Annotated in this window: 52 protein-coding genes (1 of these 52 only partly in view); 28 read left to right on the top strand and 24 right to left on the bottom strand. The window is 63.4% G+C overall.

The genetic code is table 11. From position 1 onward, the window contains the following. Positions 1-123 precede the first annotated feature (123 nt). A complete protein-coding gene (locus PG896_RS07540; RefSeq protein ID WP_010676104.1) occupies positions 124-987 on the bottom strand; it encodes a YicC/YloC family endoribonuclease in 864 nt (287 codons plus the stop codon). A gap of 146 nt (positions 988-1,133) precedes the next feature. Here PG896_RS07540 and rph point away from each other — a divergent pair, with 146 nt between their 5' ends. From rph to PG896_RS07585, 9 genes are all read left to right on the top strand, one after another. Next, a complete protein-coding gene (rph, locus tag PG896_RS07545; RefSeq protein WP_010676103.1) occupies positions 1,134-1,850 on the top strand; it encodes a ribonuclease PH in 717 nt (238 codons plus the stop codon). Between the two features lie 75 nt (positions 1,851-1,925). Continuing rightward, positions 1,926-2,579, top strand: coding sequence for an orotate phosphoribosyltransferase (gene pyrE / locus PG896_RS07550; protein WP_010676102.1), 654 nt, complete (start codon positions 1,926-1,928; stop codon positions 2,577-2,579). A gap of 179 nt (positions 2,580-2,758) precedes the next feature. Next, complete coding sequence (locus tag PG896_RS07555) at positions 2,759-5,188, top strand: heavy metal translocating P-type ATPase (RefSeq protein ID WP_270835574.1); 2,430 nt, start codon at positions 2,759-2,761, stop codon at positions 5,186-5,188. Beyond that, positions 5,185-5,574 carry a Cu(I)-responsive transcriptional regulator gene (gene cueR, locus PG896_RS07560; RefSeq protein ID WP_010676100.1) on the top strand — a complete coding sequence of 130 codons (390 nt, stop codon included), beginning with the start codon at positions 5,185-5,187 and terminating at the stop codon, positions 5,572-5,574. Before PG896_RS07555 ends, cueR begins: the two co-directional genes overlap by 4 nt. Before the next feature lie 153 nt (positions 5,575-5,727). Continuing rightward, entirely contained in the window at positions 5,728-6,882 is a 1,155-nt protein-coding gene (locus tag PG896_RS07565; protein ID WP_041211999.1) for a GGDEF domain-containing protein, read from the top strand. A gap of 30 nt (positions 6,883-6,912) precedes the next feature. Then, positions 6,913-7,176: a YihD family protein gene (locus PG896_RS07570; RefSeq protein WP_010676098.1), complete on the top strand. Its 264-nt coding sequence runs from the start codon at positions 6,913-6,915 to the stop codon at positions 7,174-7,176. A gap of 197 nt (positions 7,177-7,373) precedes the next feature. Beyond that, positions 7,374-8,822 (top strand): cytochrome c oxidase accessory protein CcoG, encoded by a 1,449-nt coding sequence (gene ccoG, locus PG896_RS07575; protein WP_201871897.1) that lies wholly within the window; start codon positions 7,374-7,376, stop codon positions 8,820-8,822. Positions 8,823-8,896: 74 nt separating this feature from the next. Further along, positions 8,897-9,886, top strand: coding sequence for a serine/threonine protein kinase (locus tag PG896_RS07580; RefSeq protein ID WP_039039688.1), 990 nt, complete (start codon positions 8,897-8,899; stop codon positions 9,884-9,886). Positions 9,887-10,095: 209 nt separating this feature from the next. Next, entirely contained in the window at positions 10,096-10,704 is a 609-nt protein-coding gene (locus PG896_RS07585; protein ID WP_053287991.1) for a thiol:disulfide interchange protein DsbA/DsbL, read from the top strand. Positions 10,705-10,784: 80 nt separating this feature from the next. On the opposite strand, the gene phnE is transcribed toward PG896_RS07585, so the two are convergent. The 5 genes from phnE to PG896_RS07610 all read right to left on the bottom strand — a co-directional run bounded on the left by phnE (position 10,785) and on the right by PG896_RS07610 (position 15,863). Continuing rightward, positions 10,785-12,332 carry a phosphonate ABC transporter, permease protein PhnE gene (phnE, locus tag PG896_RS07590; RefSeq protein ID WP_053287992.1) on the bottom strand — a complete coding sequence of 516 codons (1,548 nt, stop codon included), beginning with the start codon at positions 12,330-12,332 and terminating at the stop codon, positions 10,785-10,787. Beyond that, positions 12,320-13,081 (bottom strand): phosphonate ABC transporter ATP-binding protein, encoded by a 762-nt coding sequence (locus PG896_RS07595; RefSeq protein WP_043153387.1) that lies wholly within the window; start codon positions 13,079-13,081, stop codon positions 12,320-12,322. The genes phnE and PG896_RS07595 overlap by 13 nt, the downstream gene beginning before the upstream one ends. Next, entirely contained in the window at positions 13,078-13,923 is an 846-nt protein-coding gene (locus tag PG896_RS07600) for a putative selenate ABC transporter substrate-binding protein (protein WP_043153390.1), read from the bottom strand. The genes PG896_RS07595 and PG896_RS07600 overlap by 4 nt, the downstream gene beginning before the upstream one ends. Positions 13,924-14,047: 124 nt before the next feature. Next, positions 14,048-15,226 (bottom strand): nicotinate phosphoribosyltransferase, encoded by a 1,179-nt coding sequence (pncB, locus tag PG896_RS07605; RefSeq protein ID WP_270835575.1) that lies wholly within the window; start codon positions 15,224-15,226, stop codon positions 14,048-14,050. A 1-nt stretch (position 15,227) separates the two neighbouring features. Continuing rightward, positions 15,228-15,863, bottom strand: coding sequence for a nicotinamidase (locus PG896_RS07610; protein WP_270835576.1), 636 nt, complete (start codon positions 15,861-15,863; stop codon positions 15,228-15,230). A 74-nt stretch (positions 15,864-15,937) separates the two neighbouring features. On the opposite strand from PG896_RS07610, the gene PG896_RS07615 reads away from it, so the two are divergent. From PG896_RS07615 to PG896_RS07625, 3 genes are read left to right on the top strand one after another with little or no spacing between them, the layout of a single operon-like run. Continuing rightward, positions 15,938-16,588, top strand: a complete 651-nt coding sequence (locus tag PG896_RS07615; protein ID WP_270835577.1) for an NUDIX hydrolase — start codon at positions 15,938-15,940, stop codon at positions 16,586-16,588. A 19-nt stretch (positions 16,589-16,607) separates the two neighbouring features. Further along, positions 16,608-16,913 (top strand): hypothetical protein, encoded by a 306-nt coding sequence (locus tag PG896_RS07620; protein WP_120416227.1) that lies wholly within the window; start codon positions 16,608-16,610, stop codon positions 16,911-16,913. Then, a complete protein-coding gene (locus tag PG896_RS07625) occupies positions 16,910-17,383 on the top strand; it encodes a DUF523 domain-containing protein (RefSeq protein WP_119197179.1) in 474 nt (157 codons plus the stop codon). The genes PG896_RS07620 and PG896_RS07625 overlap by 4 nt, the downstream gene beginning before the upstream one ends. Here PG896_RS07625 and PG896_RS07630 read toward each other — a convergent pair. The 3 genes from PG896_RS07630 to PG896_RS07640 form a co-directional block, all read right to left on the bottom strand. Next, positions 17,329-18,285 carry an acyltransferase gene (locus PG896_RS07630; RefSeq protein ID WP_270835578.1) on the bottom strand — a complete coding sequence of 319 codons (957 nt, stop codon included), beginning with the start codon at positions 18,283-18,285 and terminating at the stop codon, positions 17,329-17,331. The two genes, PG896_RS07625 and PG896_RS07630, sit on opposite strands and share 55 nt — an antisense overlap. Positions 18,286-18,292: 7 nt before the next feature. After that, positions 18,293-19,192 carry an acyltransferase gene (locus tag PG896_RS07635; RefSeq protein WP_171864748.1) on the bottom strand — a complete coding sequence of 300 codons (900 nt, stop codon included), beginning with the start codon at positions 19,190-19,192 and terminating at the stop codon, positions 18,293-18,295. 132 nt (positions 19,193-19,324) lie between these two features. Beyond that, positions 19,325-20,842: a YifB family Mg chelatase-like AAA ATPase gene (locus tag PG896_RS07640; protein ID WP_052815775.1), complete on the bottom strand. Its 1,518-nt coding sequence runs from the start codon at positions 20,840-20,842 to the stop codon at positions 19,325-19,327. Between the two features lie 384 nt (positions 20,843-21,226). Between PG896_RS07640 and ilvG the strand changes: the two genes are divergently transcribed. The 6 genes from ilvG (at position 21,227) to ompA (ending at position 29,048) form a co-directional block, all read left to right on the top strand. After that, positions 21,227-22,873, top strand: a complete 1,647-nt coding sequence (gene ilvG / locus PG896_RS07645; RefSeq protein WP_052815776.1) for an acetolactate synthase 2 catalytic subunit — start codon at positions 21,227-21,229, stop codon at positions 22,871-22,873. Then, entirely contained in the window at positions 22,870-23,127 is a 258-nt protein-coding gene (gene ilvM / locus PG896_RS07650; protein ID WP_010676086.1) for an acetolactate synthase 2 small subunit, read from the top strand. Before ilvG ends, ilvM begins: the two co-directional genes overlap by 4 nt. A gap of 12 nt (positions 23,128-23,139) precedes the next feature. Beyond that, positions 23,140-24,084, top strand: coding sequence for a branched-chain amino acid transaminase (locus PG896_RS07655; protein WP_052815778.1), 945 nt, complete (start codon positions 23,140-23,142; stop codon positions 24,082-24,084). A gap of 146 nt (positions 24,085-24,230) precedes the next feature. Beyond that, complete coding sequence (ilvD, locus tag PG896_RS07660) at positions 24,231-26,072, top strand: dihydroxy-acid dehydratase (RefSeq protein WP_201871899.1); 1,842 nt, start codon at positions 24,231-24,233, stop codon at positions 26,070-26,072. A gap of 64 nt (positions 26,073-26,136) precedes the next feature. Beyond that, the gene (gene ilvA, locus PG896_RS07665; RefSeq protein ID WP_010676083.1) at positions 26,137-27,669 is read left to right on the top strand and encodes a threonine ammonia-lyase, biosynthetic; all 1,533 of its coding nucleotides are present in this window, start codon (positions 26,137-26,139) and stop codon (positions 27,667-27,669) included. Between the two features lie 248 nt (positions 27,670-27,917). After that, entirely contained in the window at positions 27,918-29,048 is a 1,131-nt protein-coding gene (ompA, locus tag PG896_RS07670) for a porin OmpA (protein WP_041211986.1), read from the top strand. Positions 29,049-29,100: 52 nt separating this feature from the next. On the opposite strand, the gene PG896_RS07675 is transcribed toward ompA, so the two are convergent. After that, positions 29,101-29,559, bottom strand: coding sequence for an HPP family protein (locus PG896_RS07675; protein ID WP_420703384.1), 459 nt, complete (start codon positions 29,557-29,559; stop codon positions 29,101-29,103). Positions 29,560-29,646: 87 nt separating this feature from the next. Here PG896_RS07675 and PG896_RS07680 point away from each other — a divergent pair, with 87 nt between their 5' ends. Beyond that, positions 29,647-30,186, top strand: coding sequence for a TetR/AcrR family transcriptional regulator (locus PG896_RS07680; RefSeq protein WP_043153422.1), 540 nt, complete (start codon positions 29,647-29,649; stop codon positions 30,184-30,186). Here PG896_RS07680 and priA read toward each other — a convergent pair. Continuing rightward, entirely contained in the window at positions 30,183-32,390 is a 2,208-nt protein-coding gene (priA, locus tag PG896_RS07685) for a primosomal protein N' (RefSeq protein WP_270835579.1), read from the bottom strand. The genes PG896_RS07680 and priA overlap by 4 nt on opposite strands. A gap of 147 nt (positions 32,391-32,537) precedes the next feature. On the opposite strand from priA, the gene rpmE reads away from it, so the two are divergent. The 3 genes from rpmE (at position 32,538) to PG896_RS07700 (ending at position 35,739) form a co-directional block, all read left to right on the top strand. Beyond that, positions 32,538-32,753 carry a 50S ribosomal protein L31 gene (gene rpmE / locus PG896_RS07690; RefSeq protein WP_010676078.1) on the top strand — a complete coding sequence of 72 codons (216 nt, stop codon included), beginning with the start codon at positions 32,538-32,540 and terminating at the stop codon, positions 32,751-32,753. Between the two features lie 116 nt (positions 32,754-32,869). After that, positions 32,870-34,303: a DUF2867 domain-containing protein gene (locus tag PG896_RS07695; RefSeq protein ID WP_010676077.1), complete on the top strand. Its 1,434-nt coding sequence runs from the start codon at positions 32,870-32,872 to the stop codon at positions 34,301-34,303. A gap of 179 nt (positions 34,304-34,482) precedes the next feature. Next, positions 34,483-35,739, top strand: a complete 1,257-nt coding sequence (locus tag PG896_RS07700) for a malic enzyme-like NAD(P)-binding protein (protein WP_045522880.1) — start codon at positions 34,483-34,485, stop codon at positions 35,737-35,739. A 72-nt stretch (positions 35,740-35,811) separates the two neighbouring features. Here the strand turns inward: PG896_RS07700 and PG896_RS07705 are convergent, their stop codons facing one another. From PG896_RS07705 to trmA, 4 genes are all read right to left on the bottom strand, one after another. Continuing rightward, positions 35,812-35,994 (bottom strand): hypothetical protein, encoded by a 183-nt coding sequence (locus PG896_RS07705; RefSeq protein WP_010676075.1) that lies wholly within the window; start codon positions 35,992-35,994, stop codon positions 35,812-35,814. A 54-nt stretch (positions 35,995-36,048) separates the two neighbouring features. After that, positions 36,049-37,374, bottom strand: a complete 1,326-nt coding sequence (rstB, locus tag PG896_RS07710) for a two-component system sensor histidine kinase RstB (RefSeq protein ID WP_270835580.1) — start codon at positions 37,372-37,374, stop codon at positions 36,049-36,051. 231 nt (positions 37,375-37,605) lie between these two features. Next, the gene (gene rstA, locus PG896_RS07720) at positions 37,606-38,313 is read right to left on the bottom strand and encodes a two-component system response regulator RstA (protein WP_010676073.1); all 708 of its coding nucleotides are present in this window, start codon (positions 38,311-38,313) and stop codon (positions 37,606-37,608) included. A gap of 265 nt (positions 38,314-38,578) precedes the next feature. After that, positions 38,579-39,712: a tRNA (uridine(54)-C5)-methyltransferase TrmA gene (trmA, locus tag PG896_RS07725; RefSeq protein ID WP_161469572.1), complete on the bottom strand. Its 1,134-nt coding sequence runs from the start codon at positions 39,710-39,712 to the stop codon at positions 38,579-38,581. Between the two features lie 169 nt (positions 39,713-39,881). On the opposite strand from trmA, the gene PG896_RS07730 reads away from it, so the two are divergent. Both PG896_RS07730 and PG896_RS07735 read left to right on the top strand, forming a co-directional pair. After that, a complete protein-coding gene (locus PG896_RS07730; RefSeq protein WP_270835583.1) occupies positions 39,882-41,021 on the top strand; it encodes a DUF5610 domain-containing protein in 1,140 nt (379 codons plus the stop codon). 75 nt (positions 41,022-41,096) lie between these two features. Further along, the gene (locus PG896_RS07735; protein WP_042016441.1) at positions 41,097-41,630 is read left to right on the top strand and encodes an ATP--cob(I)alamin adenosyltransferase; all 534 of its coding nucleotides are present in this window, start codon (positions 41,097-41,099) and stop codon (positions 41,628-41,630) included. A gap of 154 nt (positions 41,631-41,784) precedes the next feature. Here the strand turns inward: PG896_RS07735 and malZ are convergent, their stop codons facing one another. The 9 genes from malZ to PG896_RS07780 all read right to left on the bottom strand — a co-directional run bounded on the left by malZ (position 41,785) and on the right by PG896_RS07780 (position 50,545). Further along, positions 41,785-43,614, bottom strand: a complete 1,830-nt coding sequence (gene malZ, locus PG896_RS07740) for a maltodextrin glucosidase (RefSeq protein ID WP_161469571.1) — start codon at positions 43,612-43,614, stop codon at positions 41,785-41,787. Between the two features lie 245 nt (positions 43,615-43,859). After that, complete coding sequence (locus PG896_RS07745; protein WP_113977665.1) at positions 43,860-44,708, bottom strand: HDOD domain-containing protein; 849 nt, start codon at positions 44,706-44,708, stop codon at positions 43,860-43,862. Positions 44,709-44,777: 69 nt separating this feature from the next. Beyond that, a complete protein-coding gene (locus PG896_RS07750) occupies positions 44,778-45,197 on the bottom strand; it encodes an META domain-containing protein (protein WP_052815785.1) in 420 nt (139 codons plus the stop codon). Between the two features lie 178 nt (positions 45,198-45,375). Continuing rightward, the gene (yegD, locus tag PG896_RS07755) at positions 45,376-46,737 is read right to left on the bottom strand and encodes a molecular chaperone (RefSeq protein WP_210538313.1); all 1,362 of its coding nucleotides are present in this window, start codon (positions 46,735-46,737) and stop codon (positions 45,376-45,378) included. Between the two features lie 104 nt (positions 46,738-46,841). Continuing rightward, positions 46,842-47,831, bottom strand: a complete 990-nt coding sequence (locus PG896_RS07760) for a 2-hydroxyacid dehydrogenase (protein ID WP_042878605.1) — start codon at positions 47,829-47,831, stop codon at positions 46,842-46,844. A gap of 77 nt (positions 47,832-47,908) precedes the next feature. Continuing rightward, the gene (locus PG896_RS07765) at positions 47,909-48,388 is read right to left on the bottom strand and encodes a CreA family protein (RefSeq protein ID WP_041211972.1); all 480 of its coding nucleotides are present in this window, start codon (positions 48,386-48,388) and stop codon (positions 47,909-47,911) included. Between the two features lie 21 nt (positions 48,389-48,409). Then, positions 48,410-48,856, bottom strand: a complete 447-nt coding sequence (locus PG896_RS07770) for an Mpo1 family 2-hydroxy fatty acid dioxygenase (protein ID WP_010676063.1) — start codon at positions 48,854-48,856, stop codon at positions 48,410-48,412. A gap of 285 nt (positions 48,857-49,141) precedes the next feature. Then, a complete protein-coding gene (locus PG896_RS07775; RefSeq protein WP_010676062.1) occupies positions 49,142-50,002 on the bottom strand; it encodes a hypothetical protein in 861 nt (286 codons plus the stop codon). 156 nt (positions 50,003-50,158) lie between these two features. After that, the gene (locus PG896_RS07780) at positions 50,159-50,545 is read right to left on the bottom strand and encodes a TraR/DksA family transcriptional regulator (RefSeq protein WP_010676061.1); all 387 of its coding nucleotides are present in this window, start codon (positions 50,543-50,545) and stop codon (positions 50,159-50,161) included. A 462-nt stretch (positions 50,546-51,007) separates the two neighbouring features. Between PG896_RS07780 and PG896_RS07785 the strand changes: the two genes are divergently transcribed. The 4 genes from PG896_RS07785 to PG896_RS07800 form a co-directional block, all read left to right on the top strand. Further along, positions 51,008-52,339, top strand: a complete 1,332-nt coding sequence (locus tag PG896_RS07785) for a glutamine synthetase family protein (RefSeq protein ID WP_010676060.1) — start codon at positions 51,008-51,010, stop codon at positions 52,337-52,339. Between the two features lie 291 nt (positions 52,340-52,630). After that, positions 52,631-53,992 (top strand): aspartate aminotransferase family protein, encoded by a 1,362-nt coding sequence (locus tag PG896_RS07790; RefSeq protein WP_214003330.1) that lies wholly within the window; start codon positions 52,631-52,633, stop codon positions 53,990-53,992. A gap of 54 nt (positions 53,993-54,046) precedes the next feature. Beyond that, positions 54,047-55,144: an extracellular solute-binding protein gene (locus tag PG896_RS07795; protein ID WP_201957020.1), complete on the top strand. Its 1,098-nt coding sequence runs from the start codon at positions 54,047-54,049 to the stop codon at positions 55,142-55,144. A 123-nt stretch (positions 55,145-55,267) separates the two neighbouring features. After that, positions 55,268-56,301, top strand: the 5' portion of a protein-coding gene (locus PG896_RS07800; RefSeq protein WP_219596388.1) for a polyamine ABC transporter substrate-binding protein. 46 nt of this gene lie beyond the right edge of the window; only the first 1,034 of its 1,080 coding nucleotides appear in the window; the start codon lies at positions 55,268-55,270; the stop codon falls past the right edge of the window.

The raw sequence follows: 56,301 nt of genomic DNA on the forward strand, positions 1-56,301 counted from the left end.
TGGTGTGTTTGGAGACAGCCAGTTTACCAGCACCCTGTCTGTCAACTTCCACTTCCCCAAGATCCCGCGAAGAACCATAAAAAAGCCCCCGGGTGGCGGGGGCTGGTGCATCGATGAGGGAGATCACTCGATGTTCTGGATCTGCTCGCGCATCTGCTCGATGAGCACTTTCAACTCGACGGCGGACTGGGTCACCTCGGCGTTGATCGACTTGGAGCCCAGCGTGTTCGACTCGCGGTTGAACTCCTGCATCATGAAGTCGAGGCGACGGCCGCAGGCGCCACCCTTCTTCATGATCTTGTTGGTTTCGCTGATGTGCATCTCCAGGCGATCCAGCTCTTCGGCCACGTCGATCTTCTGGGCCAGCAGCACGATCTCCTGCTCGATGCGGGCAGGATCCAGCTCCACTTTGGCCTCGGCCAGGCGGTCGGTGAGCTTCTGGCGCTGCCACTCGATGATCTGCGGCAGGTGCTCCCGCACCTTCTTCACTTCTACCTGAATGCCGGCCAGACGCTGTTCGATCAGCGCCTTGAGGTTGGCCCCTTCGCTGGCGCGGGAGGCGAGGAAGTCTTCCATGGTCAGGTCGAAGCCGGCCATCAGCTCGGTGGCGACCACGTCCATGTCCTGCTCGGCGGCAGCCATCACGCCCGGCCAGCGCAGCACGTCCACCGGGTTGAGCTGACCCTGGCCCGCCTCTTTCATCACCCAGTTGGCGCTCTCGATGATGAGTTTGGCCAGCTCTTCATTGATGTGCAGCTGGCTGGCGGCGGCCTGGGCGGCCTCGAAGCGCAGGTTGCACTCCACCTTGCCGCGCTGCAGCTTGGCGCGGAAGCGCTCACGCAGAACCGGCTCCAGGCTGCGCAGTTGTTCCGGCAGGCGAATGTAGGTCTCCAGATAGCGCTGGTTGACCGAACGAATTTCCCAAACGGCTGTGCCCCAGTCGCCCTTGAGTTCCTTGCGGGCGTAGGCGGTCATGCTGTGAATCATTGATTGTTCCGGGCTTGATGAAGTGTGCGGCCAGTATACTCAGCCAGGCCTGCTCCGTCAGCCGACGAGGTGGTTTTAGCGGCTGATATTTGAGTAGCGATCGCTTATACTCCTGCGCCAATTCAGCCAGCCCAGAGGTCAGTCCCATGTCCCGTCCCAGCGATCGCAGCGCCGCCCAGGTGCGTCCGGTAACCATCACCCGCCACTTCACCAAGCATGCTGAAGGGTCCGTGCTGGTGGAATTCGGCCACACCCGCGTGCTCTGCACCGCCAGCGTCGACACCAGCGTGCCGCGCTTCCTCAAAGGCAAGGGGCAGGGGTGGGTCACTGCCGAGTACGGCATGCTGCCGCGCTCCACCCACTCCCGGATGAACCGCGAAGCGGCCTCCGGCAAGCAGAGCGGCCGTACCCTGGAGATCTCCCGTCTGATCGCCCGCTCCCTGCGCGCGGCGGTGGACTTGAGTGCCCTGGGCGAGCACACCATTACCGTTGACTGCGACGTGTTGCAAGCCGACGGTGGTACCCGCACCGCCGCCATCACCGGGGCCTGCGTGGCGCTGGTGGATGCGCTGAACTGGATGGTGGAGAAGGGGCTGATCAAACAGAGCCCGCTCAAGCAGATGATCGCAGCCGTCTCCGTCGGCATGTTCGAAGGGGAGGCAATCTGCGATCTGGAGTACATCGAAGACTCCGCCGCCGAGACCGACATGAACGTGGTGATGACCGAAGATGGTCGCATCATCGAGGTGCAGGGCACCGCGGAGGCCGAACCCTTCACCCACGAGGAGCTGCTGGCCATGCTGGCGCTCGCCAAGGGCGGCATCGCCGACATCATTGCGCTGCAGAAGCAGTCGCTTGCATGATTTTAAAAACGCGGCATTGACCGCGTTTTTTTATACCCCCACACAAGACAACGACAAGCCAAGCAAGGAGCCAGAATGAAAGCCTACCAGCGTCAATTTATCGAGTTCGCCCTGGAGAAACAGGTCCTCAAATTCGGTGAATTTACCCTGAAATCCGGTCGTAAAAGCCCCTACTTCTTCAACGCCGGCCTGTTCAACAGCGGCCGCGATCTGGCCCGTCTCGGCCGCTTCTACGCCGCCGCCCTGATGGATGCCGGTATCGAGTTTGATGTGCTGTTTGGCCCGGCCTACAAGGGGATCCCCATCGCCTCCGCCACCGCCGTGCAGCTGGTGGAGCAGCACGATGTGGACGTGCCCTGGTGCTTCAACCGCAAGGAGGCCAAGGATCACGGCGAGGGTGGCAATCTGGTGGGCAGCCCGCTCAAGGGGCGCATCATGCTGGTGGACGATGTCATCACTGCCGGCACCGCCATCCGCGAATCCATGGATCTGATCCAGGCCAACGGCGCCTCCCTGGCTGGCGTGCTGATCGCGCTGGACCGTCAGGAGAAGGGCAAGGGCGAGCTCTCCGCCATTCAGGAAGTGGAGCGTGACTACGGCGCTCACATCATCGCCATCATCCAGATGAGCGACTTGATCCAGTATCTGGAAGAGAAGCAGGCCGAACAGCCGGAGCTGGCGGCGCAACTGGCCGCCATGAAGGCTTACCGCGCCCAGTACGGTATCTGAGCTCCGCTCACACCGCGCAATAGCTGAATGCGGCGCCCGTTTGTTCTCTGGCAGCAAACGGGCGCCGTTTTTTTCATCTGAAAAAAGTGGATCATGTGGCTTGAGTTTGCCCTTACAGTAAAGGTTAGGGTTTGCCAGTCGGCGTTTTGTGGTGCCGACGGGTTCCGGGGAGGAACAACATGACCACTCATCTTCAATCACCCATTCATTTGCAGTTGCCGCTCAGCGGCATGAGCTGCGCCAACTGCGCCGGCCGCATCACGACCGCCCTCAACAAGCTCGACGGGGTATCGGCCACCGTCAACTTCGCGCTGGAGCAAGCCGCCATCGAGCTGGCCAGCCCTGATCGTTTGCCGGCGGTGCTGGAGAGCATCCAGGCGCAGGGTTACGACTACGGCAGCGAGACCATCCTGTTTCAAATTACCGGTATGACTTGTGCCGGTTGCTCGGCCCGCCTGAACAAGATGTTGGCGGCGCTGCCCGGCATCATCTCCGCCGACGTCAACTTCTCCATCGAGCAGGCCCGGATCGTGCTGGTACCCGGGATGCAGACGCCCGCGGCCCTGCGCGAGCAGATCGAGGCCCTCGGCTTTGGCGCCCAACTGGCGCAGGGCTCGGCCAGCGGCCGCCGCCAGCAGTTGCTGGAGCGGGAAGCGCAGGAGGCCGCCAGCGCCCGTCAGGCGCAAACCCGGGTCATCGTCTCGACTTTGCTGACGTTGCCGCTGCTGGTGGGGATGCTGGCCATGGCCGGGTTGTTCCCCTGGCATCTGCCCGCCTGGCTGGAGCTGCTGCTCGCCACCCCGGTGCAGTTCTGGATCGGGGCCCGCTTCTATCGCGGCGCCTGGCTTGCCATCAAGAACCGCTCCGCCAACATGGATGTGCTGGTGGCCACCGGCACCAGCGCCGCCTACTTCTACAGTCTCTATCTGTTGTTGACGCTGGGGATGGCTGCCAGCGGCAAGCTCTATTTCGAGGCGAGCGCCATCATCATTACCCTGATTTCGTTGGGAAAACTGCTGGAGGCTCGGGCCAGACGCAGCACCCAGTCCGCCATTCGCGAACTGATGGCGCTGCGGCCGGAAACCGCCACCGTCTGGCGTGGCGAGCGCTGGCAGAGCGTCGCCATCGATGAGGTGCTGCGCGGTGATCGGCTGCGGGTGCTGGTGGGTGAGCGGGTGCCGGTGGATGGCAAAATCGTGAGCGGCGAGAGCGAGCTGGACGAGTCGATCCTCACCGGTGAGAGCCTGCCGGTGCCGCGCGGCGAGGGCGACAAGGTGCTGGGCGGCGCCATCAACCGCTCCGGCGTGCTGGAAATTGAAGCCACCACGGTGGGGGAGGACTCCAGCCTCAGCAAGATCATCGCATTGGTGGAGAACGCCCAGATGGGCAAGGCGCCGCTGCAACAGTTGGTGGACAAGGTCTCCGCCGTGTTCGTGCCGGTGGTGATGACCATCGCCCTGTTCACCCTGCTGGTGTGGTACGCCATCAGCAACGACTTCGGTCAGGCGCTGCTGGCGGCGGTAGCGGTGCTGGTGATCGCCTGTCCCTGTGCGCTGGGGCTGGCCACACCGGCGGCCATCGTCACCGGTACCGGGGTGGCGGCGCGCCACGGCATTCTGATCAAGGATGTGGATACCCTGCAGAAGGCCCACGCCATCAAGGCGCTTATCTTCGACAAGACAGGTACGCTCACTCAGGGCAGGCCCGTGCTGGCGAGCTGGAGCGGCACAGCCGAGCAGCTGCGTCTGGCCGCCGCCCTGCAGCAGGCGAGCGAACACCCGCTGGCGCTGGCCATGCGCGAGGCGGTCGGCAAGGAGGTTACGCTACCCCAGCCGGAGGCGGTGGAGGTGCGGGTCGGTGCCGGTATTGTCGGTCAGGTCGCCGGTCATACGGTCGCCATCGGCAATGGCTCTTTGCTGGCCCAGCTCGGCATTGAGGTGCCCGCGCAGGATAAACCGCCTGCCGACGGCGCGACCCGGGTCTGGGTGACCATCGACGGCGTGGTAGCTGGCATTGCGGCGCTGGCCGATACCCTGCGCCCCGAGAGTCCGGATGCCATCGTCACCCTGCGTCAGCGCGGCATCGCCAGCTGGCTGGTGAGCGGTGATGGACCGGTGCCGGTGGCCCATATTGCCGCCAAGCTGGGGCTGGACGGGGCGTTCGACTCCGTGCTGCCGGCCGGCAAGGTGGAGAAAGTAGAGGCGCTGCGGGCGCAAACCAGCGGGCTGGTCGCCATGGTGGGGGACGGGGTGAACGACGCTCCGGCGCTGGCGGCGGCGGATGTGGGTATCGCCATGGGCTCCGGCTCCGACGTGGCGATGGAGACCGCCTCCATCACTCTCATGCGATCCGACCCGCGGCTGGTGGCCGATGCCATCGACATCTCGGCGGCCACCTGGCGCACCATCCAGCAGAATCTGTTCTGGGCCTTCGTGTTCAACATCATCGGTATTCCGCTGGCGGCGCTGGGTTACCTCAGCCCCGAGCTGGCGGGGGCGGCCATGGCCCTGAGCAGCATCACCGTCTTGAGCAATTCCCTGTTATTGAAGCGCTGGCAGCCCCGGGCGGGCAGCCTGCGTGCATCTGAATCCCAAAGGAGTCATTCATGAACATCAGCAAGGTCGCCAAGGCCACCGGCCTGACCGCCAAGACCATCCGCTACTACGAGAGCATCGGCCTCATTTCGTCGCCAGTGCGCAGCGACAACGGGTATCGCAGTTATACGGATGCCTCCCTGCGGGAGCTGCGCTTCGTCAAGCGGGCGCGGGAGACCGGTTTCAATCTGGAGGAGTGTCAGGAGCTGCTGGCGCTCTATCGGGACGAGCACAGAACCAGTGCCCAGGTGAAGAAGCTGGCCCAGGAGAAAATCGTCGATCTGCGCTCCCGCATCGCCGGTTTGCAAGCCATGCTCAGCGCCCTCGAGGAGGTGGTGAGCTGCTGTCACGGAGATGCGAATCCCCAGTGCCCCATCCTCGACGAGCTGGAGAAAGGGTGAGGGAGGGCTGCGCCATTCGACCCTGCAGAAAAGGGTCTGTCGGGGCCTGTGCGAGAGAGGACGCGCTGAGTGGCAGCTTAATAGCGGTCGATTGATTGTTGAGCAGGAAAGGGGAGTGTTAAACTGTGCGGCTCTTGTACAGGGAGTACCCATTTGACACAGAGTGTGAAATATCAGGTGCGGCGGGCCATCATGGTCCAGCTCTATACCCATGCCTCCTTCAGCCTGCCTTGCCTGGGGCTGCTGGCGATCAGCTGGAGCCTGCTGTTCCACGATTACCTGCCGGCCAGCGAGTCGCTGGGCTGGCTCGGTCTGGTCCTGCTGCTGTTGCTGGGGCGCTGGTGGCATCTGCGCTGGCGCCAGCCCAGGCTGGCACAGCTTCCGCTGCCGGTGCTCGAGCGCGAGCTCTTTGTCGGGGTGACCATCACCTCCATCGTCTGGGCACTGGGCGTGCTTCTCTACATGGACAAGCTGCCCGACACCTATCGTGCCGCCATGATGATGCTCTCCAGCCTGATCCTGACCGGCAGCGCCATCATGCTGTTCGGCAGCCGTCGTACCCTCTATGGGGCCGTGCTGCCCCTCGGGTTTGCCATGTTGTTCGAGCTCAGTGGCGGCAACACCCAGGAGCGTATCGTCTCCTGCATGCTGGCGGGGTATCTGTTCGTCTTTCTGCCGACCCTGCTGCGGCGCCTGCGGCGGGATCAGGTGGCCTCTCTCTACCACAGTTTTTCCAATGCGGATCTGGTGGCCGAGCTGAAGGCGGTCTCCGAGCACCTCAAGCTCACGTCCCGCCTCGACGGTCTGACCGGCATCGCCAACCGGGCCCATCTCGACGACTCCCTGGCGCGCGCCTGGCGCCGCTGCCACCGTGCCAGGGCGCCTCTTTCTCTGGTGCTGGTGGATGTGGACTACTTCAAGCAGTTCAATGATCACTATGGTCATCAGGTGGGGGACCAGTGCCTGCAACAGGTGGCGAGCCTGCTGGCCGAAGTGCTGCGGCGGGAAGACGATCTCGCTGCCCGTTACGGCGGAGAGGAGTTCGCCCTGCTGCTGCCCTGCACCACCTTGCAGGGGGCCATGCAGATCGCCGAGCAGGTGCGTACCTCGTTGCGAGCCCTCGGCATTCCCCACCACAAATCCCGGGTCTCGGGGCGGGTCAGTTGCAGCTTCGGGGTGGCGACCCTGGTGCCGGATCAGCATCACTCCATTGCCGAGCTTATCCAGAAAGCGGATGCGGCGCTCTATCAGGCCAAGCATAATGGCCGGGATCGTATCGAAGTAGCCTTGATGGGTAAGGTTGCCTGAGTTTCACAAGACAGATTAAAGAGGTCGTCTATGCAATGTCATCGTATCGAAGAGCTGCTGGAACTGCTGCAGCCTGCCTGGATCAAGGAGCAGGATCTCAGCCTGGTGCAGTTTGTTGCCAAACTGGCCGAGGAGGCGGGATTTGACGGTCCGCTGTCCGCACTGACCGACGACATGCTGATCTACCACCTCAAGATGCGGGAATCCGACAAGCAGGCGATGATCCCGGGGCTGGCCAAGGATCACGTGCCCGACTTCAAGGAAGCCCTGCTCAAGGCACGCGGCATCAAGTAATCCGGCCGTCACATCGCCATCAGAGAAAGGTTTCAAGAGAATCTGTTAAAAGGCGCATAGTCAACTGGCTATGGGCCTTTTTTGTTGCCTGAAATTGCGACGGGACTCGAACTATAGATACATTTAACCCACACAATTAGCAGGTTGTTTAAGATATAATCGCTTTCATAACAATATGAGTGGAGCGATGTGTTGCAATGGCCGACAAGGACAAGATCGACATCAAGGATGTGACCGGTGACGTCACCGGGACCTTCAATCCCAATACCTTCAAGGCGGGAGATGACAGGTTCAACCCCGGCAACCGCATCTATGTCCGCTCCCAGACCGGCTACTGGCAGCGGGCGCGCAAGGCCATGGGCTGGTTCTTCGTCGCGCTCTTTGTCCTCCTGCCCTGGCTGCGTTATGACGGCCGTCAGGCGGTGCTGTTCGATCTGGAGCACCAGCAGTTCCACATCTTCGGTGCCACCATCTGGCCGCAGGATCTCACCCTGCTGGCCTGGGTCTTCATGATCGCGGCCTTCGCCCTCTTCTTCGTGACCACCTTCCTGGGCCGGGTCTGGTGCGGCTACCTCTGTCCCCAGACGGTGTGGACCTTCCTGTTCATCTGGTTCGAGGAGAAGCTGGAAGGGGCCGCCAACAAGCGTCGCAAGCTGGATGCGGCGCCCTGGAGCGGCGAGAAGCTGGCCCGGAAGGGCGCCAAGCACCTGGCCTGGATCCTGCTGTCGCTGGGCACGGGGCTGACCTTCGTCGCCTACTTCCAGGATGTCTTCCACCTGGTGCCCGATTTCTTCACCCTGCAGGCGGGAGGCTGGGTTATCTTCTGGGTGCTGTTCTTTGCCGCCTGCACCTATGGCAACGCCGGCTGGATGCGCGCCATCATGTGTATCCACATGTGCCCCTATGCCCGCTTCCAGTCCGCCATGTTCGACAAGGACACCTACATCGTCGGCTATGACAGCCAGCGTGGCGAGACCCGCGGCGCCCGTGGTCGCAAGGCCGATCCCAAGGCTCTGGGGCTGGGGGACTGCATCGACTGCGACCTCTGCGTGCAGGTCTGCCCGACCGGTATCGACATCCGTGACGGTCTGCAGTACGAGTGCATCAACTGCGGCGCCTGTGTCGACGCCTGCGATCAGACCATGGAGCGGATGGGGTATCCGAAAGGGCTCATCAGTTACACCACCGAGCACAAGCTGGCCCACAGTGAAACCCAGGTAGCGCGGCCCAAGCTGATTGGCTATGGCCTGGTGATGGTCGTCATGCTGGGGGTCTTCGTCTATAACGCCATGTCCATCATGCCCATGGGGCTCGACATCCTGCGGGATCGCAACCAGCTGTTCCGGGAAAACAGTGAAGGGCTCATCGAGAACACCTATACCCTGAAGATCCTCAACAAGACCCTGAACTCCCAGACCTACCGGCTGGACGTGGAAGGGCTGCCGGAGTACCAGTGGTTCGGACCCCGCGAGGTGACCCTGAAGGCGGGTGAGATCTATACCCTGCCGGTGAGCCTGGCGGTGGATCCCTTCAACCTGAAGCGCCCCACTCTGGACGTCCAGTTCGTGCTCAAGCGGGAAGGCGCGGCGCCGGACGACAGCAAGGGGACCTTGCGCCAACCGAGCAAGTTTATCAGCAGGTTGTGACGGCAAGGCGCACCGCCATGCACGGCAACGGCAGACAGTGGTGATAGAATGGGGCGCAACAGCGCCCCTTTTCTATGGTGGATGACATGCGTTTCAACTATTCCGACCTCAATCCCGATCTCATCATGGATGCCATCGATCTCAGCGGCTTGCGCATCGACTCCGGCCTTATCGAGCTCAACAGTTACGAGAACCGCGTCTATCAGTTCCAGGATGAGGATCGCCGTCGCTACGTGGTGAAGTTCTACCGCCCCGGTCGCTGGAGCCGGGCACAGATCCTGGAAGAGCACGCGTTTGCCGCTCGCCTCTGTGAAGCTGAGATCCCGGTCGCCGCTCCCATTGCCTTTGCCGGCGAGACCCTGCTGGAGCATCAGGGCTACCCGTTTGCCATCTGGCAGAGCGTCGGGGGGCGTCAGTTCGAGGTGGACAACCTGGACCAGCTGGAGTGGGTGGGGCGTTACCTCGGCCGCATCCACAGCGTCGGTGCCAGCCATGCCTTTCATCACCGGGTTCCGCTGGATGTGGAGAGCATGCTGCACGAGCCGCGTCAGTTGCTGGCGGCAGGCGAGTGGTTGCCGAGCGGGCTGGCCAAGTCCTTCTTCGGGGTGCTGGACGAGCTGATCCGGCACGTATGCGACGCCATGACCCTGGATGTGGCGCGCATCTCCCTGCATGGGGACTGCCACCCGGGCAACATCCTGTGGCGTGACGGTCCCCTGTTTGTCGACCTCGACGATTGCCGCACCGGCCCTGCCATCCAGGATCTCTGGATGATGCTGAACGGGGAGCGTCATGAGCAGCAGATCCAGCTCGATACCCTGCTGGCGGGGTATGAGGAGTTCATGGAGTTCGACCCGCGGGAGCTGGCGCTCATCGAGCCGCTGCGCGCCATGCGCATCGTCCACTACATGGCCTGGCTGGCAAGACGCTGGGAAGATCCCGCCTTCCCCCGCCACTTCTCCTGGTTCAACACCGAACATTACTGGCGCCAGCAGATTGCAACCCTGCATGATCAGCTCGAGGCATTGAAGGCCCCGCCGCTCAGCCTGATGCCGCAGTGGTAGGGGCGTGAGCCCGGCAGATCGCCACGCCACGGGGCGTCCGCTGGTGGTGTCGCCCGTACCATTGCCACAGCGGCAAGGTGCCCGTGGGAGGCGGGATGGCGGTCCCGCCTGTCTGCCTTTGCCATTGACGGCACGAGGGTGAGGCAATAGGCTTGGACTGCTTCGGTTCGCCGGGCGTGCCTCACAGTGATCCCTTAACAGGAAACGTCATGAAAAAAGTACTATTTTTCCTCGCTGCCATGCTGATGATCCCCATGGTTCACGCCGCCCCGCAATTCAAGGAAGGTGTCAACTATGACGTGGTCAGCCAGACCGGCAGCGCCCAGCCGGAAGTGATGGAGTTCTTCTCCTATTTCTGCCCGCACTGCGCCAAGTTCGAGCCGATTGCCGAGGATCTGAAGAAGAGCCTGCCGGAAGGCGTGCCGATGAAGAAGAACCCGGTGGCCTTCCTGGGCCGTGAAATGGGTCCCGAGATGCAGCGTGCCTACGCCGTCGCCAATCTGCTGAACGTGGAAGGCAAGCTGACCCCGGCCATCTTCGACAAGATCCACACCCAGCGCCAGATCCCCCAGAGCCGTGGTGACGTGAAGCAGATCTTCGTGGACAACGGCGTGCCGGCCGAGGAGTTCGACGGTGCTGTCGACAGCTTCGCCGTCTCCGGCATGGTCTCCCAGTTCGACCGCAACACCGAGAGCTACAACGTGCGCGGCGTGCCGGCCTTCCTGGTGAACGGCAAGTACATGGTGAAAATCGAATCCATCACCTCCCAGGAACAGTTCAACCAGCTGGTGCAATTCCTGCTGGCGAAGAAAGACTGATCCAGACTGACCTCGTGAAAAAAAGCCCGCCGGTGCAAACCGGCGGGCTTTTTGTTTATCAGGGCCATGCAAGGCGGGCCTCAGATCTGGCAATCCCGCTGGCTGGGGGCCGGGCGAGGCAAACGGGTGCGGCGGCTGAGGGCCTCCGCCAGCCAGACCAGCAGCAGTATGGCCAGCAGCAGGGTGGCGGTCTGGTCGTAGCGGAACAGGCTGAGCGAGACATAGAGCTGCTGTCCCAGGCCGCCGGCGCCAACCACGCCGAGTATGGTGGCGGCCCTCAGGTTCATCTCGCCGCGATAGAGGCTGTAGGCCAGCCACTGGCGCGCCACCAGGGGGAACACCCCGTACCAGAAGCAGGCCGTAGGGCAGGCCCCGCTCAGCTGCAAGGCGAGGCGAGGGGCGGGATCCGCGTTCTCCAGGGTCTCCACGAACAACCGCGCCAGCACCCCGGTGGTGTGCAGGGTCAGCGCCAGTATGCCCGCCACCGGCCCCAGTCCGACCGCGATCACCAGCAGGCTGGCGAAGATGAGTTCGGGCACGGAGCGCAGCAGGTTGAACAGCAGCCGCAGCGGCCAGCAGTGGCGCGCGAGGCAGGCCAGCGGCAGGGCCAGCAGGGCGCTGAAGAGGGTGCTTAGCAGCGCCATCTGCACCGTATCGAGCAGGCCCATAGCCACTGTCTTGAGGAAGAGCCATGACCAGTCCGGTCGCAAAAACTCCCCCAGGAAGGTGCCCAGGCCCCCCAGTGAGAAGCTCAGCATGCGCCAGTCGAGCTGATACAGCGCGAGGACAGCGGCCAGCCCCAGGCAGATCAGCAACAGCAGGCCGGGGGAGCGGCTGTGGCGCAGCCAGGCGCTGAGGCCATCCGCGAGCGTCACCAGCAGGATGAAGGCCAGCAGCAGGGTCACCACCTCGCCACCGGCAAACATGCGCAGGGAGAGTTCGAGCTGCTGACCGAGCCCGCCGGCGCCGACGAAGCCCATGATGACGGAGGCGCGCAGGGCGCACTCCCAGCGGTAGACGGTGTAGGAGAGCAGTTCCTGACGCACCGCAGGCAGCACGCCGTACCAGAGCGCCTGCAGCCGGCCGCTACCGCCCAGCAGCAGGGCGCGGGCCGGTTGCAGGGCACCGCTCTCCATGATCTCGTTGTAGACCTTGGCCAGCATGCCGCCGTAGCTGACGGCGATGGCCAGGATGGCGGCGAGCGGCCCGAGCCCCGACAGACGCACGAACAGCAGCGCCCAGATGAGCTCGGGCAGGCTGCGCAGCACGATGGCGACGAGGCGCGAGAGGGCCCGCAAGGCGCCGCGCAGCGGGCTGGGCACCGGCCCCAGTTCGGCCAGCGACAGGGCGCGGGAGCCGAGCAGGGCGAACGGCACGCCGAGCAGCAGGGCGCCCGCCAGTCCCAATGTCGCCACCGCCAGACTCTCCAGGGTCGCGGTCAGGGTCAGGACGAGGAAGTCCCGATCCATGCGGGGCGGCCAGCTGGTGGCGAGGAAGTTGCCCATCTGCCGCCAGCTCTGGCCGTCGAACAGGCCGAGCCAGCCGTCGGCCTGTTGCCACAGGCTGTAGCCGATGAGCAGCAGCAACCAGGGCAGGGGATGGCGCCAGCGGCTAGTCAAATTGAACACGCCGCCGCCTCGTCATCACCGGCGTAGAGCTCGGCCAGCATGGCCGGGGTGACGGCCGCCGCCGGACAGTCGAACAGCACTCGCCCCTCCCGCAGGCCGATGATGCGGGGGAAACGGCCGAGCGCCAGCTCGACCGCATGCAGGTTGGCGATGAGTGTGCTGCCCCGGGCGCGGGCCTGTGCCAGCAGGGCATCCAGGCTGCCTTGGGCGAGCACGGGATCGAGGGCGGAGACGGGCTCGTCCGCCAGGATCAGATCCGGCTGCTGATAGAGCACCCGTGCGATGCCGACCCGCTGCAACTGGCCACCGGAGAGCTCGCCGCAGCGCTGTTGCCACTTGTCGGCGAGGCCGAGGCGCGCCAGCTCGGCTAGCGCGCCTTCGGGGTCGCAGGGGCGCAGCAGGGAGAGTAAGGAACGGCCGAGGGACCACTGACCGAGCCGGCCGGCCAGCACGGCGGTCACCACCTGCTGGGAGGCGGGCAGCGGCGGTTGCTGCCAGACCATGCCGATCCGGCTGCGCAGCCGCTGGCGGTCCCGGGTGGAGAGGGTCCAGGGATCCTGGTCCCAGAGGGTGAGCCTGCCTTCGCCGCGCAGCTCGGTGCCGAGCAGCCGCAGCAGGCTGGTCTTGCCCGCGCCGCTCGGCCCTATGATGGCCACGCACTCGCCTGCCGTTATCTGCAGGTTGAACGGCTGCAGGATGCGGCTCTGGCCGAGCCGCAATCCTTCCCCGTCCAGCGCGACGGCGATCACTTCAGCAGGCCGGCCTGGGTGGCGGCGGCTTCGATGCCCAGGTAATTCTCGGGCTTGGTCTCGATGAAGCGGGTAGCGCGTTGCAGCTTGAGGATCTCGGCCTGGGCGGGCACCGCCGGATCCAGGCTGAGGAAGGCTTGCTTGATCTTCTCTTGCAGGGCCGGATCCATATCACCGCGTACTGTCCAGTTGTAGTCAAAGTAGGTCGGGGTGGTCCAGATCACCTTGACCTTGGTGGTGTCGACCTTGCCCTCTTCCACCAGTTTCTCCCACACGGAGGCATTGAGCGCACCGGCCGGCACCTTGCCGGAGGCGACCCAGGCGACGGTGGCGTCGTGGGCGCCGGAGAAGGCGACGTGGGCGAAGTCACGTTCCGGGTTGATGCCCTGCTCGGCCAGGAAGTGGCGTGGCATCAGGTGACCGGAGGTGGAGGAGGGGGAGCCGAACGCGAAGTCCTTGCCCTTGGTGTCGGCCAGGGTCTTGATGCCGCTGTCGGCATTGGCGATGAACTTGGAGGTGAACTGGGCATCTTCCTGACGCTGCACCAGGGGTACCACCTTGTCGGCACGGCGGTGTGCCTGCACATAGGTGAAGCCCCCGAGCCAGGCCATGTCCAGCTTGCCGGCGGCCAGCGCCTCGACCACGGCGGCGTAGTCGTTGACCGGCACGAACACCACCTCGCGGCCTGTTTTCTCGGCCAGGTAGTCACCCAGGGGGGCAAACTTGCGCTGCAGCTCGGTGGGGGCTTCGTCCGGGATGGCGGAGACCCGCAGCGGTTCGGCGGCGACGGCGCTCAGGCTGGCGAGCAGGGTGGTGAGGGCGAATATCCATCTGGAGGTCATGAGTGGTTCCTTGTGGTCTGGCGTTCGAACAAGCGAAAGGTCCGACGGGGGCCGGACCTTTCAGGTGAGTCATGGTAGGGGGCCATCGGCGCAGTGCGCAAGATGGGACACTCAAAAAGGCGTCTTATACCCCGACGTGGAAGGCCTGCTTGAGGTTGCGGATGAAGTCCGCGTCCCGGCACAGGGTCTTGCCCGGGCTGTCGGAGATCTTGGCGACCGGGCCGCCGTTGCACTCCATCAGCTTGAAGACGATGTTCATCGGGGTGACGCCGGGCAGATCGCAGGTGAGCTTGGTGCCGATGCCGAAGCTGGTGTTGATGCGGCCGCGGAAGTGGCGCAGCAGCTCGACGGCCTTGTCGAGGTTGAGGCCGTCGGAGAAGACCAGCGTCTTGGTGGCGGGATCGATACCGAGGCGCTGGTAGTGGCTGATGGCCTTCTCGCCCCAGACCACGGGGTCACCGGAGTCGTGGCGCAACCCCTGATATCGGCTCGCCAGCTCGAAGTCGAAGTCGCGCAGGAAGGCATCCATGGTGATGCAGTCGGTCAGGGCGATGCCGAGGTGGTTGGTGAACTCGTCCAGCCAGCTGGTGAGGGCCGCGCGCTGGCTGAGTTCCAGCGGGAAGCCGAGTTGCTGGTGAGCCTGGAACCACTCGTGGGCCTGGGTGCCCACCGCCGGCAGCCGGTATTTCTGGGCCAGCTGGTAGTTGCTGGTGCCGCGAAACGCCGGCAGCCGATCCTGGAGGCGGCCCACCACGGCATCCTGCACCGCATGGGAGAAGCGGCGGCGGGTGCCGAAGTCGATGAGGTTGAACTCGGTCATCTCCTCCCGGCTCAGCTCCCGTTCCAGCTTGTCGATCTTCTGGTCGAGCCGCTCCAGTGCCTGGCTGACGCCGAACTGGGGGTAGCGGAAGCGGTTGCGCATCTCGCTGATGATGGCGAGCACCGGGATCTCCCACAGGATGACGTCCTGCCAGGGCCCTTCGACCCGCACATTGATGCGGCCATCCTGCTCGAACACCTTGAGCAGGGAGGCATCCAGCGGCTTGCGGCGCAGGTGATCCAGATAATCCGGGGTGAAGAAGGGGCGCTCGGCCAGAAAATCGAGCTCGGGTCGGGTCAGCCGCAGGGAGCCGGCGAGGCGCAGTTGTTCCTCGATCTCGCCCATCATGGGCAGCAGATCCTCTTCGTTGCGGCTGTGGAATTCGGCCACCACCTCGGCATCCGGGTAGCGATGGAACACAGCCTGCTGCATGTGCAGCTTGTAGGCATCGGTGTCGAGCAGGCTGTTGAGGATCGGGGGCATATCAGGCGTCCAGCAGGCGTTGTACATCGGCCAGGGTCTGGGCCAGCTCGGCGCCGGCCTCGATCATCCGGGTGCGGGCCTGGTCGATTGTCTCGGGGACGATGCCGCGGCAGGCATCGAGGTGGACGATGACCCGGAAGCCGGCGCGGAGCAGTTGCAGCACGCTGGTCTTGACGCAGTAGTCGGTGGCGAGGCCGCCGACCAGCACGGTCGCGACGCCGCGGGCCTGCAGGAACTCGATAAGCCCGGTGCTGCGACGCTCGGCGAGGTCGTGGTAGCAGGCGCCATAGGGGTGCAGATCCGGCTCGACCCCCTTCCAGACGAAGAAGTCGTAGTCGATGGGGGCGGGCAGGCCGTCGAGCAGCTCGAAGCCAGGGGTGCCCGGCACGCAATGGGCCGGCCAGGTGAGGTCGGCGTTGGGCAGATCCAGCGGTTGCAGCATGGCGGCCGGCTCGCTCACGACCCAGGCAGCGTTCGCGGGGTGGGCGTCCTTGCTGCCGACTCGCAGGGTGGCGAGGGCAGCCTGGGCATTGAGCGCCGCCACTATGGTATCCCCGCCAGCGACGGGCAGCTCGTTCGGGCAGAGGGGAGTGAATCCCTTCTGCGCATCAATATCCAGGCTGGCGATGATTCCCATGGATGGCTCCTTCACATAATATTCTTGTGATATTATCTACCAAACATTATTAGAAGGCGAGCAGGTCGACCAGGATGCCGAGAATGAGTCTGGATATGGTGGTGCTGCGGTTGCGCGAGGAGCGGCTCGAACTGCTTCTCGAGACCCGGGATCGCCCCCCCTTTGCCCACTGCTGGCAGTTGCCGGCCCTGCGCATCGACGAGACCCGGGATCGGGATCTGGACGCGGCTCGCCATCGCCTGCTGGCAGAGTGGGGGCTGGAGCACTGCTACAGCGAGCAGGTCAGTACCCTCGGCAACCTGGAGCGGGATCCCCGCGGCTGGTCCACCACCCTCGTCTATCTCTGTCTGGCGGATCCCGATGGGGGGGCGGTGCGCGGTCGCTGGCATCCTCTGGACGATCTGCCCGGCCTGCAACTCGCCTTCGATCACGGCAAGCTGGTCGCCATGGGGCTGGAGCGGCTGCGCATCAAGAGCCGTTACAGCACCCTGCCGCTGCATCTGCTGGGGGCGGAATTCACCCTCTCCGAGGTTCAACGGGCGTTCGAGATCGTCCTGCAGACCCCCATGAACACGGCCGCCTTTCGCAAGCGGCTCCACCGTGCCGACATCCTGGTGGACACAGGGCGCAAGCGCACCGGCAAGCAACGTCCCGCTATCCTCTATCGGCTGGAGACCCCCTGTTGCGTCATGTTCGATCAGGTGATGCACGGAGCAGAAGCGTAAAAGAGAGATCGTTGTTGCTATGAATTACAAAGTGAAACTTTCGCTAATTGTGCGAGATGTGGATAAAACCTGTTTTTGTGCTGGCGCCAAAGAGCTTAGCTTGCCCTTCGTTCCATTTGTTGGGCTCCGTTTGCATGAAGATATGCAAGTCTACACACTAGCGACTGTTGGGTGGGCAGACAATGAACAGTGCTTTTATTGTTCTGTAGAAATGAGTGAAGAATTATTGTCCGATGGTGATTTGATAGACATGGATTTTATTATTGAAACAGCAAAAAATTCCGGATGGGTTGGGTTCAATAAAATTCATAGAGCAGAAGTATGAGAGGGAAGGTTTTAGTTAGCGCCTGTCTGCTGGGGCAGCCGGTGCGTTACGACGGCCAGAGCAAGGGGATTGTCAGCGACTGGCTGCAGGCGCTGGGAGCCGAGGGGCGGGCACTGGCCTTCTGCCCCGAAGTGGCGGGTGGCCTGCCGACGCCACGCCCCCCTGCCGAGCGCCAGGGGGAGCAGGTGGTTACCGAAAGCGGGCTGGATGTGACTGCCGAGTTCGACCGGGGCGCCGCCCTTGCGCTGGCCCTCTGTCAGCAGCAGGACATTCGCTTCGCCCTTCTGAAGGAGGGGAGCCCCTCCTGCGGCAGCGGCCGCATCTACAATGGCCGCTTCGAAGGGGTTTCACTGGCGGGAGAGGGCAAGACCACGGCTTTGCTGCGCCGCCATGGCATCGCGGTGTTCAGCGAGGATCAGCTGCCCGAGCTGGCCTCGGCGCTCGCCTTGGCTGCCTGCGGATCGGTCTGAGCCGCCGCATCGGCCGCCTGCCACTGCGCCAGCACGTCGTCTTTTTCCTTCCAGCGTGCGTTCAGCCACTCCTGGAAACCGCGTTTAAACTGCTTGTCGTTGAAGTAATCCCCCACCAGTTGCTCGTCCACCGGCAGCTCCTCGATCCGCACCCGGATGCGCTTCATCTTCCCCATCAGGAAATCCTTGAAGGGGGTGTCGGGGTTGTCCGGGTAGCTGATGGTGACGTTGATCAGGCTGTCGAACTGATCGCCCATGGCTGCCAGGGTGAAGGCGAGCCCGGCCGCCTTGGGCGGCATCAGGTGGCGATAGCGGGAGCGGGTGGCCTCGCGCTTCTGATCGGTGAAGCGGGTCCCCTCCACGAAGTTGATGACGGTGGTGGGAATGTGGCGAAACTTCTCGCAGGCGTTGCGGGTGGTCTCGATATCCTTGCCCCGCAGATGCGGATTTCTTAACAGAAACTCTCTCGAATAGCGGCGCATAAAGGGCATGTCCAGCCCCCAGCACGCGAACCCCAGCAGCGGGATGTAAATGAGCTCGTGCTTCATGAAGAACTTGGGCACCGGCAGCCGATTGCGAAACAGGTGGCCTAGCACCACGATATCGGTCCAGCTCATGTGGTTGCTGATGATGAGATACCAGCCATCCTTGCGCAGCCGGGTATTGTCCTCAATCTGCCAGTCGATGCGGGTAGTGAGGCGGATCACCAGGGTGTTGCAACCGAGCCACAGGCCCATGAAGCGATTGTTGAGCCGGCTGCAGGCACGGCCAAAGGCCGGCACGGGCAGCAGCAGTTTGGCCAGAGAAACCAGCAGGATCAGGCTGGCACACAGGGCGGTAAACAGTATGGTCAGGCCGGCGCTGATGAACAGCGCCAGGGGGCCCGGGAGCAGGTTTGGCATGAGTGTCTTACTGCGTCTTGTCCGCCAGCAGCTTATCCAGGGTCTGGTCCTTCTCGTGCCAGATCCCGTTCAACCACTGTTGAAACTCTTGTTGGAACTCGGGGTCATTGAAGTAATCCCCCACCAGATTGCGTTCGATCGGCAGAAAGCGGACCCGAACCTTGATCTCCTTGACCCGACCGCACATGAAGTCCCAGTAGCTGGGGACGCCGCCGGGATAGGCGATGGTCACATCCACCAGCTTGTGCAGTTGATCCCCCATGGCCGCCAGGGTGAAGGCGATGCCCCCTGCTCTCGGGTGCAGCAGATGACGATAGGGTGCCCCTTGCTTGTCGTGCTTGCCGACGGTGAAGCGGGTCCCTTCCACGAAGTTCATCACACTCACCGGCATATGGCGGAACTTGGCACAGGCCTGGCGCGTGGTCTCTATGTCTTTTCCCTTCAGATGCGGCTTCTTTTCCAGCAACTTGCGCGAATATCGCCGCATGAAGGGGAAATCCAGCGCCCACCAGGCCAGGCCGAGAAAAGGTACCCAAATCAGTTCTTTCTTGAGGAAAAACTTCAGGAAGGGGATTTTTTGATTAAAAATCCGCTGCAGTACCAGTATGTCGACCCAGGATTGATGGTTGGCAATCACCATATACCACTCATTCCGGCGCCCTTTGTCCACTCCGACCACATCGAAAGGGGTGTTGATGATGGTTTTCTGGATCAGATTGTTAAAACCTATCCAGTGGGTGGCACAGCCGTCCAGGAGGGTGTTGCAGAGACGTCGCGCCCCCTGGAAGGGCTGCAGCAGCTTGATGAGGCCAAGCAGCAGGACGGGGACAAACCAGAACAGGGTGTTGATGAAATATAGCAGGGTCGAGAGGCTGCCGCGCAGTCGCTCTATCAGCTTGTTGGGCATGGTGGAATCCGTCTTCGTATCGGTGGATGGCAACCAAGTGGTCAGATCTGTTGCCATAATATCAGCCGGCCCACGACTAGACCATGGTGGCGCCCTTTCCGGGTCGGGAGGTGTCTGCTGCCGTTCCCCCGCTCACTGGCCCCCGCGCAGCCGTGACAACAGCCTGTCCATGGCACGATAGCCCAGGGCTTCGATCAGATGCGCTCTCTCGATGGTGGCGTGTCCCGCCAGATCGGCGATGGTGCGCGATACCCGCAGGATGCGGTGCCAGGCCCGGATGCTGAGCCCCAGCTTCTGGATTGCACCCTCCAGAAACTCAGCATCCTGTGGCGATAATCTGCAAACATCTTCGATTTCACGACTATCCAGCAGATTGTTGAGTTTTCCGCTGCGACTCAGCATGCGCTCTCGCGCCCCCAGCACCCGTTCGCGTATCTGCTGGCTCGATTCCCCCCGCTCCGCCTTGCCGGTCAGGCTCCCCCTGGGCAAGAGCGGGACCTCTACCGTCAGATCGAACCTGTCGAGAAAGGGGCCGGAGAGCTTGCCCAGATAGCGCAGGATCTGATCCGGGCTGGAGCGGGTCTGGCCGTCGCCATAATGGCCGCAGGGGCTGGGATTCATGGCACCCACCAGTTGGAAGCGGGCGGGAAAATCCACCTGGCGGGCGGCACGACTGATGGTGATGTGCCCGGTTTCCAGCGGCTCGCGAAGGGAGTCGAGCACCTTGCGCTCGAACTCCGGCAGTTCATCCAGAAACAGGACCCCGTTGTGGGCGAGGGAAATTTCGCCAGGCCTGGGATGGGTACCCCCGCCCACCAGCGCCACTGCCGAGGCGCTGTGATGGGGCGTGCGATACGGCCTGTGGTGCCAGTGGCCTGCGCGGGGGGTGAGGCCGCCGATGGAGTGAATGGCTGCGGTCTGCTGCGCCTCCTGTTCGCTCAGCGGTGGCAGAATGCCGGGCAGACGGCTGGCCAACATGCTCTTGCCGGTGCCGGGGGGGCCGATGAACAGCAGGTTGTGGCTGCCAGCTGCGGCGATCTCCAGCGCCCGCTTCGCCTGGGACTGACCGATCACATCCTGCAGATCCGGCACGTCGGGCAGGGTCTCCGCGCTCTGGGGTTCCGGCAGCGGCAGTTCGTACTGGCCCGCCAGCCAGGCGGTGACCGCCAGCAGCTGGTGGGCGGTGCGCACCTCGGCATCCTGGATGAGGGAAGCCTCCGGACCGTTCTCCCGTGGGACCAGCAGGGTGCGCCCTGCGTCGCGGCAGGCGAGCACCGAGGGGAGCACCCCAAGCACGGGGCGGATCTCGCCCGTCAGGGCCAATTCCCCTAAAAATTCGTGATCGAGCAGGTATTTTGCGGGTATCTGCTTGGATGCGGCGAGAATGCCGATGGCGATGGCCAGGTCGAAGCGGCCCCCCTCTTTGGGCAGATCCGCAGGGGCCAGGTTGACCGTGATGTGCTTGGCCGGAAATTCGAAATTGCCGTTGAGCAGGGCGCTGCGCACCCGATCCCGCGACTCTTTCACCGAGGTTTCCGGCAACCCCACCATGTTGAAGGCGGGCAGGCCGTTGGAGAGGTGCACTTCCACAGTGACTTGCGGCGCCGCTATCCCCAGGCTGGCACGGCTATAAACAACAGCTAATGACATAAATACCGTCCTTGGTTTGATGTATATGCTGGTTAATCGTTTTTTATTAGTTTTTTGTTCCAGTTGTCAGGTTTCAGAGCAGTTAAAATCAGAGTCTTGTCAGGTAAAAAGTGCTTGCCCAATAAAAATCACCGTGCTAGTTCTAATAGCCATTCGCGGCAAGCTCCGCTCCCATTTCACAGGATTTCCGGTTGTAACTATGAACATGGCCTCCCGTTTCGTCAGCATTATTGTGGTCCTAGTGGTGATTATTATCTCACCGCTCGGGGCTCGTTTGGCTGCACGGAACAAGGGATAGACCCACCACCGGACAGAACGAAACAAGCGACCCCCGAGCCTCACGGCCCGGGGGTTTTTTTTCGACCAAAGGACAGGATTTTCCACATGAACGGCGCGCAGTTTTTGGTACAGGCTCTCAAGAAACAGGGTGTGACCCAGGTGTTTGGTTACCCGGGCGGAGCCATCATGCCGGTCTACGACGCCCTGTATGACGGTGGCCTGGCCCATCAGCTCTGCCGCCACGAGCAGGGTGCCGCCATGGCTGCGGTGGGTTATGCCCGCGCTTCCGGTCAGGTGGGGGTCTGCATCGCTACCTCTGGCCCCGGCGCCACCAACCTGGTCACCGGCCTCGCGGAGGCACTGCTCGATTCGGTACCGCTGGTGGCCATCAGCGGCCAGGTGCCCTGCGCCGCCGTCGGTACCGATGCCTTTCAGGAAGTGGACGTGCTCGGCATGTCCCTTTCCTGCACCAAGCACTCCTTCATGGTGACGGACCCGGCGGATCTGGGACGGGTCATTGCCGAAGCCTTCGCCATCGCCACCGAAGGGCGTCCGGGTCCCGTGCTCATCGACCTGCCCAAGGATGTGCAGCTGGCCGCCGTTCCTTCTCAAAGCCCGCTGTTTGCCGTGGAGGAACCCGAGCCCCTGAATCAGGCCGAGCTGACGGCCGCCCGCACCCTGCTGGCCGGTGCCGAGCGTCCGGTACTCTACGTCGGTGGTGGGGTGGGCATGGCCAATGCCGAGCAGCAGCTGCGCGACTTTGCCGCCACCACGGGGATGCCGGCGGTCACCACCCTCAAGGGGATAGGTGCCCTCGACCCCGACAGCCCCGTTTATCTGGGCATGCTCGGCATGCACGGTACCAAGGCCGCCAACCTGGCGGTACAGCAGTGCGATCTGCTGGTGGTGGTAGGCGCCCGTTTCGATGATCGGGTGACCGGCAAGCTGGAGGAATTTGCCCCCGAGGCGAAGGTGATCCACCTGGATGTGGACGCCGCCGAGTTCGGCAAGCGCCGCGCCGCCGATGTGGGGATCACCACGGATCTCAAGCGTGTGCTGCCCGCCCTGGCGATGACGCTGACCCTCGACCCCTGGCGCGAGCACTGCGCCACCATGGCTCGGGAATACGCCTTCCGCTACGACCATCCGGGTCAGGCCATCTACGCCCCGGCTCTGCTCAAAGAGCTTTCAAGCCAGCTGCCTGACACCAGCGTGGTGGCCTGCGACGTGGGTCAGCACCAGATGTGGGTGGCCCAGCACATGCGTTTCACCAGCCCGCGCAACCACCTCTCCAGTGCCGGCCTCGGCACCATGGGCTTCGGCCTGCCCGCCGCCATCGGCGCCAAGATGTCGCGCCCCGATGACGAGGTGGTGCTGGTGAGCGGGGACGGCTCCTTCATGATGAACGTGCAGGAGCTCGGCACCATCCGCCGGGCCCGGCTAAAGGTGAAGATGGTGCTGCTGGACAACCAGCGCCTCGGCATGGTGCGCCAATGGCAGGAGCTGTTCTTCGACGGTCGCTACAGCGAGACCAATCTGTCCGACAACCCCGATTTCGTCGCCCTGGCTGCCGCCTTCGGCATTCCCGGCGAGACCATCACATGCAAGGAAGAGATAGGTCCGGCACTGGATCGCCTGCTGGCGAGCGAGAGTGCCTATCTGCTGCATGTGGCTATTTCAGAGGAAGAAAATGTCTGGCCCCTGGTTCCGCCAGGAGTCGCCAACCACAAGATGATGGAGCAACGCCCATGAACCAGCTCAATACCAGCACCCTGGAAATCCATGCCCAACCCAGACCCGAAGTGATGGAACGGGTGCTGCGGGTGGTCCGTCACCGCGGTTTCAATCTCTGCGCCCTCAACATGGAGCAGGATTGCCAACAGCTGCGGATCACGGTTACTGTCGAATCGGTACGTCCCATCCAGCAGTTGTGGAGCCAGCTGGTGAAGCTGGTGGATGTCTCCCGGGTCGATGCACTGGAACAGCAACCCCGGATCAGAGCTTAAGGAGCCAAGCCAATGTCACAGCCTTCCCAATCCGCCGCCCACCCCCAATACATCTGGTTCAACGGCAAGCTGGTCCCCTGGCAGGATGCCCAGGTGCATGTCATGAGCCATGCCCTGCACTACGGATCCTCGGTGTTCGAGGGGGTGCGGGCCTATGACACTCCCAAGGGGACCTGCATCTTCCGCCTGCAGGAGCACACCCGCCGCCTGTTCGACTCCGCCAAGATCTACTGGATGGACGTCCCCTACAGCGAGACCGAAGTGAATGAAGCCTGCCGCACCGTGGTGCGCGAGAACGGCCTGAAGAGCGGCTACCTGCGCCCGCTGGCCTTTGTCGGCAACGTGGGGCTGGGGCTGCATCCGCCGCTGGATGCCAAGGCCGACCTCATGGTCGCGGCCCTGCCCTGGGGCGCCTACCTCGGAGAAGAGGGGCTGAAAAACGGGGTGGATGTGTGCGTCACCTCCTGGAACCGGCTCGCTCCCAACACCATCCCGACCGGTGCCAAGGCGGGGGGCAACTATCTCTCTTCCCAGCTCATCAGCCGCGAGGCCAAGCGCAACGGCTTCGCCGAGGGGCTGGCGCTGGACGTGAACGGCTACCTGAGCGAAGGGGCGGGGGAGAACCTGTTTCTGGTGAAGAACGGCGTGCTGTTCACCCCGCCCGCCACCGCCGCCATCCTGCCCGGCATCACCCGCGACACCATCATGACGCTGGCGCGCGACTTGGGTTACGAGGTACGCGAGCAGGCGCTGCCCCGTGAAGCGCTGTACGTCGCAGACGAAATCTTTATGACCGGCACCGCCGCCGAGGTGACCCCGGTACGCTCGGTGGATCGGATGAAGGTGGGCGCCGGTTGCCGTGGCCCGGTGACCGAGCAGTTGCAGAACGCCTTCTTCGGCCTGTTCAACGGCAAGACCGAAGACAAGTGGGGCTGGCTGACGCCGGTCAACGACTGATGAGAGCGGGGAGGCGTCACGTCTCCCCGAGTCGCTTCCGGTGAAGGCTCCCCGAGGTGCCTTCACCAGGATCGATTCCCGATCCGCGAATCACACATTCATGTTGAAAGACAATGCGCCCCAGGGGCATTCAGGGAGTAGAGACAATGCCGAAGTTGAGATCCGCCACCACCACCCACGGACGTAACATGGCCGGGGCCCGCGCCCTCTGGCGTGCCACCGGCATGACCGATCAGGATTTCGGCAAGCCCATCATCGCCGTGGTCAACTCTTTCACCCAGTTCGTGCCGGGCCACGTCCACCTCAAGGATCTGGGCCAGCTGGTCGCCCGCGAAATCGAGGCGGCTGGCGGGGTCGCGAAGGAGTTCAACACCATCGCCGTGGATGACGGCATCGCCATGGGCCACGGTGGCATGCTTTACTCGCTGCCGTCGCGCGAGCTGATTGCCGACTCGGTGGAGTACATGGTCAACGCCCACTGCGCCGACGCCATGGTCTGCATCTCCAACTGCGACAAGATCACCCCCGGGATGCTGATGGCTGCCCTGCGCATTAACATCCCGGTGATCTTCGTCTCCGGCGGCCCCATGGAAGCGGGCAAGACCAAGCTCTCCGACCAGCTCATCAAGCTGGATCTGGTGGACGCCATGATCCAGGGCGCCGACCCCAAGGTCTCCGACGCACAGAGCGATCAGATCGAGCGCAGCGCCTGCCCCACCTGCGGCTCCTGCTCCGGCATGTTCACCGCCAACTCCATGAACTGCCTGACCGAGGCACTGGGTCTCTCCCAGCCGGGCAATGGCTCCCTGCTGGCGACCCACGCCGATCGTGAGCAACTGTTCAAGCTGGCGGGCCAGCGCATCGTCACTCTGGCCAAGCGCTGGTATGAGCAGGACGATGCCTCGGCACTGCCGCGCAACATCGCCACCAAGGCGGCGTTCGAGAACGCCATGGCGCTCGACATCGCCATGGGGGGGTCCACCAACACCGTGCTGCACCTGCTGGCGGCAGCCCAGGAGGCGGGCGTCGACTTCACCATGGCCGACATCGACCGCATGTCCCGCAAGGTGCCCCAGCTCTGCAAGGTGGCGCCCTCCACCCAGAAGTACCACATGGAAGACGTGCACCGCGCCGGCGGCGTGGTCGCCATCCTGGGTCAGCTGGAAAAAGCGGGCCTGGTGCACGGGGATACCCGCAACGTGCTGGGCACTTCCCTGGTGGAGCTGCTGGCCGAATATGACGTCAGCCGCAGCAATGACAAGGGGGTTCACGACTTCTACCGTGCAGGTCCTGCCGGCATCCGTACCACCAAGGCGTTCAGTCAGGATTGCCGCTGGCCCGAGCTGGATCTGGACCGCGCCGAGGGGTGCATCCGCTCCTTCGATCACGCCTACAGCCAGGAAGGTGGCCTGGCGGTCCTCTCTGGCAACCTCGCCCTCAACGGGGCCATCGTCAAGACCGCCGGGGTGGACGAGGAGAACCTTACCTTCCGCGGCCCGGCCCGGGTATTCGAGAGCCAGGAGAGCGCGGTGAGCGGCATCCTGGACGGCACGGTGAAAGCCGGTGAAGTGGTGGTGATCCGCTACGAGGGCCCGAAAGGGGGCCCCGGCATGCAGGAGATGCTCTATCCCACCACCTATCTCAAGTCCATGGGATTGGGCAAGGCGTGTGCCCTCATCACCGACGGTCGCTTCTCCGGCGGTACCTCGGGTCTCTCCATCGGCCATGTCTCCCCGGAGGCGGCCTCTGGTGGCACTATCGGTCTGGTGGAGGATGGCGACATCATCAACATCGACATCCCGGCCCGCAGCATGGTGCTGGAGGTGGCCGACAGCGTGCTGGCCACTCGCCGCGCCGCCGTCTCTGCCCGTGGCTGGAAGCCGGTCGATCGTCAGCGCGAGGTCTCCTTTGCCCTGCGTGCCTACGCTATGTTCGCCACCAGCGCCGACAAGGGCGCGGTGCGCGATCGCACACTGCTGGGGGAGTGAGAGGATGAACTGTCATGATATGGGCGCATTGCGCGCCCTTCGCCACGAGACGGGGGTATAAACCATGGTCTCTGCGGCGGATTATCTACGCAAGGTACTGCTCTCCCCCGTCTACGAGGCGGCGAGGGTCACCCCTTTGCAAACCCTGAAGAAACTCTCCGAGCGGCTCGGCAATCACGTCAGCCTGAAGCGGGAGGATTTGCAACCGGTTCACTCCTTCAAGCTGCGCGGCGCCTACCACAAGATCGCCACCCTGACCCAGGAGCAGAAAGAACGCGGCGTCATCGCCGCCTCTGCCGGCAACCACGCCCAGGGGGTTGCCCTGTCGGCCGCCAAGCTCGGCATCAAGGCGATCATCGTGATGCCCAAGACCACGCCGGACATCAAGATCGACGCGGTGCGCCGTCAGGGCGGCAACGTCATGCTGTTTGGCAACAGCTTCGATGAGGCCTACGGCGAGAGCCGCCGACTCGCCGAGTTGGAGGGCTACACCCTGATCCCGCCGTTCGACGACGTCGAGGTGATCGCCGGCCAGGGCACCATCGGCAAGGAGCTGCTGGAGCAGGATACCCACCTCACCCACGTCTTCGTGCCGGTGGGCGGCGGCGGCCTGGCCGCCGGGGTGGCGGTCTACATCAAGCAGCTGCTGCCGGATGTGAAGGTGATCGGGGTGGAGGCGGAGGGGTCCGCCTGCCTCAAGGCGGCGCTGGCGGCTGGCGAGCCGGTCAATCTGGACCGGGTCTCCCTGTTTGCGGACGGGGTGGCGGTCAAGCGCATCGGCGAGGAGACCTTCCGGCTGTGCAACCAGTATCTGGACGAGGTGGTGACCGTCTCCAACGACCAGATCTGCGCCGCGCTCAAAGACATCTTCGACGACTGCCGCGCCATCGCCGAGCCGTCGGGGGCCTTGTCCCTGGCGGGACTCAAGGCTTACAGCGAGCGAGAGCAGGTGAAAGGGGGGCGGATGGCGGCCATTCTGTCCGGCGCCAACGTCAACTTCCACAGCCTGCGCTACGTCTCCGAGCGCTGCGAGATCGGCGAGAAGCGCGAGGGCATGCTGGCGGTGACCATCCCCGAGCGCAAGGGGGCCTTCCTCGACTTCTGCCGTCAGCTGGGGCCCCGCATGGTGACCGAGTTCAACTACCGCTACGCCGATGCCGAGCAGGCGTCGCTGTTCGTCTCGGTGCGCCTCACCGGCGGTGACGAGGAGCTGGGCCAGATCATCGATCAACTCGGCGGCAACGGTTATCCGGTGGTCAACATGACCGAGAGCGAGCTGGCCAAGAACCACGTGCGCTACATGATTGGCGGCCGCCCGGCCCGGCCCCTCGGTGAACGCCTCTACAGCTTCAAGTTTCCGGAGCAGCCGGGTGCCCTGATGCGCTTCCTCGAGACCCTGGGCTGCCGCTGGAACATCAGCCTGTTCCACTACCGCAACCACGGCGCCGACTACGGACGGGTGCTCTGCGCCTTCGAGCTGCCGGACGAGGACGTGGCGGCTTTCCACGACTACCTGCACGAGATTGGCTACGGCTGGAAAGAGGTGAGCGAGGATCCCGCCTACCGCCTGTTCCTGGCGAGCCAGGGCAGTCAGTGAGCGGGGAGCCATCCCCTTGCCAGATGAAAAACGAAGAGCCCGGCTCTTCGTTTTTTTATGGGCAACGCGCCGGCCCCCATGATTGGGGGCACGGTGGCCGATAATGTCGCCAATATCACACTCCTGAGTCCCTGGTCGTTTGAGGCTGGTTGCAGATGGGATAATCTGAATGCGGGGCTTGGGTTCAGGGCCCCGTCAGGGAAGAGAGACGCAGCCGCGTCATAACAATTCATTGCAGGGGCTCATCCATGAACAGATCTATGCTCGCCGTCCTGATCGGCGCTTTGATGGCAACAGGGACGGTGCAGGCTGCCGCCCAGGACAACACCTGGTATGTCGGCGGCAAGGCCGGCTGGTCAAATTATTACGGGGTGGATTACAACGCTCAGGTCGAAGAGCTGTTCGATGCGACCAAGGTGAACGAGAACAGCGATGATCTCGGTCTGGGGCTGTTTGCCGGTTATCAGGTGAACAGAAACGTGGCGATTGAGCTCGGCTATGACTGGCTCGGCAAGTATCAGGTGGACAAGCACTACTCGGGCAACGGGGTTGATTTCGCACTCGATGGCGAGGCCAAGGCCCAGATGGTGCAGGCCACCATGAAGATTATCCTGCCTGCAACCTCGGCACTGGATATCTACGGTCGTCTCGGGGGGGCCTATGCCTGGACCGAGAGCTCACTCAACGTCAGGGCCAGCGATGGCACCAGCAGCCTCTCCGAATCCCATGAGGGCAACAAATATCATGGTGCCGCCTTTGTCGGGGCGCTGGGGGTCGAATACGCCATCGACAAGGATTGGGCCGCCCGCCTCGAATACCAGTACACCACCCCCCTTGGGAAGACTTCCCTCGACGAGTCAGGCATCGAGATGGACAACGGCCTGCTGTCGGTCGGCATGCTCTATCGCTTCGGCCAGATCGGGGACGAGCCGGTGGCACCAACGCCTGCGCCCGAACCTGCGCCCGCCCCGGCCCCCGTGCTGGTGGAGAAGCAGTTCAGCCTGGATTCCGATGTGCTGTTCGAGTTCAACAAGGCGACCCTGAAGCCAGCCGCCAGTCAGGCCCTCGACAACCTGTTTGCCCAGATCCTGGCAGCCAATCCGAAAGACGGGGTGGCGACGGTGATCGGTCATACCGACCGCATCGGCTCGGAGGCCTACAACCAGTCCCTTTCCGAACAGCGTGCCCGCACGGTGGCGGATTATCTCATCGCCAAGGGATTGTTTGCCGACAAGGTGCGTGCCGAAGGGCGGGGAGAGTCTTCGCCCGTGACCGGGGGCAGCTGCCCGGATGGCGCCAAGGCGCAGATGATCGCCTGTCTGGCCCCGGATCGCCGGGTCGAGGTACGCCTGACCGGGGTCTCCCAGGTCGCCGAATAAGCCATCTTTGCCTTGCTATTAAACAACGAGGGGGCCTTGGCCCCCTCGTTGTTTATGTGGTTGTGAGTCGTGACGTTTGCAGCCGCCTGGCGCAATGACTCACCATGATCAGCAGCAAGGCGCCGGGCAGCACGGTTTGCCAGAGGAAAGGCCAGGACTGGGTGGTGAGCAGGATCAACAGTGGATTGGCTCCGGCAGGGGGGTGGATCAGCCCCAGTCCCTGCATGAGTGCAATGGACAGGCCCACACCCAGCGCCAGCTTGAGTTCCATCGGTAGCGGTAGCAATTGCACCACTAACCCCACGGTGGCCGATAACAGGTGGCCTCCCAGCACGTTCTGCGGACGGGCCAGCGGACTGTCCGGCAGTGAGAAGAGCAGCACACAGCTTGCCCCGAACGGTGCCATCAACAGGGTCGACTGCCAGCTCATGTCCAGCCAGCCGAGCAACATTATGGCCAGGCAGGCACCGAGCCCTGCCAGCCAGGCACTTCGCCATCGTCTTGTTTCCATCTCCTGTCTCCTTGTCTGTGCCGGATCACTTGATCCAGCCTGCGACATTAGGTAGACAGATCGGTGTACTTCAAGAGGAAAGTCACCATGAGCGAAAAACGGCAACAGCTGATGACGACAGCTTATCGGTTGTTCAATCGTCACGGCTTTCACGCCACCGGCATCGATCGCATCTGGGCCGAGGCAGGCAGTACCAAACGCACCCTCTATCGCCACTTCCCCACCAAGGATGCCTTGATCGAAGCGGTGCTGATGGCACGGGATGCGGAGTTCTTTGCCCTGCTCGATGCCAGGATGGATGGGGTGTCGGGGCGGGAGGCCAGGTTGCTGGCGCTGCTCGATGGCTTTGCGGACTGGTTTGGCCGCAGCGACTTCTACGGCTGCAACTTCATCAACGCGAGCGCCGAGTTCTCCGATCCTCGCCACCCGGTGCGCAAGCTGGTGGTGGCCCACAAGCGGGCGTTGCTGAACTGGGTCAGGGAGGCCCTCGAATGCACCGAGGTGCAGGCCACCGGGTTATGCCTGCTGTTGGAAGGGGCCGTGGTGATGGCCCACAGCTATCAGCAGCCCCTGGCTCTGGAACAGGCCAGGGTGTTGGCGGAGGCCGTGCTGGCAGAGCCGCGCTAGTTCAGTTCCGTGGGGTCGATATCCAGGCTCCAGCGCACCCGCTTGGTCTCGGGCCACCCCTCCAGCTCCTTCACCGCCCAGTCGAGCAGCTGGGCCAGTGGTGCCCGGCTGGGCCCCTGCACCAGCAGCTGCATGCGAAACTTGCCCGCCTTGCGCTCCATGAAGCCGCTGATGGGCCCGAGCACCTGCACCTGGGGATAGCGGGCGCTGCGCAGGGTATCGGCGAGACGACTGAGGAACAGCTGTACCTCGTCGCGGCCGTTGGCCTCGGCCCGAAACAGCCCCTGATGGCTGAACGGTGGCAGCCCCAGCAGGCGGCGCTCTTTCAGCGCCGTGTCGGCGAAGTGGCCATAGCCGTTCTGGGTCAGATCCTGCAGCAGGGCGTGTTCGGGATGGTGGCTCTGCAGCACCACCAGCCCCGGTTTGCTGGCGCGACCAGCCCGGCCCGCCACCTGGGTGTAGAGCTGGGCCAGCTTCTCGGCGGCGCGAAAATCGGCGCTGAACAGGGCGCCATCCACGTCCAGCAGGCCCACTAGCGTCACGTCCGGGAAGTGGTGGCCCTTGGCCAGCATCTGGGTGCCGATCAGGATCTTGTACTTGCCCGCCTTGATGTCGCCGAGGTGCGTCTCCAGCTCCCCCTTGCGGCGGGTGTTGTCCCGGTCGATGCGCACCACCGGATATTGCGGGAACACGGTGCCAAGCAGTTGCTCCAGCTGCTCTGTGCCGATCCCGGAGCCGATCAGCTCGTTGCTGCCACACTCGGGACAGTGGTGGGGCAGCGGGCGCACGCTGTCGCAGTGGTGGCAGTGCAGCCGCCGCCCGGCCTGGTGCCAGGTGTACCAGGCGTCACAGCGCTCGCAGGCGGCACTCCAGCCGCACTGGTGGCAGATAAGAGCCGGGGCATAGCCACGACGGTTGAGAAACAGCATCACCTGGTTGCCCGCCGCCAGGTGCTCGGCCATCAGCTGTTCCAGCTGGGGGGAGAGCCCCGCCTGCAGCCGCACGTTCTTGATGTCGAGGATCACCTGGCGAGCGGTCTGGGCGTTGCCGGCGCGGCGAGTGAGCGTGAGGTGGTGATACTTGCCGCTGCGGGCGTTGTGCAGCGTCTCCAGCGACGGGGTGGCAGATCCAAGCAGGATGGGAATGCCGGCGCGATGGGCCCGCATCACCGCCAGATCCCGCGCGTGGTAGCGAAAGCCGTCCTGTTGCTTGAAGGAGCCGTCGTGCTCCTCGTCGATGATGATGATGCCGAGGTCCTTGAACGGCGTGAACACCGCGGATCGGGTGCCGATCAGAATGGCGGCACCACCGTCGCGGCAGGCGAGCCAGGCGTCGAGCCGTTCCCTGTCGTTCATGGCGGAGTTCATTGCCACCACGGGCACGTTGAAGCGGCGGCGAAAGCGGTTGATGGTCTGGGGGGTGAGGCCGATTTCCGGCACCATCACCAGCGCCTGCTTGCCCGCCTTGAGCAGGGGCTCGAGGATGCTGAGGTAAACCTCGGTCTTGCCGGAGCCCGTGATGCCGTCCAGCAGGAAGGCACCGAACTTGTTGCTCTGGCTGGTGACGGCGGCCACCGCCAGCGCCTGCTCGCCGTTGAGGCGCAGCCCCTCACCCGGCTCGAAGCGGGTGGCCCAGTCGCCATCATGGCTCGGCTCCAGCGAGCGCTTCTCCAGCAGTCCCTTCTTCTCCAGCGCGGTGAGGGCTGCGCTCTGGATCTCCTCCTGTTTGAGGGCGGAGGGGGTCTGCGGCCCCTTGCGCAGCAAGGCGAGGGCCTGCTGCTGCTTGGCCGCCCGCTTGAGCTCGTTGAGGTCGATGGCCATGCCCGCATCGGTGGCAAACCAGAACTCCAGCTCCCGATAGGCGGCGGGCTCCCCCTTGCGCACCAGCACAGGCAGGGCGTGGGGCAGTACCTCCCCCAGCGGGTGCTGGTAGTAACCGGCGCTCCAGGCCATCAGCGCCAGAATGTCGGGCCCCAGCACGGGGGCGCTGTCGAGCACCCTCTTCAAGGGCTTTAATTTGTTGCGGGGGACCAGGCTCTCGGTCGGGTGATCCACCACCAGACCGACCAGGGTCTGCGGGCCGAACGGGATCTCGACCCGGCAACCGGGGGCAGGCAAGGGCAGGGGAGAGAGATAGTCGAAATGACGGCGTAACGGCACCGGCACAGCCACACGAACCAGATCCAGCGTTTGGGAAGAATTCACCAGGGGTTGCCTATTTTTTCTGCGAAGCCACTTGCCTGATCTCAGGCGTTTCCTATATTATTCGCAGCCTTTGAAACTGTGTTCAACAATCGTGTGGTGTCCGACAAGAGATCGGATGGCGACACGGCCTGATAATTGAGGTTGTCCATGAAAGCTGGTATCCATCCTGACTACGTAGCCATCACCGCCAAGTGCTCTTGCGGTAACGTCATCAACACCTTCTCTACCATCGGTAAAGATCTGAACCTGGACGTGTGCTCCGAGTGCCACCCGTTCTACACCGGCAAGCAGAAAGAAGTTTCTAGCGGCGGCCGCGTAGACAAGTTCAACAAGCGTTTCGGTGGCTTGACCTCCAAGAAGTAATCTTGCTTCTGAAGAATTCTGAAAAAGGCGCCCATCGGGTGCCTTTTTTATTGGCCGCCATTCTGTAATTCACCGCTTTGCCCTATGGTGTTGGCTCAACCAAGGGAGAAGAGCCGATGCGCACATGTCTGGTGATGGGAGCTGCCGGGTACATAGGATCCTACCTGGTGCCTCATTTGCAGGGTCTGGGGTACAGGGTCATCGCCGGGGCCCGTCGGCCCTGCCGTCTGCCGGAGGGGGTGGCGTTTCGCCTCGCCGACAGCCTCAAGCCTGCCACCCTGCCCCCTGCGCTGGCGGGGGTCGACACCGTCTTCTATCTGGTACACGCCATGGGGGCGGGGGCCGGTTTTCACCGGCTGGAGCAGCAGGGAGTGAAGAACTTCGCCGCTGCCGCCCGTGCCGCCGGGGTGCGCCGCATCGTCTATCTCGGGGCCATCCAGCCCGAGCCCTGCAACAGTCGCCACCTCAACTCCCGGCGCTACTGTGGGGAGCTGTTTCGCAGCGCAGGGGTGCCCACGGTAGAGCTGCGTGCCGGCATCATCATAGGCCCCGGCTCGGCGGCGTTCGAGGTGATGCGGGATCTGGTGTACAACCTGCCCATGATGGTGACGCCCAAGTGGGTGCGTTCCCGCACGCCCCCCATCGCCCTCTCCAACCTCTTGCACTATCTGGGCGGGCTGGTGGAAGCCGACGGGGTGGATGGCCAGATCTTCAATGCGGCCGGCCCCGAGCTGCTCAGCTACCAGCAGCAGCTCCAGAAGTTCGCCGCCCACATCGGCAAACGCTGCCCCATCATTCCGATACCTTTTTTGAGCCCCCGGCTCTCCGCCTGGTGGCTGCAGTTCGCCACCTCGGTTCCCCAACCCATCGCCAAGGCGCTGGTGGGGGGGCTCAAGCACGACATCCCGGCGGATGACGGCCCCTTGCGCGCCCTGCTGCCCCAGCATCTGCTCAGCTTCGATGAGGCGCTGGCGGAGAGCCTGGCGCTGGAGCAGAGGCTCGGTGCCGAGCAGCACGGGGAGGAGACGCCCCTGGGTCTGCGCTGGCGTCATCCCGAGTATGGCTTCTACGACCGTACCGCCAGCGGGGAGGCGGATTGCCTCGCCGCCCCCGAGGTGGTGTGGCAGGTGTTGCAGCAGCTGGGGGGTGAGCAGCGCTACTTCTACATGAACGAGCTGTGGGTGGTGCGCGAATGGATGGATCACCTGATCGGCGGCCCGGCCCGGACCCGGGGGCGTACCAACCCGGATCGCTTCGTGAAGGGGGACATGCTGGACTCCTGGCAGATCCTCGGGGTGGATGAAGGACGCAGGCTGGATCTGCTGTTCAACATGAAGGCCCCCGGCGTCGGTCGGCTGGAGTTCAACATTCAGCCCCTGGAGTCCGGCCTGACCCGGCTGCGGGTGACGGCCCACTGGCATCCGCAGGGGGCCTGGGGGCTGGCCTACTGGCTCGCCATGCTGCCGTTTCACCTCTTCATCTTCCAGGGGATGACGGAGGCCATCGCCCGGCAGGCAGAGGCAAAAGCCGGCATTCCAGTCATGGATTGAAATCGAATCTATAACTAATTGGGTAATTATGGGTGGCATGACATGCTACTGACTAGCGTGTCATTGCTATCCAGCGATATTTTATGCTGTGAAAGGGCGGGGGATTTCTTTATGATCCTCAGCCCTCGCCCGCTGGCGAGCCAACGCATCACTCATTCATTTCCGTATCGGGGTCCCCCATGTCCGATCAGCAGCACGATCTCCGCCAACAGGCACTCGACTACCACGCCCAACCCGTTCCGGGCAAAATCGCCATCGCCCTCACCAAGCCCGCCGAGACCGCTCGCGATCTGGCGCTGGCCTACAGCCCGGGCGTAGCCGAACCGGTACGCGAGATCGCCGCCAATCCGGCCGATGCCTACCGCTACACCGGCAAGGGCAACCTGGTGGCCGTCATCTCCAACGGCACAGCCATCCTGGGGCTGGGCAATCTGGGCCCGCTGGCCTCCAAGCCGGTGATGGAGGGCAAGGCCCTGCTGTTCAAGCGCTTTGCCGGCATCGACGCCATCGACATCGAGGTGAAGCACGAGACCAGCGCCCAGTTCATCGATACGGTGGCCGCCATCGCCGACACCTTTGGCGGCATCAACCTGGAAGACATCAAGGCCCCCGAGTGCTTCGAGATTGAAGAGGCGCTGATCGCCCGCTGCGACATCCCGGTGTTCCACGATGACCAGCACGGTACCGCCATCGTCACCGCCGCCGGGCTGCTCAACGCGCTGGAAGTGCAGGGCAAGGAGATTGGCACCAGCCGCATCGTCTGCATGGGCGCCGGTGCCGCCGCCACCGCCTGCATGGATCTGCTGATCAAGTGCGGGGCTGCGCCGCACAACATCTTCATGCTGGACCGCCAGGGTGTGATCCACAGCGGCCGCACCGATCTGAACCAGTACAAGCAGCGTTTCGCCAACGACACCCCTCTGCGCACTCTGATGGATGTCATCGACGGGGCTGACGTCTTCGTCGGCGTCTCCGGCCCGGACGTACTGCCTGCCGAGGCGGTGGCCCTGATGGCCCCCAACCCGGTGATCTTTGCCTGTTCCAACCCGGACCCCGAGATCAAGCCTGCCCTGGCTCACGGAGTGCGCGGGGATCTCATCATGGGAACCGGCCGCTCGGACTACCCGAACCAGATCAACAACGTGCTCTGCTTCCCCTTCATCTTCCGCGGCGCCCTCGACGCCCGTGCCAGCCGCATCAACGATGCCATGAAGATTGCGGCAGTGGAGGCGATCCGGGCTCTGGCCAAGGAGCCGGTTCCCGCCGAGGTGCTGACCGCCGCTGGCGTGAGTGAACTCGCCTTCGGCAAGGATTACGTCATTCCCAAGCCCATGGATGCCCGCCTGCTGCCGCGGGTTGCCCGTGCCGTGGCGCTGGCGGCGGTTGCCTCCGGGGTGGCCCGCATCGAACTGCCAGGGGATTACATGCTGGGTTGAGTCACGGCAAGCGCGCAAAAACAGAAGGGGCCCCCTGTCGGGGGCCCCTCTTTCATGGCGGAAGCGGGCAGCTTACTTGGTCTTGGGGGCAACCTTGACGGCCGGCGCCTTGGCGTGGGCAGCCTTGTGATGCTTTTTCACGACCTTGGTCTGGGTGGCGTGGGGAGCGGCGGCCTTGGTCGGGGTGGCGGCCATGGTGAAGCCGGAGGTCAGGGCGAAGACAGCGGCCAGAGTCAGGGGGATCAGCTTGTTCATATTCCAGTTCCTCGTTCGGTTTGATGACATGGAGCGTTTCTCCATGACTTCATCCTAGGGCTGTTCGACCTGCGGTTCAGTGAGCGACTGGTGACGGTTTGTATCCAAATGTACGGGCAGGGTCAGGCAGAAACGGGCACCGCTGCTGCTTGGCAGCAGTTGCACCTCGCCGCCATGGTGGTGGGCGATGCTGCGCACGATGGCCAGCCCCAGCCCGGCGCCGCCGGTGCGTCTGTCCCGGCTCTGATCCAGGCGCACGAAGGGCTCGAAGATTTGCGGGGCCAGCGCGGGATCGATGCCGGGGCCATCGTCGGCCACCTCCAGCAGATAGTCGTCCCCCTGTCGCGCTATGCAGAGGCTTGCCTGGCTGGTGGCATGGCGCAGGGCGTTGCCGATGAGGTTCTCCAGCGCCCGGTCCAGCAATCGGGTGTCGCCGCGCCAGGGCAGAGCCATGGCCGGGCGCACGAAGCCGAGCCGCTTGTCCGGTCGCAGGGCCTGCCAGTCGGCCAGGCGGCTGCCGGCCCAGCTGCCGAGCTCCAGATCGCTGCATTGCAGCGGCAGTTCGGGGCGATCGAGCCTGGCATAGGTCAGCATCTCCTCGATGAGGGCATCGAGGGCGCCGAGGTCCCGCTCCAGTCCCTGCTGCTCCTCGGGTGAGGGAGGCTCGGCCAGCATGGCGAGGCGATAGCGCAGCCGCACCAGGGGGGAGCGCAGCTCGTGGGCGATGGCGTCGGTCAACTGCTTGCGACTGGCCAGCATGGCCTGCAACTGCTCCGCCATCTGGTCGAAGGTGCGGCCGACCCGGCCCAGGCTGCTGCCGGGCGGCAAACCGGTGCGACAGGAGAGATCCCCGTCGCCGACCCGGCGGGCGGTCTGTTCGAGCTGTTGCAGGCCGCGCCAGTGGGGGCGCAGCCAGAGCAGGATGGGCAGGCCGAGGGAAAGGCCGATGAGCAGCAGCAGCCCCACGTCCACCCAGTGCAGCTCGTGCAGGTAGGAGAGGTAGGGGACAGGGCCGACGATCAGCACCTTGTCGGTGTTCGGGATGCGCTGCAGGAAGGTGTCATCCTCTTCGACGATGACGATGTTGCCCGCCTCGAGGAAGGCCTGATCCTCGCTGGCCAGGGGCTGGTTGGCGAGGACGCCGATCTGCAGCGGCAGATTGAGCTGGCGGCTCTGCTCGCCGGTGCGGGTGGCCCAGTGTTCCGGCGGCAGCCGGGCCAGCTCGCCAGTGAGCAGGCCGAGGGAGCCTTGCATCATCCGCTCCAGATAACGGTCCCCCGCCCGCTCTGCACTGACCTGATAGACCAGCCCGATGAGCAGAATGGCGAGGGTGAAGCAGCCTATCAGCAGCAGATAGAACTGGATAAACAGGCGTCGCATCGGGGCTCTCCTCTTGCCTGGATTGCGTCTGGGCATTGCCTTGTTGCCCCTCATCCCCAACCCTTCTCCCGCAAGGGGAGAAGGGCGCTGAGAGCATCAAGGTCATTCGGCGGGGCTTATTCCCAGGCCTGGGGCACCAGCAGGTAACCTTTCTGGCGCACCGTCTTGATCCAGATCGAGTTGTTGCTGTCATTCCCTGGCTTCTGGTGTGCAGGCGTGTGAGACACCAGCTCATTCCCAGGCCTGGGGTACGAGTAGATAACCCTTCTGGCGCACCGTCTTGATGCGGGTCGGGTTGTTGCTGTCATCCCCGAGCCGGCGGCGCAGACGGGAGATGGCCACGTCCATGCTGCGATCCTGGCCGTCGTAGTCGCGCCCCCGCAGGCTGCGAAACAGCGCCTCCCGCCCCAGGATCTGGCCGGCGTGGCAGGCCAGCTCCCACAGGAGGTCGAAATCGGCGGTGGAGAGGGGAATGCTCTCCCCATCGAGGCGCACGTCCCGACCCGGGCCGTCTATCTGGAGGCGGCCGAACTGCAGGCGCTGGGGTGGGGCGGCGGGGACCACGGCCTGCTGGCTCTGCCCCTGCTGGCGAAACTGGACCCGCAGCCGGGCCAGCAGCACCGGGGGGGGTGTGGTCTTGAGGATGTAGTCGTTGGCCCCCAGCTCCAGGCTCAGGATCTGGTTCATGTCGCTGTCGAGCGAGGTGAGCATGACGATGGGGCCGGCAAAGCGCGGGCGCAGATCCCGGCACAGGGAGAGGCCATCCTGCCCCGGCAGCATGATGTCGAGCAGCACCAGATCCGGCTGCTCGGCCAGGGCCCTGTCGAGAGCACGGTCACCCCGGGTCTCCAGCAGCACCTCGATGTCGTGGCGACCGAGCCAGCTGCTGATGAGCTGGCCAATCTCGGGATCGTCTTCAACAAACAGAACGCGTGGCATGGTGGCGTGATTCCCCGGTCATGGCGTGAGTGGGCGTGTCGCCAGCATAACGGCTGCGTCCGCGCTCTGCACCGGGATAACTAATCAATGCGGGGGTTTTTGCCCCTTCTCCCGGGGGAGAAGGGGGGACAGGATGAATCGGTTGGTATCGGGCCGCCCCCACTTGTCCCGTGGCGGGTCGGGGCAGCGCGATGAGGCAGGATCCGTGCCCTTCAGTGGCCATAGCGGCCCCGGCTGCCATGGAGCAGCCGGGGAACCGCCCGGATCAGCCGCCCTTGCGCTTCAGGTACACCCCGGCTTCCATGTGGTGGGTCCAGGGGAACTGGTCGAACAGGGCGAAGCGGGCGATCTCGTGGGTTTCACCGAGCACGGCCATGTTGGCCTGCAGGGTCTCGGGGTTGCAGGAGATGTAGAGGATATTGTCGTAATCCTGCACCAGCTTGACGGTGGCGTCGTCCAGACCGGCCCGGGGCGGGTCGACGAAGATGGTGTTGCACTGGTAGGCGCCGAGATCGACCCCCTTGAGGCGGTTGAACTCCCGCTCACCGCGCATCGCCATGGTGAACTCCTCCGCCGACATGCGCAGGATGATCAGGTTGTCGACACCGTTGGCGGCGATGTTGAACTGGGCGGAGTCCACGCTCGGCTTGGCGATCTCGGTGGCCAGCACCTTGCGAAAGTTCTGCGCCAGGGCGATGGAGAAGTTGCCGTTGCCGCAGTAGAGCTCCAGCAGGTCCCCCTCACTCTCTTTGGTCACGTCCAGGGCCCAGCCCAGCATCTGCTCGTTGATGGCGGCGTTGGGCTGGGTGAAGCTGTTTTCCACCTGCTTGTAGACCAGCTCGCGCCCCTGCACGGTCAGGCGTTCGATGACGAAGTCATCCCCGAGACAGATCTTCTGCTTGTGGGCGCGGCCAATCAGTTGCAGTTCGAACCCCTTGGCCCGCAGGTCGGCCTGCAGCGCCTCGGCGGCCTGCTGCCACTCGGCTTCCAGCTTGCGGTGGTAGAGCAGGCTGACGCAGATCTGGCCGGACTGGGTGGAGAGGTAGTCGATCTGGAACAGCTTCTTGCGCAGCACGGGGTGCGGGCGAAGCCCGGCCAGCAGCACCGGCATCAGCCGGTTGATGAGCAGGCTGGCGGTGGGGAAGCTGTCGACCCGGATGATCTCCTTGGTGGCCGGTGCATACATGCAGTGGAAGAGGTCGTCCCCCTCGTGCCAGATGCGGAACTCGGCGCGCATCCGGTAGTGCTCGGCGGGAGAGGCGTGCAACTCCAGCGCGGGCGGATTGAAGGGGGCGAACAGCTGGGTGAGGCGATCGCGCTTCTCGTCGAGCTGGGCCTGGTAGTCGGCAGGAGTCCGTCTGCCCTGGGCGTCGGCGGAAGAGGGCTGGGATTGAGTCATGGATACCTCGCATGCACCGGGCTGAGCCGGGGAAAGACCGGGGGAAGGCCGCAGCCAACCAAAGGGTGGGGATTTTAAAAGGCCGTTGCGGATTGTCCAAGTTTTTTGTGGTCAAGAAGTGGCCAGTCGGGCCGATAACCGATCCACCACTATAGGCGGGAGAGTAATGATGCAAATTGATGGCATGGGCGCAGCCCAACCCAAGGGAGTGGGCATTGCTCCCAAATCGCCTCAACAGACGGAGTCGAAGACGGCGGACAAGGGGGATGAGGTCTCCCTGAACAAGCCCCCGAAATGGGCCCAGGTGCTGATCCAGCAGGCGCTGCAATTTGCGCTGGAGATCAACGGCCAGGGCTACAAGGCACCCAAGGTGCAGGAGCCCCAGGAGGTTACTCCGGAGACCCTGTTCGATTTCCAGTCGGTGGCGGACAACGTGTTGCAGTTCGTCACCGGGCGGATAGGCGCGGCCCGTGCGGACGGCAAGTCCGACGACGACCTGACCAAGATGATGGAGCAGGCCCGCAAGGGGGTGGACAAGGGCTTCGGTGACGCCAGGAAGCAGCTCGGTGACTGGGCGGACAACGAGGACATCAAGACCGGCATGGATCAGAGCTACAAGATGATCCAGAAGGGGCTCGACGAGTTCGAGAAGGAGTTCTTCGGCAAGGTGTCGACCACGGATCTGGGGGATGCCAGGATGGCCAGCCACCAGCAGGCCCTCCTCGAGATCGAGACCCGGGACGGGGACAAGGTGATGCTGCGCTTCAGCGACAGCTGGCAGTTCAAGTCCCAGAGCGATGGGGGTGGCAGCCAGTTCAGCCTCAAGTCGAGCCAGAGCTTCGACTTCTCCCTGGAGGGGGATCTCGACAGTGCCGAGATGGATGCCATCGGCACCCTGGTCAAGGGGCTGGACGAGCTGGCCGGGCAGTTCTTCAAGGGGGGCGACGGCAAGACCCTGGCGGACGGGCTGAGCGGGCTGCAACTGGATGACAGCCAGCTGGTCTCCTACTCCCTCAAGCTCAAGCAATCGGCCAAGTTGAGTCAGACCTACCAGGGGGCCAGTTCCCTGCAGGAGAGCCTCAAGCCCCTGGCGGACTACCTGCCGAGGCTCAGCCGGTTGCAGCAGCAGGCCGACGCCCTGCTGCCCCCTTCCCAGCAGGAGGCGCTGACGCCCACCGTGCTGGCGGCGCGGGGTCAGGACGGGGCGACCCAGGGGGCAGGCTTCATGGGCTTCAACCAGCGGATGCTGGAGGCCATGCGGCTGTTGGCCAGCAGATGGCGACCGGCTAGTCTGGCGACGCCCCCGTGATGCCGGCGGGGGCGGGGTGTTTGCCAGCCCGTCCCCGGGCTGGCACACTGCCCTTTTCCCCAGCCCGGCGATGCCATGAACCCCAAGAAGCCAAGAGACAAGCGCGAGCTCTGCTACCCCTTCATCTTCGAAACCCAGTTCCAGTGCGACTACGAGATCGCCACCGACGAGCTCTGCTGCCAGGTGGGGGCCGTGCTCTCTCATCTGATGCCGGATGAGGATACCCGGCCCGTGATGGCGGATCTGGCGACCCTGCAGCGGCTCATCTACAACCTCAACGGCTCGGTGCGGGGACGGCTCGGCATCTTCGAGGAGGATCTGGACTGGCTGAAGGGACGGTACGATCACTACAACGAGGCGAGTCGCGGCCGGGTGACCGGCTTCGTGCTGCCCCAGGGGCCCCAGCCCATTCCCACCCTGCACCTGTGCCGCTGTGGCAGCAAGAAGGTGGTGCGCCTGCTGGTGCGCCTGGAAGAGAGCGGCGTGCGCTTCGATCCCATCCTCTATCGCTTCGCCAATCTGCTGGCCAACTTCTTCTTCGTGCTCACCGTCTACCTCAAGCAGGCGTGGGATGTGACCGAAGTCCCCTATGTCAGCATCAACTACTGATGAAGAGATGATGTTTGATGCATTCGTCGCATCACACATGGCGGCGTAGGGTTATTGGATCGAAAAACAGCGATGAGGCAGCATCCGTCACTTCGGGGGATGCAGGCATAAAAAAACCGGCGCCCCGAGCGCCGGTTTTCTATTGCCGCTATCCCTAGCTCGACAGCAGTACCCTGGCCGAGTTGGCCGGGATGGTGAGCTGCACCTCCCCATGCACCACCTCGAACTTGTCGCCGTTGAAGGCGTCGGTGAAGCGGCTGGCGGGGCTGGCGGTCTGCCACAGGGGCAGGCTGATGGTGCGCGGCTCCGTGGGGTGGCGGTTGCAGGCGACCACCACCTGATCGCTTTGCAGGGTACGGGCGAACACATAGCTGTGGGGGCCGGCGTAGAGGGTCTGGATGTCTCCCCGACGCAGGGCCGGGCGCTGGCGGCGCAGCTGGATCAGGCGGCGATAGTGGTCGTGCAGCACGTGATCCCAGTCGGTGGTATCCCAGGGGAAGCAGCGGCGGCAGTCCGGGTCGTTGCCGCCGGAGAGCCCCACCTCGTCGCCGTAGTAGATGGAGGGCACGCCGATGTAGGTGATGAGCAGGGTGGCGGCGAGTCGCATCCGCTGCTTGTCTTCCCCCAGCAGGTGCAGGAAGCGGGCGGTGTCGTGGCTGTCCAGCAGGTTGAACTGGGCCAGCTGGTTCTTGAACGGAATATGGGCCCGCGCCAGCTTGAGCCAGTGATCCAGCTCGGTGGCGCTGATCTTGATGGGGTGATAGGCGATGTCCTGCCCCGCCAGGAAGGCGCGGATGGGGTGGGCGAAGCCGTAGTAGTTCATGGCGCCGTCCTCCTGATCCCCCTGCAGCCACTGGCTCGCCTCGAAGAAGTGCTCGCCGAGCACGTAGGCGTCCGGATTCTCCTGCTTCACCGCACCGCGAATGGCGCGCACGTGGCCGCGATTGCCCTCGGCAGTGCCTCGCTCCCCCAGCATGTGGATGACGTCAAAGCGCCAGCCATCGATCTGGTAGGGGGCGCGCATCCAGTAGCGCAGAATGGCGTTGTCTGCCCGATAAACGGCGTCCTGCACCTGTTCACTTGAGAAATCCAGCTTGGGCAGGCTGCGGATCCCTTTCCAGCTAACATAATCCCCTTCTTGATCGAAGGTGTAGAAGCTGCGCCAGGGGGAGTCCGGGTTGCTCTGGGCGCCCAGCGGCGGGCAGAACCAGGGGTGCTCGGTGGAGGTGTGGTTGACCACCGCATCCAGGATGATCCTCATGCCGCGCTGGTGCAGGTTGCGGGTCAGCTCGGCAAACTGGGCATTGGTACCGAGGTGCGCATCCACCTTGAAGTAGTCCTGGGTGTCGTACTTGTGGTTGCTCGGCGAATCGAAGATAGGGTTGAGGTAGAGCGCCGTCACCCCCAGGGATTGCAGGTAGTGCAGTTTGGCGTCGATGCCCGCCAGATCCCCGCCGTAGAATTCACAGGCGCCGTGCCCCTCTTCGTGGCGGCTGACCGGCTCGCCCCAGGCCTTGCTGATGACCGCCTTGCCCCTGTACTCGTACTCGTGATGCTTGACGCTCAGCGACGGGTCGCCGTTGCAGAAGCGGTCGGGGAAGATCTGGTAGAACACCTGATCCTGCACCCAGGCCGGGGGCTGGTGATGGCTGTTGAAGCGGAAATGCTGCTCCCGCGGCGGCATGGCGGCACTGACGCCTGCCCCGTGCAGCCACCACTGCTCCTCGTCGGTGAGGCACTTGAAGCAGTAGAGGTGGATCTCCTGCCCCCTGGCCAGCGGCAGTTCGACCTGCCAGACCTGAAGCCTGTCCCGGGTGGCGACCGGCGTCATGGCGACCAGATACTCCTCGTTGTCCGGCTCGTGGCGCAGCCACACCTCGCGGATGGGGGCGTCCAGCTCGCTGAACAGGGTGAGCTGCAGGGTGTCGGCACTCTCTTTGAACCAGGGTGCCGCCTGGGGGTGAAACAGGAAGGGATGGGTCATGGTATCTACTGTGTCAGAGAGGCTCAGGAATGGGGGATGGGCGCAGGCCATCTTATCCCGTCCATGGGCGTGTGTATGTGACAACCGGCCAGAATGAGACGGTGCTTCCGGCTTGGCTGGGCGGTCTGCCGTGACGCGATTGGGTCAGCAAATCGGCCAGGGCGTTGCCCTGTTCGTGCAGCTGTTCGAGCTGATCCGCCAGAATGAGACGGGGATCCGGCTCCTGCTGATCGGCCGTCGTACATCTACTGGGTCAGCAAATCGGCAAGGGCGTTGCCCTGCTCGTGGAGCTGCTCCAGCTGATCCGCCAGGCTGGCGGGATCCAGCCCCAGCTGGTCAGCCAGGGTTCTGGGGAAACGGGCGATGATGGCCTGTGCCGGTACGCCGGCCTGCCAGGCGAAGGAGACGAAGACGGCGAGCCGGATGAGCACGGCCTCCTTGCTGACCGGATCGTGGGAGAGGGGGTCGAGCTGCTGGTCGATGGCATCCACGAAGGCGGGCGACAGGTTCCAGCGCCGCGCCAGCTCTGCGCCGAGCTGGGCATAGTCGTAACCCAGCATCTCCCGCTGGGCATCGACCCGGCTGCTGCCTTTCTCGATGGCCAGATTGATGAGCCCCGCCTCTTCCGGCAGGGTGCTCTGGATCAGCAGCTCGCCAATGTTGTGAATGAGGGCGCAGGTGAAGGCGGTCTCGGGATCCACCGAGGTGGTCTGCTGTGCCAGGGTGCGGGCAATGGTGGCGACCTGGAAGGTCTGGGTCCAGAAGTGGAGCTTGTCAAAGCCGGGAGGGGCCTTGAAGCTGCTGATGATGCCGGAGGCGACCACCACGGAGCGCAGGCGGTTGAAACCGAGGCGGATCACCGCCTGTTCGATGGAGGTGATTTCATTGCCACGGCGCAGGGCGGCGGAGTTGGCCATCCGCAGTACCTTGACGCTGATCACCTGGTCCATGGCGATCTTGGCCGCGATCTCGTCTATGCGGGCATTCTCGTCGTTGAAACTCTGCATCAGCTCGTGCAGCAGTTTCGGAATTGTGGGCAGTTGCTTGATCTTGCCAAACAGGCGATCCATCGACATGGCTGAGGCAGCCTCCATTGCTAACAATGCCTCATATTGTGCCACAGCCTGGCCAGTTGTTCCTGCTGGCGAGCGGTTTTGTGAGCCCTAGTACACCCAGTCTTGCAGCCTGTATTCCAAACGGTGCCGTTTTCCCTGAAGGATCAGGGTCTGGGTGGAACCGCTCAGTGTGGCCCCCTCCGTCAGGGTGGCGAGCACGGCCTGCTCTATCAGATCGAGCTCGGGGGGACATGCCATGGCGGTGCTGCCGAGGCTGGTGACCCAGAGCTTGTTCCCCTTGAGGTGACCCTGGCCGAAGTAGCGGTTGCAACCGGCGATGCCGTTGACGGTGAAGTGCTCACCGATCTCGATGTCGGGGGGATTGCTGCGGTGGCTGGCGATGGCCTGGCCATCCAGCCGATCGAGCACCCAGTGATGGTGTTGCAGGTCTTGCGAGGCAAAGCGGGGAGCACTGCTGCAGGCGCTGAGCAGAAGCAGGGCGAGCAACAGTAGCAGGTATCTGGGCATTGAAGGGGCTCCGGTGGTGGGTATGACAAGCATACCCGTCCCCGGGCCCAGGCGGCAGGGCGAGGGGGGAGGAGCCCGACCGCTTCTGTCGCCCCGGGGGAAGAGGGGGTGTCGGCAAATGGCAACACCCGCCCCGAGCGAACCTGTCTACAGGTCCCCCATGGCTCCCCTGGCTGTTTCAGTCCGCAAACAGCCGCTCGGCATAGCGGGCGAGGCCCGAGGCCACCGAACCGAAGTCATCACCCCCCTCCAGCGGTACCTTGGGCAGTTTCTGCTGGATGAAGGCCTTGATGAGGGGGGAGCGGGCACTGCCGCCGGTGACGAAGACCCGGTCAGGCTGCACGCCTGCCGCCAGGATAGCCTCGTCCATCAGCTCGCCAATCTTCTCCAGCAAGGGGGCGGAAGCACTGGCCAGCTGGGGGCGGGTGAGTGCCGCCTCCAGCCCTTTTTCCAGCTCGTTCAGGGTCTGGTGATTGTGCTCGTGGTCGGAGAGGGCGATCTTGCCCTGCTCGGCGCGCCACACCAGTTGATGGCTCAGCTTGTGGGCCCGCAGGCTGGCAAGGCGCGTGAGCTTGCTGCCTGGCTGGCTGTCGAGCTGGAGATCCTGCAACTGGCGGGCGGTATCCAGGCTGTAGAAACGGCTCTGGGCACTGACGTCATTGATGGCGGCGGCGTCCCAGAACAGGGGATGGGGCAGTGGCTTGCCGGTCTTGAGGGTCTCGTGCATGCCGAGCAGCGGCATCATGCCCTCCACGGTCAGGCGGATGTCGAAGTCGTTGCCCCCGATGCGCTGGCCGCTGTGACCGAGCAGATCGCCGCTGCGATCCAGCTGGTCACGGTGGCTCGGGCCCATGCGCAGCACGGAGCAGTCGGTGGTCCCGCCCCCGATGTCCACCACCAGCACCACCGCATCCTCGGTGAGGCGCGCTTCGAACTCGAAGCCGGCGGCCACCGGCTCATAGAGGAACTCCACCCGCTCGAACCCGGCGAGGCGTGCCGCCTCGCTCAGGATGGCGATGGCCTGGCGGTTGCTCTCTTCCCCCGCCAGTCCCTGGAAGTTGACCGGTCGGCCGATCACCGCCTGGCGGATGGTGCTGCCCGTCTGCTGCTCCGCCTCCCGGCGCACGTGCAGCATCATGGCGCAGACGATGTCCTCGAACAGGGCGATCTGGGGAGCCTTGAGGCCATAGGCCCCGAGAAAGGATTTGGGGGACTTGATGTAGTAGCCCTCGTCCGGCTCTTCCAGATAGCGCGCCAGCGCCGCACCGCCGAAGCTCAGCTCGTCGATGAGTCCCTCTTCGCGCATCTGGCGGCGCACCGCCTGGGCCCGGGTCACCACGGGACCGCGCAGCTTGAGGTATTCGCTCTGCTGGACGGGGGCCAGCCCTTCGGCCAGGAGGCCGGCGATGGCGTCCCGGTGGGGGGCGTGCAGGGTGGAGGGAAGGTAATGGGAACCGGAGAGGGTCAGCAGCCTGGGGCTGCCCTGTTCCATCACGGCGACGGCACAGTTGGAGGTACCGTAATCAAATCCGATGAACATGCTGGCCAGACTCCTGTACAAAAAAGGGCTGGTAGCCTACCCGATGCCGCCGGGTCTCACAACCCGGCGGCGGGATCAATGGCGTGGCGACAACGCCTCAGGGATCACTCCACTTCGTTGTCAGAGCGGCCCTGGCTCTCGATGGCCTGGATGTTGCTGAGGGTGGTGTCGGCGATGGCGTGCAGTGCCTCCCGGGTCAGGAAGGCCTGGTGACCGGTGAACAGCACGTTGTGACAGGCAGACAGGCGGCGGAAGACGTCGTCGGTGATCACCTCGTTGGACTTGTCCTCGAAGAAGAGGTCTTCCTCCTCCTCGTAGACGTCCAGCCCCAGGGCGCCGATGCGGGAGGTCTTGAGGGCCTCGATGGCGGCGTTGGAGTCGAGCAGGCCGCCCCGGCTGGTGTTGATGATCATCACCCCGTCCTTCATCTTGGCGAAGGCCTCCTTGTTCAGCAGGTGATAGTTCTCCTTGAACAGGGGGCAGTGCAGGCTGATGACATCGGACTGACGGAATAGGGTGTCGAGATCCACGTACTCGGCGCCCAGATCGATGGCCGCCTGGTTCGGATAGGGATCGCTCACCAGCAGGCGCATGCCGAACCCCTTGAGGATGCGCAAGGTGGCGATGCCGATCTTGCCGGTGCCTATGATGCCGGCGGTGCGGCCATGCATGTTGAAGCCCACCAGCCCTTCCAGGGAGAAGTTGGCGTCCCGGGTGCGCTGATACGCCTTATGGATGCGGCGGTTGAGGGTCATCATCAGGCCCACCGCATGTTCGGCAACAGCCTCGGGGGAGTAGGCAGGCACCCGCACCACCTTGAGTCCCAGCTCCTTGGCGGCGGCCAGATCCACGTTGTTGTAACCGGCGCAGCGCAGGGCGATGACCCTGGTGCCGTACTGCGCCAGCTCGGTCAGCACTTCGCGGTCGGCATCATCGTTGACGAACAGGCAGACCACGGGGAAGCCGTGGGCGAGACGGGCCGTCTTGGCCTCCAGCCGCACGTCGAAGAACTCCAGATCGAAACCGTACTGGGCGTTGGCCTGGTGGAAATGTTCCTTGTCGTAGCTCTTGGTACTGAAAACGGCGACTCTCATGGTGCGCTCTCCGTAGATAATGATGTGGTTAAATTACAACAAATAGTGACCGTCATCACGGGATAAGTGGTGCTGTTTCAACCCCAGGGCATGATGGGGACGGCACTCACTGCACTCTTGTACGAACCATCCACCAACTTGGTGCTGTAAGTCAGATAGACAAGGGCATTGCGCTTCTCGTCGTAAAAACGCACCACCTTCTGCTCCTTGAACACCAGCGAGGTGCTGACGTCGAACACCTCTTCCCCCGCCTTCAGCCTGGCGGGCAGGGTGATGGGGCCGATCTGGTGGCACGAGAGGGAAGCGTGGGAGGGATCTTCCGCCAGCCCGAGTCCGCCCTTGACGCCGCCGGTCTTGGGGCGGGCCAGATAGCAGGCGACACCGGCGATTTTAGGGTCGTCGAACGCCTCCACCAGGATCTTGTGGTTGGGTCCGAGCAGCTTGAAAGCGGTGCTCACCTCGCCGACGGGATCGGCCTTGTCGGCCAGCACCGGGCCGGCCATCAGTGCCCCCAGCAGCAGGGGCAGGGTGCGAGCAAGGGTCTGAAGATGTCTCATGGTCTCTCCTGTTGGCCTCCCTCAGAAAGGGATGCCCAAACGACGATAGAGGCTGGCCAGCACCCAGGCGGGGCCTACCAGCAGAAATTGCAGGTCGGTGAGAAAGGAGGGGCGTTTCCCTTCGATATGGTGACCGACGAACTGGGCTATCCAGAACAGCACGAACCCGATGAGGGCAGGCCACAGCAGCGGCCCCTGCCAGACGTGGCAGAAGGCCAGCCCCAGAGCGGTCAGGGCTGTCATCCCCGTAAAGATCGTCAACGACAGCCGCAGGTAGAAGACCAGCACCGGGATGGCCGCCAGCCCCGCCCAGTTGAGGGACGCTGGCAGGGGACCGGCGGGCAGGCACCAGAGCAGTGCCAGGATGCAGAGGTAAATGCCTGGCACCGCCACCTTGTGGATGGCCACATTGACGGGGTGTTGATGGCTCTGGCCATAGTCGCGAAACCAGTCATCCAGTCGTTTCATGGCACCTCCCTGGTGCGCGTATTGAGGCCGGGCGACCTCGCGTTCCTGTGCGTTTGCGGCGGGCTGCGTCCACCGGATGGGATGACCCGCGGCTGATCACGCTCCCGGCGGCGGATATTCCCAATGCCGGGATACCGTGTCCGTTCATGCTCGCAGCGGTGGATATTCTCAACGCCGGATATCGTGTCTGCTCACGCTCGCAGCGGTGGATATTTCCAACACCGGAGGCCGTGTCTGCTCATGCTCGCAGCGGTGGATATTCTCAACGCCGGATATCGTGCCCATTTACTCCTGAGACGGTGGATATTCCCAATATTGGGCCGGAATGCTTTTGAGCAAGGGGGTCATGTCGGGATTGGGCAGGGCGATGGTGACTCTCTGCTCCAGATTGGCGCTGGCCAGGGCCTCGCGGATCTTGGGGTTCTCCCGAAAGAACGCCATGAAGCTACCGTCGGCATAGGCACGCTCGAGGCCGGTCTGGATCGCCTTGGCCAGCTTCGGCGATTCCGGGCTGACGAAGAAGAACTCGGCGAAGGGGTAGCGGATCAGCAGGTGCTGATCGATCACCAGGTTGGGATATTGTGCCGCCAGCTCGCTGCGTTCGGCGAAGATTTCCACCAGACCACGGGGGAAGAAGTCCAGCTTGTCACCGTCATTCATCAGGCGAAACAGGTTGCTGTAGCGCCCGGCATAGGTGGGAATGCCTGCTAGTTCCAGGATCTTGTTGTCGGCCCAGCCCACTCCCTGGGCGGCTTTCAGTTTCTTGAGGTCTGCCAGGGTGTTGATCTGGTTGAACCGCTCCTGGGCATCGGCGTGGATGAAGGAGAGGCGCAGCCCTTCCAGGCCACGAAACAGCGGGATTGGCACTGCGGTGAGGGAGGATTCCAGCGCGCTGGAGGTACCCATCCAGAACACATTGATGACCTTGCCCTTGGCAAGCGCCTGCTGGAGGCTGTACTGGTTGAGATTGAGGTCGACCCGCTCCAGCTTGTAGGGCTGCCCGGCGTGGTTGAGCGCCAGTTCCAGCAGCTTGAGCTGGTATTCGTTGTCGAGATCGTTGATCGGTCGGCTGGGGACCTTGACGGTGAGCGTCTGTGCTTGTGCCAGCAATGGCAGGCACAAGCACAGCCTGATGAGCCATTTCACGCTTTGATCTCCTGTAGGATCCGGGACTTGCCCGGAGTCTAACAGAAGTTGTCATGCTCTTGCTGTGAAAGGGGCCGGGGATCACCCGGCCGCGTCATCTTCGGGCATGGCCTGCCCTGTGCCCGGCTCGTACCGAGGCCGGGCTTGTTCGCCGCATCAGGCGACGCGACGGAACACGTGAGTGTCGTTGAATTCCTTGGTGCTCTGGCATTCAACACAGAAGCGGGACTCGGGACGGGCCTGCAGCCGCTTGAGAGAGATCTCGTCGCCACAGGATTCGCAATAGCCAAAATCCCCTTCATTGATGCGCTTCAACGCCCCTTTCAGCTTGCGCAGGTGCAACTTGTCGTGCTCGATGCGGTTCAGCTCCAGGCGACGGGCCTCCTCGACACTGGCACGGTCAATTTCATCCGCCATCTCGTTGGTATCGGTGGCGATAGCCTGGCTGGCCTGGGAGTTGAGACGTTCTTCGAGCTCAAGGATTTGTCGCTCGATCTGGCCTTTGTAGAAGGTCAGTTGGTCTTCTGTCATGAAATCACACATACGGTTTGCTACCAGTCAGTTTCCCAATGTTACCCATTGATGGGGGCTGTCTGTCGTCAGACCAAGCCCTTGTATCCCGTTTTGCACCAAATCCATGCAGGAGAGTGCAAATCAGGGCGGGCCTTGTACCAAAAAAACGCAGACATGCAAAGGAAATTGGATAAGGAGTGTGCGCCCTTGCAAAGAAATGGGCCTTCTCCGACAGGGTCTGACTGAGTATCGAACGAGATCCCGCCGCCGTTGGCATCGAGCTTGCAGTGGGCTGATCGTGACACAAAGTGTTTAGTATTTGGTGACGCGCTGGTCATTATACAGGCCGTTGTTTATAGTTTTTTAAACACCGCTGCTTGACAAAGGCCTTTATCACGGGCTTTTATGGTGTGGTCGATTACATTTTCTTAACAAGGATGTTCCTTATATTAGACACCCTTGACAATGGCAACCGTAAAGTCGGGGTTTAACATGGACAGTATCAAGGGCTGGATGGAGAGCAATCGCATCACGGAAGTGGAGTGCCTGTTTCCGGATTTCACCGGCAATGCCCGAGGCAAGATCATTCCAGCCAACAAGTTTCTGCGCGAGGGGGGCATGCGGCTGCCCGAGGTCATCTTCACCCAGACGGTGACCGGCGAGTACCCGGATGACGACAGCATGATAGACCCGCTGGAGCGGGACATGCAGCTCTATCCCGATCCCAACACCATTCGTTTCGTACCCTGGGCGCTGGAGCCCACCGCCCAGGTGATCCACGACTGCTTTGACGTCAACGGCAAGCTCATCGACATCGCTCCCCGCTCCGTGCTGCGCCGGGTTCTGTCATTCTACGAGAAGCAGGGCTGGAAGCCGGTGGTGGCGCCGGAGCTGGAGTTCTACCTGGTGACCCGCAACGAAGATCCCGACTATCCGTTGGTGCCGCCGGTGGGCCGCAACGGCCGCCCGGAAACGGCCCGCCAGTCGTTCAGCATCGATGCGGTGAACGAATTCGACCCCATCTTCGAGGACATGTACGACTACTGCGAGGCCCAGGAGCTGGAGGTGGACACCCTGATCCACGAATCCGGTGCCGCCCAGATGGAGATCAACTTCCTGCACGGGGATGCCATCGATCTCGCCGACCAGGTGTTTCTGTTCAAGCGCACCATGCGCGAGGCCGCCCATCGCCACGGCATCTATGCCACCTTCATGGCCAAGCCCATGAGCAACGAACCGGGTTCCGCCATGCACATCCACCAGAGCCTGGAAGACATGGATGGCAACAACCTGTTTGGTACCAGCGAAGGGGGCAACTCCGATCTGTTCATGCATTTCATCGCCGGCCTGCAGAAATACACCCCGGCAGTGACCGCCCTGCTGGCGCCGAACGTCAACTCCTACCGCCGCCTCACCTTTGGCGAGAGTGCGCCGCGCAACGTGCAGTGGGGGGTGGAAAACCGCACCTGCGGCCTGCGGGTCCCCTTCTCCGAACCGAGTGCACGCCGGGTCGAGAACCGCTTCGCCGGGGCCGATGCCAACCCGTATCTGGCTCTGGCCGCCACCCTGGCCTGCGGCTACCTCGGCATGCTGGAGAAGCTCGAACCCATGCAGGAGATGAAGGCGAGTGCCTACGACCTGCCCTACAGCCTGCCCCGCTCGCTGGAGGAATCGCTGAGCCACCTGGAGCAGTGTGAACCCATCAAGGACATGCTGGGGGAGCGTTTCATCCGCGCCTTCGTGGCCGTCAAGCGCAAGGAGTACGAGACCTATTTCGGCGTGATCAGCCGCTGGGAACGGGAATTCCTGCTGCTGAACGTCTGATCTGTCCCCGGGGGAGGCGAGGCCTCTCCCCGTCATATCGCAAACAAGGGGCCGAAGGCCCGTCTGGCGGGGGCGCCCGCGACCCGGAAGGCACCGAGTATAGGTGAGGCCCGCTCCCGCAATGGAGAGGGGCGTCACCTGCAATCAACTGGCGACGATGTTCGCCCCATGGAAAGGCATCGAGCAGGCAAGAGAGCGCCAGCCCCGTGAATGGCAGTGACCGGGCAGGCCACCCGCGCCCTCATGAATGGCGACAAGATTCGCCGAATCGAAGGAACCGAGGAGCAAGCAATGCAGCACACCACCCGTGAGTGGCAGCAACTGGAAGCCAGCCATCATCTGCATCCGTTTACCGATTTTCAGGCCCTGAACAAGAAGGGCAGTCGCATCATCACCAAGGCCGAAGGCGTCTATCTGGAAGACTCCGAAGGCAAGCGCATTCTGGACGGGATGGCGGGTCTGTGGTGCGTCAACATGGGCTACGGCCGTCAGGAGCTGGTGGATGCCGCCACTCGCCAGATGCAGCAACTGCCCTACTACAACCTCTTCTTCCAGACCAGCCACCCCCCTGCTGCCGAGCTGGCCACCCTGCTGGCCGAGATCACCCCTTCCCACCTCAACCACGTCTTCTTCACCGGCTCGGGTTCCGAGTGCAACGACACCGTGCTGCGCATGGTGCGCCACTACTGGGCCAGCAAGGGACAACCTGACAAGCAGGTGATCATCAGCCGCCACAATGCCTATCACGGCTCCACCGTGGCGGGGGCCAGTCTGGGCGGCATGAAGGGGATGCACGCCCAGGGCGGCTTGCCCATTCCGGGCATAGTACACATCGACCAGCCCTATCACTTCGGTGAGGGAGAGGGCATGAGCGCCCACGAGTTCGGTCTGGCCCGTGCCCGCCAGCTGGAAGAGAAGATCCTGGCACTGGGGGTGGACAAGGTGGCCGCCTTCATCGGCGAGCCTATCCAGGGTGCGGGGGGGGTCATCATTCCCCCCGAGAGCTACTGGCCCGAGATCCAGCGCATCTGCGACCAGTACGGCATCCTGCTCATCGCCGACGAGGTGATCTGCGGCTTTGGCCGCACCGGCCACTGGTTTGCCAGTGAAGGTTTTGGCATCAAACCCGATCTCATGTGCCTGGCCAAGGGCATTACCTCCGGCTATCTGCCGATGGGCGCCGTGATGGTGGGGGACAGGGTTGCCAGGGTGCTGGTGGAAGAGGGGGGGGAGTTCAACCATGGCTTCACCTATTCCGGCCATCCGGTCGCCTGCGCCGTGGCCATTGCCAACATCCAGCTTATGCAAAAGGAGAGCATAGTTAAGCGAGTTCATGATAGTATCGGCCCCTATTTGCAGCGCCGCTGGGCTGAGCTGGCGGACCATCCGCTGGTGGGGGAAACCCGGGGGAAAGGCCTGGTCGCCGCGCTGGAAATAGTGCAGGACAAGCAGACGAAACGTCGCTTCCCGGCCGAGCTCCATGCCGGGATGACCTGTCGGGAGTTCTGTTTTAACAATGGCTTGGTGATGAGGGCTGTCGGCGATACCATGATCATATCGCCCCCCTTGGTGATCACCGAGGAACAGGTGGATGAATTGGTCAAACTGGCCAGGCTCAGTCTGGACCTGACGGCTGCAAAGCTGCGGGAATAGGCGGGAACCGGGCAGGTTGGCTTACGCATACAATTTGCTTAGGAGACAAGGACTATGTCTTTTAAAAAGGGAATGATGGCTGCTTCCGTGGCGCTGGTCATGATGAGTACCGGGGCGATGGCCGACGAGAAGGTGCTGCACGTCTACAACTGGAGCGACTATATCGCGCCGGATACGCTGGAAAACTTCCAGAAGGAGACGGGCATCAAGGTGGTCTACGACGTGTTCGACAGCAACGAAGTGCTGGAAGCCAAGTTGCTGGCAGGCAAGTCGGGCTATGACATCGTCGTACCGTCCAACCCCTTCCTGGCCAAGCAGATCAAGGCAGGTGTCTTCCAGAAGCTGGACAAGTCCAAACTCTCCAACTGGCAGAACCTGGACGTCGACCTGCTCAAGGCGCTCGAACCGAGCGATCCGGGCAACCAATACTCCATCCCTTACCTGTGGGGCACCATCGGCTATGCCTACAACGCCGAGAAGGTGAAGGCCGTGCTGGGGGCCGATGCCCCGGTGGACTCCTGGGATCTGGTGTTCAAGCCGGAGAACATGGCCAAGCTGAAGGAGTGCGGTGTCTCCTTCCTCGACTCGCCGACCGAAATGCTGCCGGCCGCCCTGCAATACCTGGGCTTCAAGCCGGACAGTCAGAAGCCGGACGAGCTGAAGAAGGCAGAGGAGCTGTTCCTCTCCATCCGTCCCTATACCGCTTACTTCCACTCCTCCAAGTACATTTCGGATCTGGCCAACGGCAACCTGTGCGTGGCAGTGGGTTACTCCGGTGACCTGCAGCAGTCCAAGACGCGTGCCGCCGAGGCCAAGAACGGTGTCAGCCTGACTTACACCATTCCGAAAGAGGGGGCAGGCAGCTTCTTCGACATGATCGCCATCCCGGCGGATGCCAAGAACGTCGAGGCGGCCCACACCTTCATCAATTACCTGATGAAGCCGGACGTGATCGCGAACATCACCAACGTGGTGCAGTTCCCGAACGGCAACAAGGCGGCCACGCCGCTGGTGGACGAGGCGATCCGTACCGACCCGGGTATCTACCCGACGCCGGATACCCTCAAGAAGATCTACACCTTCCCGGATCTGCCGGCCAAGGTGCAGCGTCTGATGACCCGCAGCTGGACCAAGATCAAGTCAGGCAAGTAAGAGTGACGAGTACCCCTCCCGGTCCGCAGTTCGGCCGGGAGGGTGGTGACCACCCGACAGGTTGGACGGCGCGTATGGATGCGCGACTGGCAAAATCACACAAATGAGGACTGATAAGTGCACATGACCAAGATGGCAACGCTGGCCCTGACCCTGGGGTTTGCAAATCTGACCCAGGCAGCCCCTGTGGTTCATTTTTACAACTGGTCCGATTATATCGGCGAGACCACCCTCAGTGACTTTCAGCAGAAGACCGGGATCAAGACCGTCTACGACGTGTTTGACTCCAACGAGACGCTGGAAGGCAAGCTGCTGACCGGACGCACCGGCTACGATCTGGTCGTGCCCTCCAACAATTTCCTGGCCAAGCAGATCAAGGCGGGGGCCTTCCAGAAGCTGGACCTCACCCTGCTGCCAAACCTGAGCAACCTGGACCCCATGCTGCTCAAACAGCTCGAGAAGGTGGATCCGGGCCATCAGTACGCCGTGCCCTACCTCTGGGGCACCAACGGCATCGGTTACAACGTCGACAAGATCAAGGAAGTACTGGGTGTCGACAAGATTGACTCCTGGGCGACCATCTTCGAGCCGGAAAACATGAAGAAGCTCTCCCAGTGCGGCGTGGCCTTCCTCGATTCGGCGGACGAGATGATCCCGGCGGCCCTCAACTACCTGGGGCTCAACCCCAACAGCCATGAGCCGGCGGACATCAAGCGGGCCGAAGAGCAGCTGCTCAAGGTGCGCCCCTATGTGGCCTACTTCCACTCCTCCAAGTACATCGGTGACCTCGCCAACGGCAACATCTGCGTGGCGGCGGGTTTCTCCGGCGACATCCTGCAGGCGGCGTCCCGGGCCGAGGAGGCGGGCAAGGGGATCAAGATTGCCTACAGCATCCCCAAGGAGGGGGGCAATCTCTGGTTCGACATGATGGCGATCCCGGCCGATGCCACCAACGTGAAAGAGGCTCACGCCCTGATCAACTACATTCTCGAACCGCAGGTCATCGCCAAGGTGAGCGACTATGTGGGTTACGCGAACCCGAACATCAAGGCGGGAGAGTTCATGGACAAGGCCGTGCGCGAGGACGAGTCAGTCTATCCCCCCCAGGCGGTGCTTGAGCGTCTGTATGTGCAGGAAGCACATCCCCGCTCGGTGCA

The sequence above is a fragment of the Aeromonas sp. QDB30 genome (assembly GCF_027707645.1).
Lineage (GTDB): Bacteria > Pseudomonadota > Gammaproteobacteria > Enterobacterales > Aeromonadaceae > Aeromonas > Aeromonas caviae.

Coding starts and splice junctions, on each gene's coding strand:
- PG896_RS07540 (WP_010676104.1), bottom strand. CDS start 987: ATGATTCACAGCATGACCGCCTACGCCCGCAAGGAACTCAAGGGCGAC.
- rph (WP_010676103.1), top strand. CDS start 1,134: ATGTCCCGTCCCAGCGATCGCAGCGCCGCCCAGGTGCGTCCGGTAACC.
- pyrE (WP_010676102.1), top strand. CDS start 1,926: ATGAAAGCCTACCAGCGTCAATTTATCGAGTTCGCCCTGGAGAAACAG.
- PG896_RS07555 (WP_270835574.1), top strand. CDS start 2,759: ATGACCACTCATCTTCAATCACCCATTCATTTGCAGTTGCCGCTCAGC.
- cueR (WP_010676100.1), top strand. CDS start 5,185: ATGAACATCAGCAAGGTCGCCAAGGCCACCGGCCTGACCGCCAAGACC.
- PG896_RS07570 (WP_010676098.1), top strand. CDS start 6,913: ATGCAATGTCATCGTATCGAAGAGCTGCTGGAACTGCTGCAGCCTGCC.
- ccoG (WP_201871897.1), top strand. CDS start 7,374: ATGGCCGACAAGGACAAGATCGACATCAAGGATGTGACCGGTGACGTC.
- PG896_RS07580 (WP_039039688.1), top strand. CDS start 8,897: ATGGTGGATGACATGCGTTTCAACTATTCCGACCTCAATCCCGATCTC.
- PG896_RS07585 (WP_053287991.1), top strand. CDS start 10,096: ATGAAAAAAGTACTATTTTTCCTCGCTGCCATGCTGATGATCCCCATG.
- PG896_RS07600 (WP_043153390.1), bottom strand. CDS start 13,923: ATGACCTCCAGATGGATATTCGCCCTCACCACCCTGCTCGCCAGCCTG.
- pncB (WP_270835575.1), bottom strand. CDS start 15,226: ATGCCCCCGATCCTCAACAGCCTGCTCGACACCGATGCCTACAAGCTG.
- PG896_RS07610 (WP_270835576.1), bottom strand. CDS start 15,863: ATGGGAATCATCGCCAGCCTGGATATTGATGCGCAGAAGGGATTCACT.
- PG896_RS07615 (WP_270835577.1), top strand. CDS start 15,938: ATGCCGAGAATGAGTCTGGATATGGTGGTGCTGCGGTTGCGCGAGGAG.
- PG896_RS07620 (WP_120416227.1), top strand. CDS start 16,608: ATGAATTACAAAGTGAAACTTTCGCTAATTGTGCGAGATGTGGATAAA.
- PG896_RS07625 (WP_119197179.1), top strand. CDS start 16,910: ATGAGAGGGAAGGTTTTAGTTAGCGCCTGTCTGCTGGGGCAGCCGGTG.
- PG896_RS07630 (WP_270835578.1), bottom strand. CDS start 18,285: ATGCCAAACCTGCTCCCGGGCCCCCTGGCGCTGTTCATCAGCGCCGGC.
- PG896_RS07635 (WP_171864748.1), bottom strand. CDS start 19,192: ATGCCCAACAAGCTGATAGAGCGACTGCGCGGCAGCCTCTCGACCCTG.
- PG896_RS07640 (WP_052815775.1), bottom strand. CDS start 20,842: ATGTCATTAGCTGTTGTTTATAGCCGTGCCAGCCTGGGGATAGCGGCG.
- ilvG (WP_052815776.1), top strand. CDS start 21,227: ATGAACGGCGCGCAGTTTTTGGTACAGGCTCTCAAGAAACAGGGTGTG.
- ilvM (WP_010676086.1), top strand. CDS start 22,870: ATGAACCAGCTCAATACCAGCACCCTGGAAATCCATGCCCAACCCAGA.
- PG896_RS07655 (WP_052815778.1), top strand. CDS start 23,140: ATGTCACAGCCTTCCCAATCCGCCGCCCACCCCCAATACATCTGGTTC.
- ilvD (WP_201871899.1), top strand. CDS start 24,231: ATGCCGAAGTTGAGATCCGCCACCACCACCCACGGACGTAACATGGCC.
- ilvA (WP_010676083.1), top strand. CDS start 26,137: ATGGTCTCTGCGGCGGATTATCTACGCAAGGTACTGCTCTCCCCCGTC.
- ompA (WP_041211986.1), top strand. CDS start 27,918: ATGAACAGATCTATGCTCGCCGTCCTGATCGGCGCTTTGATGGCAACA.
- PG896_RS07675 (WP_420703384.1), bottom strand. CDS start 29,559: ATGGAAACAAGACGATGGCGAAGTGCCTGGCTGGCAGGGCTCGGTGCC.
- PG896_RS07680 (WP_043153422.1), top strand. CDS start 29,647: ATGAGCGAAAAACGGCAACAGCTGATGACGACAGCTTATCGGTTGTTC.
- rpmE (WP_010676078.1), top strand. CDS start 32,538: ATGAAAGCTGGTATCCATCCTGACTACGTAGCCATCACCGCCAAGTGC.
- PG896_RS07695 (WP_010676077.1), top strand. CDS start 32,870: ATGCGCACATGTCTGGTGATGGGAGCTGCCGGGTACATAGGATCCTAC.
- PG896_RS07700 (WP_045522880.1), top strand. CDS start 34,483: ATGTCCGATCAGCAGCACGATCTCCGCCAACAGGCACTCGACTACCAC.
- PG896_RS07705 (WP_010676075.1), bottom strand. CDS start 35,994: ATGAACAAGCTGATCCCCCTGACTCTGGCCGCTGTCTTCGCCCTGACC.
- rstB (WP_270835580.1), bottom strand. CDS start 37,374: ATGCGACGCCTGTTTATCCAGTTCTATCTGCTGCTGATAGGCTGCTTC.
- rstA (WP_010676073.1), bottom strand. CDS start 38,313: ATGCCACGCGTTCTGTTTGTTGAAGACGATCCCGAGATTGGCCAGCTC.
- trmA (WP_161469572.1), bottom strand. CDS start 39,712: ATGACTCAATCCCAGCCCTCTTCCGCCGACGCCCAGGGCAGACGGACT.
- PG896_RS07730 (WP_270835583.1), top strand. CDS start 39,882: ATGCAAATTGATGGCATGGGCGCAGCCCAACCCAAGGGAGTGGGCATT.
- PG896_RS07735 (WP_042016441.1), top strand. CDS start 41,097: ATGAACCCCAAGAAGCCAAGAGACAAGCGCGAGCTCTGCTACCCCTTC.
- malZ (WP_161469571.1), bottom strand. CDS start 43,614: ATGACCCATCCCTTCCTGTTTCACCCCCAGGCGGCACCCTGGTTCAAA.
- PG896_RS07745 (WP_113977665.1), bottom strand. CDS start 44,708: ATGGAGGCTGCCTCAGCCATGTCGATGGATCGCCTGTTTGGCAAGATC.
- PG896_RS07750 (WP_052815785.1), bottom strand. CDS start 45,197: ATGCCCAGATACCTGCTACTGTTGCTCGCCCTGCTTCTGCTCAGCGCC.
- yegD (WP_210538313.1), bottom strand. CDS start 46,737: ATGTTCATCGGATTTGATTACGGTACCTCCAACTGTGCCGTCGCCGTG.
- PG896_RS07760 (WP_042878605.1), bottom strand. CDS start 47,831: ATGAGAGTCGCCGTTTTCAGTACCAAGAGCTACGACAAGGAACATTTC.
- PG896_RS07765 (WP_041211972.1), bottom strand. CDS start 48,388: ATGAGACATCTTCAGACCCTTGCTCGCACCCTGCCCCTGCTGCTGGGG.
- PG896_RS07770 (WP_010676063.1), bottom strand. CDS start 48,856: ATGAAACGACTGGATGACTGGTTTCGCGACTATGGCCAGAGCCATCAA.
- PG896_RS07780 (WP_010676061.1), bottom strand. CDS start 50,545: ATGTGTGATTTCATGACAGAAGACCAACTGACCTTCTACAAAGGCCAG.
- PG896_RS07785 (WP_010676060.1), top strand. CDS start 51,008: ATGGACAGTATCAAGGGCTGGATGGAGAGCAATCGCATCACGGAAGTG.
- PG896_RS07790 (WP_214003330.1), top strand. CDS start 52,631: ATGCAGCACACCACCCGTGAGTGGCAGCAACTGGAAGCCAGCCATCAT.
- PG896_RS07795 (WP_201957020.1), top strand. CDS start 54,047: ATGTCTTTTAAAAAGGGAATGATGGCTGCTTCCGTGGCGCTGGTCATG.